This window comes from Acidithiobacillus sp. HP-2 (assembly GCF_015100155.1).
Lineage (GTDB): Bacteria > Pseudomonadota > Gammaproteobacteria > Acidithiobacillales > Acidithiobacillaceae > Acidithiobacillus.
On the sequence record NZ_JACKZA010000018.1, the window covers coordinates 1 to 55,032 of the forward strand.

The window sequence follows — 55,032 nt, forward strand, 5'->3', positions numbered from 1 at the left end:
GGTGAATTTCTACCGGTGAAACAGGCGTCCTGACCGGTGCAGCCAGAGTCACCGGCAAAAACCCTTCGGGCACGGCGGCCAGCAAAGGCCTACTCTCAGAATCAGCAAAGCGTTTGCGCCAGTAATGCAGCGTGGCAACGGCGATCCCCGTCTGCGCACAATAATGCTTAACCGTAAGGCCGCTCGCCTGAAAGGCATCCACTTGTTGCCGCCAATAAGCGACTTTCTCTGCTTTCTTCATCCCCATCCCTCCGCGCTGAATGCAGATCAGGATCAGTCAGGACAGAAAATTTGGGAAGGTGGGTTGCTTAGACGCTTACGTCTGTTGCGCAGCGTCTGCCCGGTTTAATGCTTCATTTTGTTTATGCTCTAGCGCATCGGTTTTCGCCAAGGCCCGATTGGCCGTCTCCTGGGCAGCACGTGCATCATTCTGTGCTGACTCGGCTTTAGCGCTAGGGCCGCCTCCGCATCCGGCAAGGGCCAGAGGGGTCAACATGATCATTGTCAGCGTGAGCGTCTTCATCGTTTTCCATACATTCATGATAATTTCTCCTTTTTAATCAACACACCTCAAGACAAGGCTTTCCCGAAACTATGTAGAGTTTTGTTGGCGTTATAAGACAATGCATCACCAGAGGCTTGTTCCGCATTTTTGCAGAATTCCAACTTATCTCGGCCCGCACTGTTTTTGCATCAGCCTACTTCCTGCGACATTTTTCTTATGAATTAGCAACATGACAGAAAGTTTTGTTACGCTACTCGCGATTTTTTCTTGCGTGTCAGTAGAGCTATTGGCTTGTCTGCAATATAGGAACAAATTCCATCCGTTGCGAGCTTGTGCAAATACTCAGCAAAGGATGTTCCAACGCCAGCGTGACGTAAGCCATACTCGACCGTGGCCTGTAAAAAGCCAAGCTTATCACCACAGTCAAACCTTCGACCTTCAAATTCGAACCCAAGAACTTGCCGTTCTCGTAATAGAGCCGCAATCCCATCGGTGAGTTGAATTTCGCCACCCGTTCCGGCAGGTAAATTTTCTAAATAGTCATATATTCTTGGAGGTAAAATATATCTGCCCACCACACCCAAATCAGATGGTGCATCATCGGGGTTGGGTTTCTCTATAATATTCGATATCTGATGAATTCTATTTTCCCACGCCCAGGACTGAATAATGCCGTATTTATTGGTTTCTTTGTGAGGTACTTGTTGAATGGCCAGTATGGCGGCATGATAGTGTTCATACTGTTCTATCATCTGGGCTAGCACGGGTTTCTTGGCTAAGATGAGGTCATCGGCGAGTAGCACGGCGAAGGGATGATCACCAACGACATCTCGAGTCATCAGTACTGCATCGCCTAACCCCAAAGGGTGAGGCTGTCGGAGAAAGACCGTACTGACTCCGCGTGGCACAATACTTCTCACTTCTTCGAGTAGTTCCTTTTTCCCGCAGCGCTCAAGCTCATACTCCAGTTCAAAAGCGACGTCGAAGTGGTCAGCAATGGCGCGTTTACCACGGCCACTGACAAAAACCAATCTGTCACATCCAGCTTCTAAAGCTTCCTCAACCGCATATTGAATAAGTGGTTTGTCTACAATCGGCATCATTTCTTTAGCCGTTGCTTTTGTTGCGGGTAGAAATCTTGTGCCCATACCGGCGACGGGGAAAACGGCCGTGCGAACGGAATTAGGGAACTTCATGGTCGAATGGCGGGCTGGTTTTTTCATGCTAAACTCCAAAATCATATATTTTTAACCCATGCTGCCTACCAATGCACAAAATCTAATTCCTTTATGGACGGTGGATTACTACTTTTTCTAATCTACGACGTCACATCAGATCTGCGTGCAACTGAAACAGCTTACTCGATTGGTGATAGGTCAACTAATGATCAATCATATGAAGTTTATGGTGAGTCGTCTGTGCGGTAGGGCACATATGCGACTCGGGCAGATGAAGGGACGTCCCCATTTGGCCCCATTAGGCTGTTTCATGAGTCATGCCATTATTTCCTTACGTCATTTTTTTGTACGTTATGATCGCGGTGACGCAACCCAAGACCGGTTATCTCAATGAAATAAAAGTTATCTGATGTTGGGCATATCGAAATACCAAATATAATCCAATAAGTTGCGCCACAATTCCGCAGTCCGCTGATATTTCCTTCGCATTTCCAAGTGCATTTCTTATGGTCTGCTCGGTCCACATCCAGAAGGACTATTCAACACACCAGAAAAACCAGAGACACAATACTGATCAGCCTTAAATTACGTTGTATCTGCATGATAAATAACCATAATTATTGTATTAAGTCAATTAAATTAGATTTCGTGTATGAGTTTACTTACAAATTCATCGAAAGCTTCCTCTGAGATTGTACCTGTATGATAAATAATTGTTAATTTTGCGGCGAGCCGATTTAAACAGGCGCCTTGTGTGGGTTTGATTACAAATTAAGTGAAAATCTCTCTGGCATTATATCTGCATGAAACTTAACTGCTATTTTCATGGTGAATTACCTTAACTAGGTATTATGTATAAATTTAGTTACAAATTGACCGGATATTTCCTCAACTACCTCTTGAGAAAATGAGCAATCATTCTGGAAAAGACTGTCAAACTACGCCATTGCAACAAGTGGCACATAACTTGCTGAGTGACAAATATTAACAGGAAACCTTGACGCATCATTTTTGCGCGCTAAAAACAGGGCAGCAAAAAAACGGCCAGCCGACGGATGCAATCTAAGGCAAGCGGCACCTGAAATTAGGCGTTGTTTCACATTTTACCAAGATTGTAAGTACGCGACGTTTGCTTATTATAGTCACGGAGTAATAAACATAAACACATTACAGGGGTGCACCATGGGAAACGGAAATGCAATATATGAGATGGATAAACCCATGATTTCCTTTGAACAGACACATAATTTAAAGCTCAAAGGATACTCTTAAAAATGAAAAAGCCATTTTACAAAAGACCATTATTTTTCTGGATAGTCGCAGTACCAAATGTTTTTTCGATAGTATATTTTGCAGTAATTGCAGCGCCGGAGTATGTCAGCCGTTCATCTATTGTGGTGTACCAGCCTCATCAGCACAGGGCTACCATGACATTGCAATTGTCACAGTCAGGCAGTGAGTCTCTCGAGGGCGACTACATCCTGAGTCACTACATTCATTCCTGGACGGGATTTCAGGCGCAAAATGAAAAGCATCTTGCAGATATTTTCTCACAGGGCGATTTTGTATCAAGATTTGGTGGTTTAATGAACGGCTTCTCTACAAATCAGGCCACCCTCTGGAAGTATTATAGGAATCACGTACGAATAACAATTGATAAAAAGAGCGGTATTATGGAGTTGTCTACAATAAGTTACTCGCCAGAAGGGTCCTACAGATTAAACCGTTCAGTTTTGCAGGCAGGGCAGTCGGCCATTAATGCGCTCAATACGCAAGCGCTTCACAAAGCGGAAGCTTTTGATGAAAAAGTTGTAGAGGCGGCAAAACACCGCCTTCATCAGACTATCGACGCTCTATCTGGTTATCAGGTACAGCACCACATCGTAAGCCCCGACATTGCCTACACGTCAAAAATGTCTTTATTGAATAGCTTGATGGTCAAAAAGGCTATTATCCTGGCGCGCATGCAGGTAATCGAAGGGGCAGCCCCACGCAGCCATCAGATTGTTAACCTACAGGCGAGCGCTGAGGCTATTCAGTCAGAGATTGGCCATATTCAAGCCTCAACTGATGGAGTGTCTGGTCTGACGAAAGGATACGGCACCTATACTTACAAACAAAACGCAGTACAAGTAGCAGAAAATTTGGTCAAGGCTGCATACAGCCAGCTGGCGGTAGCACAACAATCAGCTATTCAGCACCAGTATTACATCGAAAACATTAGCGGCCCTTCCTTGCCACCGGATCCCACCTTACCTCATCGCATTGAATGGATCGGGTGGACTTTGCTTATTACCTCTATTCTTTTCCTGGTGATCAAATGATTAAGGACCTGTTGGAATCCACTATAAAGCCGGCCTCAGCCATTCTGGTAGCTGTTTCTGCGCTCAGCGGCTGCGCCTTCCTCCCTAGTGGAGGCCCATCAGATAGCCAGATACACGCGCAGACCAAACATAACAATGTACGTTTAATCACTGTCAGCCCGAAATTCGCCCGTACACTCTGGCGAAAAGAGTTGGAAGACAGAAAATTGAAGGCCATCCGCGAAATAGATCCCCTAAAAAAGAGATTAGAAACTGTGGCGGTACGGCTTATGCCGGGCGATGTAGTGCGTGTCACATTTTGGACTATGCCCGTTCAAACAGGATTGGGTTCAGGCGGTGGAAGTGACCATAATCCACGTAAAGAAAATATGGGACAGTACACACTTAATGAGACCGGGTTCGTGAATCTACCTTATATCGGCAAGGCAGAAATCGGGGGCTTGTCGACTACTGATGCGGATAACCGTTTGGATTTTCTGGTGGAAGGGTTACGCCGTTTTCAGTCACCAGAAATACGTGTGCATATGATAAAAAATCGTGGTCAGCATGTCGTCGTGACAGGTTCAGCCGCAAAACCTACTATTCTGAATTGGCAGAATGCTGGAATTACATTGGCAGAAGCTATCACCCGCGCAGGTGGATACAGAAGCACCGGACGGGATTATGGCCATAGTTTGCAGGCTAACGAAGTTGTTGTAGTGCAAAACGGGAAGCCCCACACACTTTCCATAAGAGCCGCGCTGATGCACCACGTGCCGCTCGCCCCTGGGGATCGGGTGATACTGACACATCGCACACTGGTACGGGCGAACTGCCTTGGACCGGGCCTCACTCAGAGTGGTCTACTTTCCTTTGGCTTCACACCCACCTTGGCACAAACTCTGGCCAAAGCGGGCGGTATTGGCCCTACGGCTCAAGGCCGCTCTGTTTATGTGCTCTCGCCGTCTCACAAAGTAATCTACCGATTCGCCTGGGATCATGTATCGGGTCTGCGGGCAGCACAACAGTTTCCCATCCAAAACGGAAGCGTCATTTATGTAGCTAATGCGCCTAGCGTTCGTCTCCAACAGATTACTTCTATTTTGTTCAGTGCTGCTTATCCTATTGGCATAGCGAAGGGGTTATAATTTATGAAAATGACACAGGAAGAAAAAGCAAATTATCTGCAACAGATGAGAATACCTGGTGTGTCTGATAATGAGACGCTATGGTTCATCGCCGGAAAAATAAAATCATGGTCAGATATGTACAACATAACCGATGAATTTGCAAATCAGAGTTGTTCCATCGAAATAATAGTCCAGAAGACGGCCCACCATAATCTGCTAATCAGTACGCCATTTCCCAGAGACTCAATAGCACACATGGTGTTGCGTCATGCACTGTCCTGAAAGTAATCCACCAGAATGGGAACGGGCATCAAAAAACCGGATAACGATCAGTCGGGTGTTATCTTTCGCGCTAATTTCCATAATGACTTATATTACCTATCTGTTCATGCTCATGTACCACTTCTCACCATGGGTATATGGACCATTTCTGCTGGCTTATTTCAGTCTTGGTTATCTGGGTATGACCTATTTCGTTGGCATGTTTTTCGGTTTTTTTGTGTCTCTACGCGGCATCGATAAAGATCCATATCATCCGTTACATAGCGCGGTAAAAATCATTCATCAGAGCACTCATGTAGCAATTATATGTCCTATTTATAACGAAGAGCCTAGGCGGGTCGGAGCGGCGATTGCAGCCAGCTGGACGGATTTGTGCACTCAATTTCCTGAAGAATCAAGCCGATTTGATTTCTTCATCTTGTCCGATAGTAAAAAAGTTGATAGCTTTATTCAAGAAGAGTGGGTTGTTCATAAACTCATCGAAAAATATCCAGGAGGAAGATTTGTATACCGCCATCGCCGTGTGAATAGTAATTCAAAGTCTGGGAATGTGACTGACTTTTGCCGGAGATGGGGTCATAATTATAATTACATGATAATGCTAGATGCTGATAGTATTATGCCCGGTGAATCGTTGGTTAAACTCACTCGCATCATGGACGGGAATCCAAGAATTGGTATTGTTCAATGCTATCTTTCAATGGTTCTACGTAAAACATTGCACGCCAGGATTAGTCGATTCATCTCGGCGTTGACCCTAAAAATAGGATTTTATGGACAAAACTATTTTTACATGGGGCATGGCTATTATTATGGTCATAATGCCATTATCCGCACAAAAGCTTTTATGGATAACTGCATGCTTCCATCCTTGCCTGCCAAAGGGCCATTCGCTAGTGGAAAACCTATTTCACACGATTATATAGAAGCGGCACTGATGGCTGGCTCTGGTTATGAAATATGGTCACTGCCACAGATTGAGGGCTACGAGGAGCTGCCGACAAACCTGATTGATGATATGAAACGTGAAACCCGCTGGATGTACGGCAGTATGTTGTACTTTCGATTCTTTATGTCTACGCGTATCAATACGCTGTATAAGGCAAGACTTTTTACCAGTGCTATTAACTACGTAAATCCAATTCTTGGATGGATTTTCTTCTCAATGGCATTATTCGGTTTGATCTATATTTTTAAGCATCCAATGATCAGTGTCCTTGTGATGTATAAATACCGTATTTTTTTTCTTTTCTCTTTGGGCTTTTTGGCATTTTCAATTTTCATGAAAATGTTGCTTCCCATCTTATACAACGTCAAGAATGGTACAGCACATCTTTTCGGCGGTATCGTAAAGATGGTTTGGTCCTATCTTCTTTACTTCATTCTGAGCATCATGATGGCGCCGATCTATATGGCTCAATTTACCCTCATAATTTTGTATTGGGCTCGTGGAAAAAAACTGCACTGGGGAGAACAGGTTCGCGATGACCGACATCTCACATGGAGTGAATCAGCTGCGCAGTTTGGCTGGGTCAGTATTTTAGGTGTGGTGCTGTCAGTGCTGGTTATTGATTATGTTTTCTCCATGGATACTGCTGCAGTCCAATATATTCTCGGTATACCAAAAATCGGTCTTTTCTTCTGGTATATTCCATTACTTTCTGGATTGATATTGTCTGTATGGCTGGTACGATTTCTCAGTTTTGAGTCACCGTTAGTAGAGCGTATGGGATGGTTCATGTCGCCTCAGGAAGTTGAACCGCATTTTGTCCTGACTGAAACGCAAAGAATGGAGGAGGTTTTTCGGTTAGAGATTCCTGAAGACACAAGATTTGAGGAAGCTATACAGAATCCATGGTTTTATGTTCGGCACCGCGCGATGTGCGCTGAAAGGAATAAAAAGACGATATTTTGGTTGCGTCGGTTATTAAATAAACCGTTTGCTTCATATAGTGAACGTGAAAAATTCATTCTACTTAATGTGCGAAACTTATATGACATGGCGCACCAACACACATTAGAAAAAAAGAATGGTTCATAGCATGATTTCCTTAAACCTCTTAGGTCCATACTATCTTGACTCTGTAGGTCTTCTAAAACAAACAGTTAGACGAGGTATGAGTAACGAAGCCTTTTCACGCACAAACGCAGCACTTGGAGAATAACGAGCATGTACACGCAAAATAAAATTTCAATACTACCGCAGCAACTCCCCAATGAATATTTTGAAGCTAAGAATATATTAGTGACTGGTGGGTTTGGCTTTTTGGGTGGACACCTTGTAAAGCACTTGGTGGAGTATGGCGCCAATGTTACCGTTGTGGATATCAACATTGATCCTACCCGCGATTCCATATTGAACTGTGCCTCTATGCAACTGCGATCCAATGTGCTTGTTCAAGAGGCAGATGTGACTGACGCCGAAGCTATGAACAAAATTGTTTCAGAGGGCCGATTCCACTATATTTTCCACTTTGCCGCCTACGCAACGGTTGTCGAAAAAGCGGTTTTCGCACCGCACGAGACCATCATGGCTAATACGATGGGTTGGGTCAATATACTCGAAGCCTGTCGCGTGGCTCCCTATAAAGTAAATATGGTTTTCTTGTCTTCTACTGACAAGGTTTACGGAGAAATGGAGGGGGACTCCTATTTCGAACATCTCACTCCCCTGCATGGAATCGGGATCTATGACTCAGCCAAACTAGCCGCAGATGTTTTCTCCCGAACCTATCATGAAGCATTTGGTATCCCTACGGTAACCCTGAGAATGTGTAACATATATGGTCCATGGGATTTTAACATTGGTTACCGCTTACTGCCAAAAGCTATGGTCAGCATTTTCGCCAATGAGGAGCCTCAGGCACCAGAACTTTATTTTGATGCCATCGAACACCATCGAGATTACCTTTACGTCGACGACCTAATCCGCGCCATCCTTTTACTCGCCCACTCCAAGGGGTGTCGTGGAGAAGTGTATAACCTGGCAGGAGGGACCTATATGTCAACCCCTTTGATGCTAAAAGCCATCGTTGAACAAGCTGCCGAGGTGGAAAGGGAATATGACCAGGAACGTGCCGACACCATTATTGAAAATGGCATTGCGATTAAAGTTCGTACGAGTACAACTGCCGTACGTGCCATCACAAAACAACACCTGAATGGGGAAAAACTCCAGAATGCGACTGCCTTCGCACCTCAGTCAGATTTTCTGGATTCTATCCAAACGACGATTCGTTTCTATCGTGACCTTATGAAAACCGGATACCAGCAAGAGGGTCAGTAAAATGAGCAACTTTTGGCTTGGACGACAGTGTCTGGTAACCGGTGGATCTGGGTTTGGTGGCTCACATCTGTGCGAAAGCCTGCTGGCTCTTGGCGCGCGAGTGTACATACTTGATCGTTGGTTACCAAAAAACTCCTATCTTGTCTTAGCCAACATTGCTCCGCAGGTGAATTATATACAGGGGGACATTCGTGATATTGATTTATTGCGTCAGACACTGCAACGATTCGAGATCAATACGGTGTTTCATCTTGCTGCCCAGCCCATTGTCCCTATAAGTAACGTTCTACCCTTTGAAACATTGAGCGTCAATGCTGAGGGAACCTATACCGTTTTGGAAGCGATCCGGACCTCCGGGTGTGTCGACCGTCTGGTCTTTGCGTCCAGCGGGGCCTATTACGGAGCGACCAGTACGGACTATGCGATCACTGAAGGTCACCCGCCTCTTAGTGCGCAAAACATTTATGCGCCATCCAAAGTTGCTGGAGATGTGGCAGTCAGAGCCTATGCAAGCGTATATGGGATGAAAGCTGCGTGCTGCCGGTTCATGAATACCTATGGCCCTGGTGACACCAACTTCAGCCGTATTGTTCCGAGGGCTATATCCAACATGATCACCAGTGCACCTTATGATTTTGGTACGCGCGATGATGGATCCTCACAGATCGACTGTCTGCATATCAGTGACATGGCCAGAGCATATATTGCTGTAGCGGAACATCTTGACTCGGAGGCAGGAGAGGCTTTCAACTTTGGATCAGGACAGCCTATCTCCACAAAAGCTCTTGTAACCGTAGCCAGCAAAATGTTCGGTGGAAAAGCGCAGATCCCCGTTTTTTCTGGTCCAATAAAAACCACGCCCTCTATTAAGTACCTGGATATTTCCAAAGCCTATTATAGTCTCGGATGGATACCTATGATTCCACTTGACGATGGGTTGGCGATGACGATTTCATGGTACAAGCGTCACTGGCAGAACCTATAATCATGGAGCCGACTCTGTCATCCGCAATCCAAGCCGAGTCTGCAGATGTACGCGATAGCGTGGTGCACAGGTGCCCCGTGACATGCTGCAAAAGGTCATTCGCGCAACAGCCGCTTACACAGTAAAAAGGGCATGTAACAATACAGTAGAATATAAGGAGATGTTTGAATTTTGAGCCCTCAGTGGGTGAAAAAGCCAATGCCTTGCCGTGTGGTAGCCCCGGCCTTGCCACTCTCAAGATCGGCAGCTGCAGACTAAGGGCGGGAATGACGTTCACCGATAGTATCATTTTATTAGGAGTACTATAGAGTTATAAACACGGCGCTCGTATTATGGTTTTCGCGATACATATATGACGGGATGGAATTAATATGTCACGCAGTCAACTTTGCGGAGTAGGTACCCTTGATGCCAGTCGCCCACTACTGTATTTCGGTGCGAAGCGGGCTATAGGACCGTGCGCGGTGCGTTTATGCAGCGAAGGATGGCATCTGCAGTACGCAGAAGATATCAGTGACCTGCAACGACTCTTGGTCACAGCAGATTTTAAAGTGGGGATCGTCGCTCTAGATCATCAAGCTATCATTGATAATGACCGGCGCTTGGAATCCGTCATCGCCAAGGCCGAGCAAATCCACTTGATCGCCTTGCTCCCTAGGGAGGCCATGGACTTACTCCCCTTGCGTGAGCTGATCGGTAGCACGTTTTACGACTACCACACCCTGCCCATTGATCCCAACCGGTTGCTGCACACACTTGGACATGCCTTGGGGATGGCAAAGATCATCGCGGACACGTTCTCGCTCGAAGAACGGGAGGTGCGCAACAATGGCGAAAGTGAAATGGTCGGCACCAGCCCACAGCTGCAAAAAGTGTTTAAGCGTATTCGCAAAGTGGCCGGGGTGGTGGCTCCTGTACTGATTACCGGAGAAAGCGGCACAGGCAAGGAACTGGCCGCGCAAGCCATTCACAGACGCTCCCCGCAGGCCGGTGGCCCTTTCGTTGCCATGAACTGCGGGGCATTGTCCGCGAACCTCATCCAGTCCGAGCTCTTCGGTCACGAAAAGGGCTCGTTCACAGGCGCCCACCAGCGTAAAATCGGCCGCATCGAGGTCGCCTCCGGCGGCACCCTCTTCCTCGATGAAATTGGCGATCTGCCTATGGAACTTCAGGCTAACCTTCTACGTTTCCTGCAGGAAAAAACCATACAGAGGGTAGGTGGTGAAGAAGACATTAACGTAGATGTGCGGGTGCTTGCGGCCACACACGTCAATCTGGAAAAGGCTGTGCACGAGGGCCGCTTCCGCGAGGATCTCTACTATCGTCTCAATGTCCTGCAGATTAAAATGCCCGCCTTACGCGAACGTATCGGGGACGTGCCCCTGTTGGCCCAATATATCTTCCGCCACTTCGCCGACGAAAAAGGGTGCAGGGTCAAAGGGTTCAGCGAAGATGCTCTGTACATCATGAACCACTACGATTGGCCGGGTAATGTCCGCGAGTTGGTCAATCGGGTACGCGGAGCCATGGTAATGTGTGATAAGTCCCTTATCTCCCCTGTCGATCTGGGACTAGATCGAAGAAACAGCTTCTCGACCCGCTCGGTTACTACTCTGAGCGAGGCGCGCGACAAGATGGAAATTAACACCATTCGCACCGCGCTAGGCCACAACCGGGGCAGCGTCACACGGGCGGCGACCCAACTTGGCATCTCTCGTGTCACGCTATATCGTTTTATGGAGAAACACGGGATCAGTAGAATATAATGCCTTTCTTATTATGGCTGAAGTTTAGGTGGGTGGCCTCCTCACCATCCCCTGTAGGTGGCGGTATAGTTCGGCATATCCTGAAGTAGCCCGCAAGATACGCCGCTCAGTTACCGGTTACTTTTTAACCCGGGTTGTAGCGGACAGGGGATGCCATTTGCTGCAGGTACCTACTGCAGAAATCCGGGAGGCCATGGTGAATTCTGTTTGATGAGGCGGCGGCGCACGATGCGCGATTTGAGACGGCGGATACACCTGTTGGCGCACTCGAGATTACTGCCCCCCGATTATGATGTTGCCGCTGGCCGCAGCCGTCATGCTGACGGGCCACGTGATTCCGTTGGTGGATAGTGTCGGATTTATGCCGGTATTATTGCCTAATATAATAGGGATCTGGGTAAACATGGTTGGGAACCTTTGCGTTTGCGCCGTTGCTGTGTTGTTCATGTAGCCAGTAAGCATAAAACTGACTACCTTGAAGACTCCCTGTAAAGGGGGAGTCATGACGATGGAACCGCCGCCAGTGCCAGCGATAGAAAAATTGGCGGTAACGGACACGGTGTTCAGGAACAGAGACCCTTGTGTATAAGCATTCCACGCCCCCCCGTTCCAGATGAGCTTGATATTCTGGGTGCTTCCGTTTCCACCCTGCATTATGTAAGTATAAATAGCTACGTTGTTTGGTAAATAAAAGGCTGGTTCTCCAGAAGTAACATTCGAAGCTACCGTGACATTGCCCGAATAATGGCCATAAACCGTGACGCTTTGCCCAATGTACTTCCCCGGCTCCACGGTTACCGTTATCGGTACAGGCAAGTTTTCAGGGTAAACCTCCGTGTTATTTGCGGTGGGGGTTACGGTAATACTTTTAGATGTAACTATAATTTTTGCTAACGGCGTAACATATTGCCCCATTGCCGCGCTGAACAGCATAAGGTTATTCGAACCTGGCCCAGCGATGCTTATAAACGACATATTATCGGCTGCCACATTGTAAATAAGAGAGCCATTTAGCGACGCTCCGAATGCGACATGAATATCATCAACGAATGGAAACGATGTATCGCGCTCGATGTCTAACACTCCGCATATGGAGTTTTCCTCTGTTGCCTTTCCTGATGCTGCGCCGCAGAAAATCGAATACGAGCACCCCTGTGTTGTCACACGCTGGTATGAAGCGATATGGCTGTATGACTCAGGAATCGTTATTGCGGATACACAATTTTGCATGAGTCCGTTGAGCCGCGCGTGGGAAGCATGCTGCAGGCCGTAATAATACCCGGTTATGTAGAACTTTTCCGCGTAGGATATTCCAAAATTACCCGGGCCAGGAAGGATCAAGCCCGTGGAGATAATTGTGGGTGGGACGAAGCCGCCAGGTTTGGAGTTTATGTCTGCCGTGACATCTTCAAACGAGCCGTTCACGCATGAGTAAAGGTTTGCGCCTATGACGCCACCGTTGGTCCGCGTCTGAAACTTGATTTTTTTGAAGTGGATGCCCAAGTTTGTCCACGACGGGGTGCCCGAGTTTTGGGCCACTGCTCCTATTAAGGACGGTAGCGTGCCGCTTCCTGTGGCTTGAGATAAAAGCACGGTTCCTGAGTTCGGAGCTACGGCCCCCGCTGCACGAACCGTGAACTCACCGGAGATGACGATGTCTATGTATGGCCCAGAGGTTGACAGAATAGGCAGCGGGACCAATGAGTTAGTTCCATTTGTGGTGATAAAGTTAGTCCCAAGATTGTATCGAACGGCCCTTAGATGCAGAACACCTCCCCCTATGGAAACAAGGAATTCCAGTGCCGCGATAAACGCTGGCGCGTCGTTGGCTTCGCCGTTTCCGATCGCGCGGAAATGCTCGGGGGTTACTTTTAGGGGCAGCAGCAGCGGTTGAACGGACGTGATATTACTAGAATTGCTGGTCACCCGCGCAATAAGCACGTATCCGCTGGGCGCGGATGATCCAGCGGAGTAGTTCACCGATCCCGCGTTGTTGACGCTGACATAGATAGCACTGCTGGGAGGGTAAGTGTTGGTGAAAGCTGTCTGAGAAGCGATAATGACGCGGGTACCGTTCAGGTAAGCCGTGCCAGGGTTTAATGTGGCCGTCAGGCTCCCTGGATTCGGCACGGCGATGTTCAAGCCGGAAATAATGAAATTGGGGAACGCATCCAGATTCTTCGTCATTTTAAGTGGATAGCCTGAGATCCGGCTTATCCAAAATGAGGCAAGCCATGTTGATAAACGTCTTGTGGGTGCGATAGCCCCGCCGAGTCTTGGCGGATTGGATAAGGCTGTTGAAGCCTTCGAGAATTCCGTTGGTGATCTGGCTTTCGAACCATCGGAATACGCCGACCCAGTGATTCATGATGGTGTAGACGACCTTGACCATAGGCGATAGGCCGCTGTTCTTGACATTTTCCATCCAGATCTTGCGCAGGGTGGCGCCCCGGTGGCGATTCTTGACCGTGAAGATATCCTGAAAGGTCAGCCAAAACTGGTAGGCCTGTGCCGTTTTGAGGTTCTGGTCTTTTTTGAGTGAGTTCTGCAGCTTTTCTTTCTGCTCAACCTTGAGATTGCTATCATTTTTGAGCCAGTGCCATCGGGTCTTTACGAGGTCGAGCAGAGTGAGGACTTCCCCCTTGCGTACGACAACTACGGCCTCATTGACGAGATTCATGAGGTTAAAACGATCGAAGGTGATCTCAGCATTGGGCAGGTGCTCGGCAGCCTCTTTCTGGACGGCTGGCGAGAGGCCGGTGCCCATATTGGTAATCGCTTCCGCGTTACCTCCATGGACCTGTAGATCTTCGGAGATTTTCTCAAAGGTCTTGGCATCCTTGCCGGGAGTAGCGAACAAGAACAAGAGTCGCCGGGCATTCAGATCAACGAATAGCGTGATGTAGCCATGACCGCGCCGACTACTGGTTTCATCGACGCCGACAGTATGGACATTGGCCATATCCACTGCCGCACGAGCTTCGGGCACATAATGGTCAATCACTCGCCACAGGAGCGTGTCGGTCTCGCCGGCCATGCGGCCTGCCGTCAATACCGGCTTTTCCCGCACCAGGGTCATGATCAGCGCTTCGAAGAGCAGGGTGAAATGTGAGCCTTTCCGTGCCAAGGAAACAGATATCTGATGAACACTATGCTCCGGGCACTTCACACGAGGTACGTGAGCATGGAAATAGGCTTCATGCTGGAAGAAGTCCATGTGCCGCCAAGTGTGCACGGGTGTCATATACTACGCATGCCCCACCACAGACGGGGCAAGCTAAGCGACTGTCCTTGGGAAAGTTGATATGCAGATCCAGGCGTTTTTCCTCCACTGTGAAAGTCACATGATCCACCCCTTCGGCGGAACCAAGTCCTAACGAGAGAGAGACAGATCTTCCGGGACTATCATCAAACTCCTATTCAGGGCGCGAGTGCTCCACAGCATTCTGCCCCTACCACTCAATCGGACGAAGAGCCTGGCTCTGTAAGGGGCCTTATCTGCTCTTTTATCGCATGTGCCATCATATGCCATGACGATCTCTTTCTTTTGCCTATTTGTCGTCATGTCGGAATAATATAGTGCTATTCATCGGATCGCGCCATTCTTACTTGGCGCGTTGTGAATACGCCACCGGCGAAGCTGATGGCTTCTGGTTACTGCTGGAAGCCGGATTGGTCGGCAATAAGGCCGACGACTGTCGCTCACACCTTGAAAAACATCCTCCGGTTCAGGGGCGAAGACACATGAAACGCCTCAATAGAGACCAGCCATAATTTCCGGCATGTGGAAGGAGATGATTGGCACAGTCAACCAGATAGCTCCCTCGGAGTTCATTTTCTTTCAGCTGCTGAATGACCGCTTCCAGTCTTTTGCAGACATTCAAGGTGTAATAGCGACAGGTCTGTGGCCGTGTCGAATGCTGATTGTCATGCACACAGAATTTTGCGAATCGCCTTGGCGTATCCTATCTCGAAGATCGTCCTTCCCCTCTCGTTAAGGATTTCGCCGTGGCTACCCTCGTGCCATCCTTGATCTTCGAGAAATGGTGCCGATATCGCCTTGTGCAAAGCATCCCGTTCCGATGAAGTTAACTTGGTTGCCATGGTCAACATGGCCGGTGGCTTTACGGCACGTCACCTTTTTCTAGGGCGGCATGTAGGTGGTTACCTGATGGTGCCTACTTTACAAGGTATACTTATCATCTTTACTCTCGGAAGGCGTTGACCAATACGAGGAGAGTATTATGAGCAAAATACTGGTGTTATATCACAGCCTCTGGGGGCATATCGAAACCATGGCCGATGCCATAGCTGAAGGCGCACGAGACATCTCCGGCGTGACGGTGGATATTAAGCGGGTGCCGGAAAGCATGCCAGCGGAAACCTTGGCCGCTGTGCATGCCAAAACTTATCAAGCTGCGCCAGAGGCGCACCCCGATGATCTCGCGGATTATGATGGGATTGTTTTCGGCACGCCAACACGCTTCGGCAATATGAGTGGGCAAATGCGTAATTTTCTTGATCGCACAGGAAATCTCTGGCAAGAAGGTAAACTGGTGGGCAAGATCGGCAGTGTTTTTGCCAGCACAGCCACGCAGCACGGTGGTCAGGAAACCACCATCACTTCTTTTCACACTTTCCTGTTCCATCAGGGGATGATCGTGGTTGGTGTCCCCTACAGTTGTCAGGAACTGATGAATATGAGTGAGATCAGCGGAGGTACACCCTATGGTGCCACGACACTATCCAACGGAGATGGCAGTCGTCAGCCCAGTGCCAACGAGCTGGCCATCGCCCGTTTTCAGGGGCGGCATGTGGCCGAAATAACCCAAAAGCTACGGATATGATCTTTGGAGAACATCGATTTGCTATCAGAATCCGTCAGTCTTCTGGGGCCGATTGGGCGTATTGTGGCGGGTCAGGCAGCCGCTGACGTCACTGATGTTATCAAGTAAATATCTCTCGGCAAAGCCGGGAGCTTTAGTTCGTGAGCCGCTCAAAGCGGCTTAAAACGGGAACGCTAACGCGACTCCTCAGTTTGGCGCCACCACAGGGTGGCCCGAATCTGCCCCATATATTCAACTGATCCACTCGTTCATCCTCTTTCTCCTGATGGCGAATATAATTCCGAATCATCGCCTCATCTCTCCCCACCGTAGAAACAAAATACTCGAGCGCCGTGTTCTGGCATGGGTTAAATCGGCTTCTGTTGTACCGCCAATTGTTCTATTTCCGAGGCCAGCGCCAGATATCGCTGGGAATCACGCAGGCCGGTGATGAAACGACGAGGGATCCCCTCCAAACCTACCTGAGCTCCTACGAGCGCCCCTGTTAGCATCGCGCGGGACATATTTTGTCCGCCTCCGTTGATGGCGTGCAATACGGCGGATTCATAATCATCGCTGAAACGACTGGCCAAGTAGTAAGCAGCAGGTAGTTGATGATAAATGGCACAGGGCATACCGTAAATCAGACTCACTTTCCAGGCCGGCTCGATGACGATGTCCATATCTGTGGCCGCCAAGGCTGCATATCCTGCTGTGAGTAGAGCATCAGGTGACGCAAACTGCCCAACATGCGCCTTTTCACTATCTGCAGCAGTCGGTGGCTGCAGATTACCTTGGGTAACCATGTGGAAGGGTAATGCTCCGCTGTGAACCTGTGCCATGAGTTTGGCGTTGATCTGTGGCGTCAAGGAAGCACCGGAAACCAACTGTGCCAACACTGCATTGAAGGCGACACTCATGGCTACGATGGCCGGATCACATTGGGTCAGGAGGATATTGCTACAAACCGCCTCAGCCATTTTTCTTGGGTGTAGGGCATATAAGGCGGCAATAGCTATGGCACGCTCTGCACCCTCCGTCGTGTCTGCATCTCCAGCGCATGCGCCCCATGGACGTTCTTCTGTCACACGCTTGCGCCAAGTTTCCCGTATGGATTGATTGGTGTACCCTCCCGGTCCCTGCATGGGTGTCCCATCCAGATACGGAAACAGCTCTGTATCCAGTCGCCGGGTGAAATCATCCTCTGAGTAACCCTCGCAGAGCACTAATGATTCCATGAGCATGGTGAGAAGTATTCCGGTTTGTGAGATGTCACCAGCGAGCAGGCCTTCATGATAACGACCGGGACGAGGTGTAATAAAATCCGTGATCCACGGACCACAGTCCCGCCGCATTTCAGCCAGGTCGTAATACCAATGGCAGCCTAAGGCCAGCGCATCCCCAACCAACGCACCCATCACCGCACCTGCTACGCGTTGCATGATTCGCTACCTCCCTTACCTTGAGTTCGTTAAAACAACTGGTAGAATCTATAAAACCCATTCAGGAAACGCTGTTGCGTTCCTTACTTATTATGCCCTGTGTCGCCAAGCATACGCATCCGGCCCAGGGAGTCCTGATGTTGATTGGGGGTTTCAACAGCGTTCTGCGAATGCTGAATTATACCCTTCACCTGTTTATTGCCGTCGCCTTGGCGGCTGCCAGCATATTGCGAAACCAATTTTCTTAAGTTTTCACCGTAGTGGACTCCAGAGCACAGCTGGCACGAGTTGCAGGTGATGTCTGTTCTATCATCAACCGTGTGCGGATAAATCCCTGTGCCGTTTTGTACAGGTTTATAGGAACAGAACTGTCTCCAGTCTGTCCCCAATCTGGACACAAAAGTGGTGCCAGTTTGTACCCACTAAGTGGATAGATGTATAACCTGGATCCAATGTGGAGTCATTCTGTATCCAGATTGGCACCAATTTGCATCCACTAAGCCCCTTTTTTTCGCAATGGGCCGAAACTGGAGCCAAAGTGGTGCCAATATGTATCCAGCACGCTCTCCGTAAAAAATCACCGGCCCTATGCTCAAAAACCGGCATGATGAAAATATCATCATGCCGGTTTTTCTCCCTAAAAAACTCCATGACAAAACGTTCGAAATGGGGCGTAGCATGGGGAGGAGATCCAAACGGTTATGCAAACCTAAAAAAGGAACCCCATTTCTGACCGGTCCAAGGACCGACAAAAAACGCTGCCACCCATCCCGAAGACTGCCCCCTCAATGTTTGACGCCAATCAAATTTTAGGCGCTTTCCCTGCGGATGTTGTCGTAATCGTCGTTTTTAAGGCCATAGGTCCGTGAGAGGTTACTGGCTGCATGGAAGCCAGCACTTCACCCAAAACCGGTTCCCCTTTGGTCTCCGTCCGGCCAATCTGCAATACTTCCTTCCGCAGCATCAAGACCCATTGCCCCGCTGTATCGGCGGTAAAAGCTTCCGGCAGTCCACAGGCTTGAGGTTTTTTTATTTTAACCAGCCATTTATTTCCGGTGGCAGGATCAATATACCAACGCAATACTTGTGCTTTTCCCCATTGCAGGCCCTGATCCCCCAGAAAGTTTTGGTCCAGACGCAGCATCCCCGAAGGGTATTGGCGTTTGTCTGTGAGGGAAAACACCGGAACATCACAAATGGCATCATGGGTGCTGCCCACATCCAAGCGATGCGTTAATGCTTTCTGGACCAATTCGCAGGTTTTAGGATGAGGGGGTGTTTGCCAGGTAAGTAGTGCTGTTTCGTCTTCAGCAGTTTGCTTTTCCGGGATTTCTCCCAGCAGCCAGGAACTGGTATCCATATGCAGGGACTGGCGCAACCACTGTGCCCAGGCCTGAATATCTGGCCGATCACCGGGCTGGGGATCTTGGGGTATGACCAACCATTGGGCCGATTCTTCTGGGGTGAGGTACAAATGGGTTTTACCGAGCGTGCTGGCCAGATCTGCATAGGATTTTCCAGGGGCAAAATACTGCAATGATGAAGGTCGCTCCAAATGCGGCCAGTATTGGCAGAGTAAAGGATAGAGATCCGGACGCACCGACAGCAGCACTTGGGTTTTACGCGCCGCATCTTTCTCTTTCTCCATACTCCAGACATGAATCCATTCGCGCTGGGGACGATCGGCTTCACCTACCAGCACCCAGTCCTTTCCAGGCTGCAATCCAATTGGAAGCGCCTTCAGGGCATCCAGATGTTTGACGGAAGCAATCTGCCAGACCTGTGTTACCGGCGCGAGCCGCAACTGCCGCTCTTCCACCTCCAGACCGGACCAGCTCAAGAGCGCCATCAACTTGTCCTGACTGATCGTATGTTCCCCGCGTAACAATCCCATCAGATTGGAACGCCCCAAGCCAAACCGTCGGGCTATTTCGGCCAGACTCCAGGGAGATAAAGCATAGAAGGATGGTAGAGGGTCCAGATTGACCGGATAAACCAAAGCGGGGCGAGGCATCAACAGAACTCCTGTACAGGTGATGTGGAAAAGCATGCCGTTCAGTGCGCAGGAAGTCCATTTTTGTACTTTGCGGAATAGACCTTCCCGGTGCTGATATAGTACATGTATATTGACATATCTGCACTACTATGATATCCTTGCTTCAACGTGGCAAAACTCCCACGCAAAAGGAGCCGATATGTTCGTTTGGTACACCGACCTCACAGAAAGCCTTCCCCGCCTGCTCAACTGCCTGGCGGAACTGACGGTGCTCATGGCGGAAAAAAACCAGATGGTTCCCCGGTGGCTCGAGAAAGATTTATTTCCGATGCGCTGCAATGCCGCGCATTATGGCAAAAAGGCGGTGCAGGATTGGCCTGAACAATCTCTGGAAGACACCCAAAAATATGCCCTGTGGGTAGCGATGGCCACCATTCCGGGGGGCGATCTCGCGGATGCCGTTCAGGCAGAAGGTTGCTGGAGTCCTGCGGCGGATTTTGCCTTTGAATGGGCCATGGTGGCGGCACAGCTGGGTTCGAGGATGGGCGAACTGCTGAGTCTGGTCATTGCCGCCCGTCGGCAACCGAAAGCCTATGGCCCTCTGCTGGGGGAGGCTTTTCAGACCTGGAGGAACCAGGCTCCCTTATGGTCGGATCAACCCCAAAATGTCCAGATGCAGAAGCGCTTCACCCTGGAATTGGGCTTGCAGGCGGTAGCGCGGCAGGATGATCTCTCTCTGGCCCGTTCGGTACGGCGTTTCATCCAGAGTAACCAGATGGAAATCCCTTGGGCATTGTTCCCCTTGCAATGCGCATTGGAGCGCGTCCTGGGGAAGGCGGGACTTTCCCAGGACGCGCTTCGGGTCCGGAAGGTGGTCCTGCAATCCATGCAGCCCGTCCAGAAATCGGAGGATAAACGCGCTCTGGAACGCTTTCTTCCGTTGTTGCGGCCTTTACCCCTGGCGTCCTGGCCGGAGGATCTGGCCTGGGTCAAGGTCTTGCGTGCGGAATTTCCGTGGATGTCTACGGTCATTGATGTGCTGGAAAGGCAACAGATCATGGCACAACGTTTGGGAGCGGAGGCTCTGAGTCTGCGTCCCATATTGTTGCTGGGGCCTGCGGGTACGGGGAAAACCCGCTTTCTCAGCCACCTGGGAGAAGTCATGCAAGTGCCTACGGTCTTTGTTCCTCTATCTGGCGCCAATGACAACATGATGCTGAAAGGGGCCGCACGGGGCTGGAGTTCAGCGCGTCCGGGTATGCTGGTTCAAAAAATGATGGATATGCATTGCCCCAATCCGCTGGTGATTCTGGATGAATTGGATAAGGTTTCTTTGGGAAAACACAATGGACGAGTCTGGGAAACCTTGCTCACCCTGCTGGAACCGGTCAGCAGTTGCAAGGTGATGGATGAATATCTCCTGGGAGAAGTGGACTATTCCCACATCAGTTGGGTGGCGACGGCGAACAGCCTGGAGGATTTACCGGGACCCTTGCGCTCGCGTTGGGAAATCGTTCAAGTTGGGCTTCCCGAAGCGGAAGACTTTGAGGGTATCCTCTGGAATCTGCGGCAGGATGTGGCCAAGGACTTTGGGAAGGCGGTGACGGATTTGCCGAAGCTGGAACCTGAAGTCATACAACGGCTGAGAACTACGTTTGCACGGAATCCTCAATCCATGCGCAAAATGCGCGGATTACTTTATCACCTGCTGGAGATTCAGGCCATGGCGGATCGTTCTGCAGGGGCATCCTCTACGGAGGGGTATCGATTGCAATGAGTGGTGGATGGTTGGAGAGGGATCAGGAAAAAAGGAAGAAAACGACGCATGACCACCGTCGCTTACGCCTCTGATCTGCATCTTGAATTCGGCAACACTGTGAACATGGAGCGGCTCGAAGCAGCGGATATTCTGGTGCTTGCCGGAGATATCGACTCGATGCCGGAAGGCTGGGCCGACCTGCTGCGCCGACTGCGGAAAGTTTTTGCTGGTCCCATCGTCGGGGTCCTGGGTAATCACGCATACTACAACGGGGTTTTTCCGGATGACCGGGAGAAATTCCGGGAGGCCATCATCCATGATCGCCACGCTTATCTGCTGGAAAAGGACAGGGTGATTCTGGAGGGCATTCGCTTTCTTGGGGCTACCCTCTGGACGGACTTCGCCGATGGGAAACAAATGCGCAGTTGTCAGCGCATGATGTCGGACTTTGAGGTGATCTTTGATGGCCATTCCGGGAGTATCACCCCGGAAGTGATCCTCAAGGTGCATCAGGATACGCTGGACTGGCTGGACACCCAGATCATGGGACATGCCCATAAAGGACCCACCGTGGTGATCACGCATCATGCCCCATCCTATCAGAGCCAGCATCCCCGATTCGCCGGGAGCCCCATATCGGGAGGTTTCTGTTCCAATCAGGAGCATCGTCTTCAGAGTTGGAGCGCTGCGGGCCTTGCACCGGAGCTGTGGATTCATGGCCATGTGCATGACCCCATGGATTACCGCATCGGCCAGACCCGTATCCTCTGTAATCCGTGGGGGTATCCCGATGAGGGCAATGACATGGGATTTCGCTTGGTGGAAATTTGAAGAGCGAGCTGATCAACACGGCCCTTAAATGCCCACCATAGCGTAGCGGTCTGCTAGTTTCCAATCCTGTCCGTATCCAGTCACAACCTGTCGCTGTAATCTCGCCGCTTGTTATCCTTTTTGATTAAATGATTTCTCACCCATGGAATCTTGAAAGCCTGGTAATGATACCCTCAATTTTGAGACTCTTGTCATTATCTTTTTCGGGTTAAAAAAACAGAAATGACATTTTTTTAGCATTTCTATTTTCCATTTCGGCGCATTATTTATGGTTTACATGATTCACTGGCACCAAACTGGCACCATACTGGCACCATACTGGCACCATACCGGCACCATACCGGCACCATACCGGCACCATACCGGCACCATACCGGCACCATACCGGCACCATACCGGCACCATACCGGCACCATACCGGCATCAAACTGGCACCAAGCTGGGATCACATTGTCATGTGCTGAACTGTCAAATAATTTCCATCCTCCGTTTTCATTTTTCAGGCAATCTATGCGTTTTTAATATTTGCCGCACCCTACGTGGTGTACACCCGAATTCTCGGGCTAAAATCGATGCGGCTTTCCGTTCCTGTCCGGGCGCCTCGTTGAGTAACCTTTTGTATGCTTGGATGAGTTTCTGAGGATCAACCTGCGTTGGTCGCCCCTTGCCTCGATCGAGACCGTAGTACTCTGGTGCGTGATTCTGTGCATACCACGACTCTTCGAGAAACAGTCGCATGTAGGTGGCCACCATGCTGGGATAAAAGGGCAGAAATTCATCGAAAAAAAACCAGCCGAACGTTTTGATTAATTGCGGGGGCGTATGCCGAGATTTTTCAATGAGTGACCGCACGCTCTTTGCAAACTGGTCCGGTCTGGCGATGGGCGGAAATTTCCTCTGCACTTCATCCATCAGCGTGTTGAGCAGGTTGGTATCAACTTGTTGTTTGGTATCAGATAAAAACAAGGCTTTTGTTTTGTAGAAAAGACCATCATCCAGTACCTCAATATCCTGTGGGGCCGTCAAAGCAAGATCCATCAATCGGAGTATGCGCAAAGGGGCCAGTTCCGGATTATCTCCATTACTCCTGACCTCTATTTTTTGGTTTTCTCTTTGCGCGGCCATATGGGCTTGCAAGACTTTTTGTCTTGCTAGGGCTGCCGGATATAGGTTTGGCCGCCTTTTCGGGTCATGTAACGCACAGGTTTTGCCGATCGTTGATTTTGTCGCACCAGAACGGTCGGGTATCAGACGAAAGCAGAATGCACAGTGTTTCCTGGCAAATAGTTCCTTTGCGCGGGGATCCCGTGCATCGGCACACTGGATGACTTTGTTTTCATAGTGTTCACGGCAGTCATTCTCTTTTCGCGAGAAAGCCAGCGCGCGATCCTTCTCATGTCGGAGGAGTTCTTTTGACAGCGCATTGAAAAGATTATTCAATTCGCTGTAGATGCGGTCTGGTTCGCTATGGTGGTACTGTTCGTCCCAGCCCTCGAGTCGGTAAGCTTCCTCCATTTTTTGGGCGAGATCGTAGTCGCCAAATTCCCCCTCGGCATATCCTTCAGGTCGAAGCATAAAAAAATCTCGGCCCGTGCCTTCCAGCCTCTTGGTCGGTTCGGCTTCATGAATCCGCTCGGCTAAGCCCACGCCGAACCGTGAATCAAAATTAGTTGGCGCGCGCTGAAAATCCGCTAATACCGCATCCAGACGCTCCCACCGCTCTTTGTAGCGCACCTCGCCGTCAGGCCAGCGCTCATATCCACGGAAGGTATCTTTCAAAAACTCCCGCCAGGCGCGACAGTAGTCAGCAAGTTTTCTGCGCATATTTTGCATTATTGTCGCCCCTCCTATTGGCACCTTCATCGTATTCAGTTGCAGTCATCGCCGATCCGTGATGTGAAACGGAAATTATTTAAAAAGTTGCGCCGTGTCAGCGTTCCTGGATTTCAACAAACTTGCATCCTGACAGAGCAAGAAGAGGGAAATACAGTGAACACAAACGATCATAACAACCCACGATTGATGCGACTTCCCGAAGTCATGTCCATGGTCGCGCTGCGACGCTCGTCCATTTACGGGCTCATTGGGAAAGGGCAATTCCCCGCTCCACGAAAAATCGGACGTGCCAGCGTTTGGTCATCAGCCGAAGTCCAACAATGGATTGAGGCTATCTTGCAAGTCAAAGAGGCGAGTGACCAGCAATGCGCGCCAGAGGAAAAGGGTAGAATCGATCAGGCTTTCCATGAGGGGTAGATCGAAGAACCGGCCTCAGTCGCAAACTCTGACCACATCTGCATCAGCTTCCGGCGCAGGTCGAATAGGTCCGAACGTTGGTACGCGGCCTCGATTTTGTTGGGGTTGGTGTGAGCAAGCGCTTGCTCCAATACTGCGGCTGGGAAATGGGTTTGCTCAGCACCCCAGTCTCTAAAAGAACTGCGAAACCCGTGTACCGTCACATCAGCGATCACGCTGTGAAGTGTTTTGTTCATGGCCACATCTGACAGCAATCCGCCACGGGCGCCGGGGAAGATCCGGGGATTGTTGTCCATTCTCCAGGCCTGCATCTGGTTCAAAATAGCCATGGCGGCATCAGACAGGGGCACCCGGTGCGGTTTTGCGGCTTTCATGCGCATGCCGGGTATCGTCCAGATTCTTGTGTCCAGATCGACCTCATCCCAGGTGGCACCACGGGACTCCCCAGAACGGGCGGCCGTCAGAATGGTAAACTGCAAACAATAGGCAGAGATATGCGATTTATCCTGCAATGCTGCCATGATACGGGGAATATCGGTGTAAGCTGAAGCGGCGTGATGCTCGCGCTTACTCACCTTGCCAGGTTCTGGTAGCACCTTGTTCAATATGCCTTTCCATCGTGCCGGATTTCGGGTGCCATCACACCAGTCATGTACAGCGGCATAATCCAAAACCGCCTCAACCCGCTGACGCACTCTGCTTGCCGTTTCTGTTTTGGTCGTCCAGATAGGCAGTAGGATTGATTTCACATCCGCCAGTGTCACCTCTGCTGGGGCTTTGGCCCCGATAACCGGGAAGGCATAGTCACGCAGGGTATTAATCCATTGTTGCGCGTGTTTGGCATTTTTCCAACCGGACCGCTTGGCCTCGAGCAAATCTTGGGCGCATTGCTCGAAGGTCATGGAGACCATCTCCGTGGAGGCATTAACACGCAGTAATTCGCCGGGATCACGGCCGTCGGCTTGGGTCTTGCGCATACCCTCTGCCAGAACGCGAACATCTTTTAGCTTGCGAATGGAAGAGGATCCCAATCCAATCTCACGTACGCGTCCTTTCTCCTTGTAACGATAGACCCAGGCGCGGCTGCCGCCTTTCACGCGTAGATAGAGATTGCCACCGTCGCTGTGAAAGCCTTCGGGCAGGGTATCTACCTGTCGAACGGTGAGTTTTCCAATGGTCGTCGCCATCGTGTTATCCTCCGATAAAGTGACACTCCGCCAAACGCGTCTGTCTTACCTTTTATCTTACCCGAAGACATGGCTTATGGCGAATTTCGTCGGACTTTAGTGGATAGATATTTCGATAGCATGATGAATAAAAAGACTAATATGGATAACCTCGAGCTCTGGTGGACATGGGTTTGGACTTCACCCTCTCCGCCACTTTTTATATGGTTTCAAATGTTCCAGCATTGGAGCACCGATTGCTGTCTGTGCCAAAAATCCGAATGCATTATTCAGCCTTAAAAAATCTTTCTCCTGCGTATTTTACGCTGGTGATGGGTACGGGCGTTATTTCCATTTCGGCAGAACTGTTGCACTTAAAGTTCCTCGCGAGTGTTTTGCTCGGGCTTAATATCGCCTTCTACAGCATTTTATGGATCATGAATATTGGCCGTGTTTTACGCTACCCTTCGGAGATGTTTGCCGATTTTTTTAATGTGCAAAAAGGCTCTGGTTTCCTGACGATGGTGGCTGGAAGCTGCGTACTTGGCAGTCAATTTGTTATCCTTGAAAATCAAACTATTACTGCAGGTTTATTATTGGGATTGGCCGTAATTCTTTACTTGACGCTGAATTACGGCTTACTCACTAGATTCATGATTCAGAAGCACAAACCTGGACTGATAAATGGTATTTCTGGCGGCTGGCTCTTGCACATCATCGCCCCACAATCCATTGCCATTTTGATTTTACTGCTGGATATCCACTGGTCTTTCATGCTCAGGGCAGAATTTGACTTTATCGCACTCAGTCTCTGGCTATTGGGGGGAATGTTATATATCTGGGTTATGGTGCTGATATTTTATCGAATGATATTTTTGGATTTTTTACCCGAACATCTTCATTCTTCCTATTGGAGCAATATGGGCGCCATGGCTATATCCACCTTGGCAGGATCGTTGCTGGTGGTTAATGGGGAGTCAGCGCCCTTTCTTCACCCATTTTTGCCTTTTATAAAGGGATTCACCCTGTTTTACTGGGCAGGTGGGAGCTGGTGGATTCCGTTGCTGATCATTCTGGGGTTCTGGCGCTATGTCCTGAGAAAGTTTCCCCTCCGTTATGATGATTCCTACTGGGCCATGGTATTTCCGTTGGGAATGTACAGTCTTGCAACGCTCCACATGGCCCATAGCCTAGACCTGCATTTTTTGTTTCCGCTGGCCCATGCTTCTTTTTTCCTGGCGCTGACTGCTTGGTGTCTCACCTTTTTGGGAATGCTTTATGGCTTCCTGCGCATCAGTCACCAAAAAATATTCCACCATAATGGTGATTGAGCGGTTTTAACCCTGACGATTTTGAGTGGTCAATATTGATCGCAGATCGGGGTTCTGATACCTTCGCGACTTGCGAGTGCAAAAGTGGTGTTGCACTTTTCGTCTGTTCTCGTCCTTGTGTGGACAATTTCAGGTTTTCTATGGCGACAACAATCGGTCCCCTCGCAGTGGTAGCTGGTGAACCCCGTCAGGCCCGGAAGGGAGCAGCGGCAGCCGGCGATCCAGGTGCCGGGGTGCGGCTGATTCGCGTCGCCTCCCAATTTAGTGTTTTCCCATGACGGGATATTTAGCCCTTGCCCGACGTTGGCGGCCCCAGCATTTTGAAGATTTTGTTGGTCAGGAAGCGGTTGTGGCCGCTTTACGTCATGCCCTGGACTCCGGCCGAATCCACCATGCATTTTTGTTCACGGGAACGCGTGGCGTAGGTAAAACCACTTTGGCAAGGCTGCTTGCCAAATGTTTGAACTGCGAAAAAGGCATCAGCAGCCAACCCTGCGGAACCTGCAGCGCCTGTCTGAGTATCAGCGCCGGAAATTTTGTCGATTTGCTGGAAGTGGATGCTGCCAGCCGCACGCGCGTGGATGAAACCCGTGAACTGCTTGATAACGTCCAATATGCGCCGGTGGCCGGGCGCTATAAAATCTACCTCATCGATGAAGTGCACATGCTGTCCACCCATAGTTTCAATGCACTCCTGAAAACCCTTGAAGAGCCGCCTGAACACGTCAAGTTTTTGCTGGCAACCACGGATCCTCAGAAGCTTCCCGTCACCGTTTTATCCCGCTGTTTGCAGTTCAACTTACGCAGGCTGGAAATCGGCCAGATTCAGGATCGCCTGCAGCAGATCATGCTGGCAGAGAAAATTTCCGCAGAAGATGCCGCACTGCACATATTATCCAAAGCTGCCGATGGCAGTTTACGCGATGCTCTCAGCCTTCTGGATCAGGCCATTGTCCATGGTGGTGGCGAAGTGCGCCGCGAGGGTGTGCTTGGCATGCTGGGACGCAGTGGCGACGATACCGTTATGCTGATGATTGCAGCGCTGATTGCCCAAGATGCGGAACGCGTTTTTGCGCTGGTCAACGAACACCTGGCGCGGGGTCTGGATGCTGCCGGGCTACTGGACCTGATCATCGAAGGGACTCATCGATTGAGTCTTGCTCAGTTTGTGCCAGGTGTTGCAGAAGGTGATGACGCGGAACTGATCAGTCAGTTACGAAACAAAATCAATCCACTGGTTTTACAGTCCTGGTACGCCCTGTTGCTGTCAGCGCGCCGGGATTTTCAGCTCTATCCAGATCAACGCATGGCACTGGAAATGGCATTTTTGCGGGTGCTCAGTTTCTCTACGGGGAATATTCCACCATCGGCGGGCTCGCCCGAACCGGAAAAAAAGCCCAGTTCAATCTCTCAAACCTCTACAGAGACTGCGATCACAGCCGTTGAAACGGTTCAACCCGTTCTGGCCGAACTGATTCCAGAATCACGCACATTTGCGGATGTGGTCCGCGAGCCCGCTCCTGAAATTCACAGAGAAAATGTATTCATACCGCCGCAAGCGGTCCATATGAGTCTTTCCTGGCAGGAACTGATTGCCACATTATCACTTTCACCGCTGCTGCAGGAACAGCTGCGTCACGGTCAAGCCCTGCAGTGTGATGCGCAAAAGGTGGATCTGCTCATAGAGCTTCGCTACCTGCCCTTTATTATCAAGGAAAAAGTACGAATTCTGAAAGCGCTCAGTGACCACTTTGGTCAGACGCCGCAACTCGTCATCAGTGAATTGACCGAGGCAAGCGGCGTACGCAGTGTAAATGCTGAAGCAGAATCTCAGGCCTCCGCGCGACAGGAAGAAGCACAGATCAGGGTGGCCAATGATCCTCTGGTCAAACAATTTACGGAAATACTGGGTACTCAGGTAGAATCCATTACCTTGATGACTTTAACGAATCAACAGGGAGGTAGTCGATGATGAAAGGTGGTTTGGGAAATATCATGAAACAGGCGCAGCAACTCCAGGATCGCCTGCAAAAAACCCAGGAAGAACTGGCTCATATTGAAGTCCAGGGACATGCCGGCGGTAATCTGGTAGAGGTCACCATGACCTGTCGCCATGATGTGCGCAAGGTGCGAATTGATCCCTCGTTGCTGGCGGATAATGATCAGGAAATGCTGGAAGATCTGGTGGCTGCAGCGATCAATGATGCCGTACGCAATGCTGAAAAGGTCAGTGCCGAACGGATGTCGGAAGTGACGGGCGGAATGAATATTCCAGGCATGAATCTGCCTTTCTGATATGGCCGATGTTCCGAGTATGGAGGCTTTGGAGGCGCTGTTAAGGCGCCTTCCCGGTATTGGGCCGCGTTCTGCACAGCGCATCTGCTACGATCTGCTGGTGCGCAAACGCAGCCTGCTCCCCCAATTGGCCGCTGCATTTGAACGCGCACACGCCACAGTGCGTTTTTGCGAGCGCTGCAATAACCTCAGCGAAGCCCCTTTGTGTGGGGTTTGTCTAGGTGCGCATCGGGACCATTCGCAGCTGTGCATTGTGGAATCACCCGCAGATTTACGCGCCATTGAAGATACGGGCGTGTTCAGCGGGGATTTTTTTGTGCTGATGGGCCATTTGTCGCCTCTGGATGGTATTGGTCCGGAGGCTCTGCATCTGGATCGTCTCAGTGAGCGTTTGGCAGAAGCGGGTCTGCAGGAGGTGATATTTGCCACCAACCCCACTCTGGAAGGTGAGGCCACTGCCCAGTTTCTGGCAGATTTGGTGCCTGCAGGCATTACCATCAGTCGTATTGCCCACGGCGTTCCGGTGGGCGGTGAACTGGAATATGTAGATCGTGGCACACTCGGACGGGCGCTGCATGGACGCCGCCTGCTGGATGAATAGTTAAAACAAAACATTTGATAGAGGAAGAAGTCGTATGCTGGCTACGGGTGTGACGCCTCCGGGCGGTAATGTATTTTTTTTACTGATGGGTGCCATTCTGGTTTTTGCCATGCATGGCGGCTTTGCCTTTCTGGAACTGGGGACCGTGCGCCGGCGCAGTCAGGTCAATGCTTTGGTCAAAATCCTCAGTGACTTTGGCATTTCGACCATTGTGTATTTTTTTATTGGTTATCATATTGCTTACGGCATCAGTTTTTTCGGAAACGTGCAAACCCTGACTGCCGGCGATCATGGTTTTGAAATGGTGCGTTTTTTCTTTCTGCTGACCTTTGCGGCAGCCGTACCCGCCATCATTTCCGGAGGCATTGCCGAGCGCGCCCGTTTTTATCCGCAATTGCTGGCTACGGCTTTTCTGGTGGGCCTGGTGTATCCCTTTTATGAAGGCATCGTCTGGGATAACAATTACGGCATTCAGGCCTGGTTTACGCAGACATTTGGTGCGCCTTTTCATGATTTCGCCGGTTCGGTAGTGGTCCATGCCATGGGTGGCTGGATGGCCCTGATGGCCGTCTGGTTATTGGGACCGCGCCGGGGGCGCTATGGTAAGGATGGTACGGTGCATGCCATGCCGCCTTCCAATATTCCTTTTCTGGCCTTGGGCTCCTGGATTCTGATCATCGGCTGGTTTGGATTTAATGTGATGAGCGCCCAGCAGTTGGCTCAGGTTCAGGGTCTGGTGGCCCTGAATTCTCTCATGGCCCTGGTGGGTGGCATGCTCGCCGCTCTGGCCGTTGGCAAGGGCGATCCGGGTTTTGTGCATAACGGAGCATTGGCAGGGCTGGTGGCTATTTGTGCCGGATCGGATGTGGTCCAGCCCATCGGGGCTCTGGCCATTGGTGCCATAGCCGGGATTATTTTTGTGTATTTATTTACCTTTGTACAACACCGACTGCGCCTGGACGATGTGCTCGGAGTCTGGCCTTTGCATGGCGTTTGCGGTGTCTGGGGTGGCTTGGCCGTGGGAATTTTCGGCCTGAAAATGCTGGGCGGTGCTGGGGGAGTCAGTTTCTGGTCGCAACTGCTGGGCACCAGTTTGGGGGTTTTGATTGCGCTGGTGGGTAGCGGAGTGGTTTACGGCACCATCAAGGCTTTCATTGGGATTCGCCTGGATGCCGAGGCGGAATATGCCGGTCCAGATTTGAGTATTCACCATGTCAGCGCGTATCCTGAGGAGGATATTGAGAGGGCCTGAACGTGGACGATGACTTTGTTGCATTGACTTGGGAGAGTCTGCCAAAAATACCGAAAAGGTCTCCTGATGCACATAAAGGTCGTTTTGGTCATGTTTTTGTACTGGGTGGCGCGCCAGGAATGGGCGGAGCACTGGCTTTGGCAGCTGCGGCCGCTTACCGGATTGGGGCAGGGCTGGTGACCGCCGTGGGTCATCCTTCCGCAGTTCCTTATCTGGCTTCCGCTCTTCCGGAAGCGACCTGGTGGGACTGGCCCCCGAGTTTCTCTGCGTTACCGGACAATGCGGTACTCGCCGTGGGGCCCGGTCTGGGGCAGGGGCTGGCAGCGCATGATATGCTGACTGAGGTCGGGAGTTTGCGCATTCCCCAGGTCTGGGATGCGGATGCCCTCAATATTCTCGCGCGTTTTGGTGTGCCGTTGCTCAGTGTGCAGGCTGTTCGGCTGTTTACCCCGCATCCAGGTGAAGCGGCCCGTCTGCTGGCAATGCCGCTTCCTGACGTTCAGCTGGACCGGATAGGGGTAATACATGCGCTGCAATCCCGCTATGGCGGGCATTGGGTTTTGAAGGGGCAGCACAGTCTGATGTTGGGTGAAACAGCGCGCTGTTATTGTCCCTGGGGAAATCCGGGAATGGCTACCGGCGGCAGCGGCGATGTATTGACCGGGGTGCTGGCGGGGTTGCTGGCCCAAGGTATATCGGCCGATGAAGCCTTGATTCTGGGGGTTGCCATTCATGCCCTCGCCGGCGATCGTGCGGCCCGACGTTTGGGAGAAGAAAGTCTGCTGGCCAGCAATATTCTCGAAGAACTACCTTTTGTCATACAGGAGTTGAATGCCATCCATGTCCGAAACTGAAATGCTGAAAGCCTGGGACCGCCGTTATTTTTGGCATCCCTTCACTCAGATGCAATGTTATGGTGATGATGATCCCTGGATTATCGAGAGGGCGGAAGGCCATTATTTGTACGATGTGGATGGCGCGCGTTGTCTGGATGCGGTGGCGAGCCTTTGGTGTAATGTGCATGGTCATCGCCATCCGCGCCTTGATGCTGCCCTTCTGGAGCAGTTGGGAAAAGTCGCGCATACCACAGCTCTGGGCGCCAGCAATCCACCGGCTATCCGTCTCGCCAAAAAGCTGGTTGAGTGCACTCCAGAATCTCTGCAACATTGTTTTTTCAGTGAAGATGGTTCCGAGGCGGTAGAAGTGGCTATTAAAATGGCGGCGCAGTACTGGGCCAACATCGGGCGTCCTGAAAAGCATCTTTTTTTGACCCTCGATAACGCTTATCACGGCGATACCGTGGGAGCTGTTTCGGTGGGTGGATTTCCGCTTTTTCACGAAGTGTATGGTCATTTGCTGTTCCCGACGCGCAGGTTGCCCAGCCCTTATGTGCTGCAATGGGAACAATGCCAGGGGGATGCCGCGCAGGCAGCCAATCTCTGGCTGAATACTCTGGAAGCCGTTTTACTGGCAGAAAAAGACCATATTGCCGCTTTGATTCTGGAAGGCGGCGTGCAGGGTGCAGCCGGGATATTGCCATTTCCACCCGGGGTCCTGTCGGGCGCACAAAAGCTCTGTAACACCCATGATGTCCTGCTTGTTGTTGACGAAGTGGCCACTGGCTTTGGTCGCAGCGGCCAGTTGTTCTCCTGCCAAAAAGAACAGGTCGAACCTGACTTGCTGGCGCTCGGCAAAGGACTGAGTGGCGGTTATTTACCCATTGCCGCAACGCTGACTTCAGAAAAAATCTATCAGGCTTTTCTGGCCCCCTTTGGCGAAGCCAAACAGTTTTATTACGGACATACCTTTACGGCCAACCCTTTGGCCGCTGCGGTGGCTCTGGAAAATCTGAGCATTTTTGCCGAAGGCTATTTGTTGTCCGAAATCCCCAATAAAATCGAAAAACTGCGCGCAGGTCTGGAAGTATTTCACCATCAACCCTGGGCAGGTGAGCCCCGGCAATTTGGCTTGATGGCGGCCATTCCCTTGCGTGACCCGGCTACCGGAGCGGCTTACCCTTATGGCGAACGTGTCGAATACATGGTCTGCAAACGTGCCCGGGAAATGGGTGTGTATAGTCGACCCCTTGGTGATCTGCTCACCATTGTGCCCCCTCTGTCGGTGACAGAGCTGGAAATAGACACTATCCTCCAAACATTATTTGACGCCATGGCGGAAGGAAGAACCCAATGACAACGGCCCAGGAAATCATGACCCGTGCGCCCAGCACGGTGCAGGAAGATGATTCGGTCAAGAATGTCGGCAAAATCTTGCTGCAGACGGGGCATCACAGTATTCCCGTAGTCAGTGCCTCCGGGCATCTGGTCGGCATGATCGGTGAGCGCGACCTGATTGATGCCAACCGCGAGGTGCATTTGCCCACTATGTTGACCATTCTTGATGGATTGATTCCGTTGGGTGGCATGCATGAATATGAAGAAGAATTGCGTAAAGTCACGGCTGTTACTGCAGGCCAGTTGGCTACTACCAAGGTTGTGACCGCAGGACCCGATGAAAACACCGATGCGGTCGCCGAAAAACTCTTGCGTAAGGAAGTACATGCCTTGCCTGTTGTGGATACAGATGGAAAGCTGTTGGGTATCATCACCCGCTCCGATATTCTCCAGCATTTGTTAAAACCCTGAGTTTGCCGATGGATTGGGACTTTCCCAGTGCCGATATTTGCCAGTCCTGGGGGGCGGCCCTGGCGCAAACATTACAGGCACCGGCAGTCATTTATCTGGAAGGCGACCTGGGAGTCGGTAAGACAACGCTTGCCCAGGGTATTTTGCGGGCGCTGGGCGTCACCCAATCCATCAAAAGTCCCACCTATACTTTGCTCGAAACCTATGAAACAAAATCTGGGCTGGCCCATCATCTGGATTTGTATCGTTTGAATGATCCCGAAGAGCTGGAATTTATCGGCATCCGTGACTATCTGGCGACACCCGCCCTGTGGCTGATCGAATGGCCGGAAAGAGGCAAGGGGCATCTGCCGGGCGCTGATCTCAAACTGCATTTGCATATTCTTCCTGATGCCCGCCATCATCTGTCAGCGAAGGCACTGGATCCGCACGCCGAAGCCTGGGTGCAGGCTTTACCTGTTGATCTGGCGAGTATTACATGAACAAGTCAGTGACCAGCCCGCCACGCGTGCGCCGCCTGGACGCCACCCTCGCCAATCAGATTGCAGCGGGGGAGGTGGTGGAAAGGCCCGCCTCGATCCTCAAGGAATTGCTGGAAAATTGTCTGGATGCGCAAGCTACCCGGATTACCATTCAATTACAGGGTGGTGGAATGGATTTGCTGAGTGTGGAAGACAACGGCACCGGCATATTACCCGAAGATCTGCCGCTGGCACTGGAGCGTCATGCCACCAGTAAAGTGGCAAGCTGGGAAGATTTGCAGGCTATCCAGACCATGGGCTTTCGTGGTGAAGCACTGCCCGCTATTGCCTCGGTGGCGCGGATGGAAATTGTGAGCAGAACGCACGACGCGGGGCAGGGTGCCCGGCTTCAGGTGCATGGTGGTGATGTCCTGGCCTCGGAACCTGCTGCCCGCGCCCCCGGAACGACGGTGCAGGTTGCCGACCTGTTTTACAATGTCCCGGCGCGCCGCAAATTTCTGCGTTCGGCTGCCGCCGAATTGACGCGTATCCAGAAGGTGCTCCGACAGATAGCTCTGGCCAATTTCCCGGTGGCTTTTCAACTGCTGCAAAATCGCCGCAGCCTGGTGCAGTATCCGGCAGCCACTGATCCCGAAGCCTGTTCTGCAAGAGTTGCAAGCATCCTGGGTGAAGGTTTTCTGGCGAATGCGCTGTACCTCGAGCAAAGTGATCAGGGTATGTCGCTGCGGGGCTGGCTGGGCTTGCCTACCTATAACCGCGCCCGGGGTGACGAACAATACTTTTTCGTCAATGGTCGTCCGGTACGTGATCCGGTGCTAACCCATGCCTTGCGCGCTGCCTATCAGGATGTATTGTTTCAGGATCGCCACCCGTTGTTTGTTTTATATCTGGATATGCCTGCCGAGCAAGTGGATGTGAATGTGCATCCAGCCAAGGCTGAAGTCCGTTTTCGGGATAGTCGGGCGGTACATGATTTCCTTTTTCATACCCTGCGCCGGATTATTGCCGAGCAGGGTGGGGATAAACCGCAAATTTCCGTTCCGGTACAGCCGGCAATGCGCCCCCTCGGCCTTGCTTTGGATATCCCCGCTGCTGGTGCTGTCCGTCCGCCTTCGGGTCCATCTTCTGCTTATGTACCTTCCTTCCAGCAGGACTTGAGTGGTGTCGCAGAGGCCCGGACAGCCGCTTATTGGGAGCAGATGGTTGCAGCCGGTACGTCGCGTCCGGTAGAAAGTTACCTTGATCAATCTCCGCAGGAACAATCCCTGGCGCCGGAATATCCGCTGGGGCAAGCCGTAGCGCAAATTCATGCCCGCTTTATCGTGGCGCAGAATCAGGAAGGCATGATTCTGGTGGATCAACATGCGGCGCATGAGCGCATTCTTTACGAGAAAATGAAAAAAGACTGTCAACTGGATGATAAACAACAATTTGTGATTCCCGAATATGTGCATGTTACCGCCGCACAAATGGCCTGTTTTGAAGAGCGGCAGGAGGCATTGCGAGCTGCTGGTCTGGATATCAGCGTAGCTGGGCCGGGCACATTGGCTATTCATGGTGCTTTGCGCTCCCTGGATGCGCGCAATTTTGCGCAACTGGTCGCGGAGCTTCTGGAAATGGACAAACCCTGGGGGCAGGGCGACGTGGAAGGTAATCCGGTACTGGCTGAAATGGCCTGTCGGGCGGCCATCAAGACCAGTCGGCGTCTGAACCTTGATGAAATGAACAGTCTCCTGCGCCAGCTGGAGGCGACGCCACGGTTTGGACAGTGTAATCACGGTCGGCCCACGGTTGTGCAATTTTCTCTGGCGGATCTTGACCGCCTGTTTTTGCGTGGCCGATGATTCCCGCCCTGTTCCTGATGGGACCTACGGCGAGCGGCAAAACAGCACTGGCCATGCATATTGCCAACCAGCTGCCGGTAGACATTATCAGCGTCGATTCCCTGCTGGTTTATCGTCATTTTGATATTGGCAGCGCCAAGCCGGATTGCGTACTAAGGCAGCAATATCCCCATGCTCTGGTGGATATTCGTGAACCGGATCAACCCTATTCCGCCGGACTTTTTCGGGAAGATGCCCTGGCTTGCATCACCCGGGCACGCGCCCGGGAACGCATCCCCCTGCTGGTGGGGGGCACCGGCCTGTACTTCCGGGCGCTGGAACGTGGTATTGACGAGCTGCCTCCTGCCGATCCGCAGATACGGGGTAAATTACTGGAAGAAGCCGCGCAAGAGGGCTGGCCGGCATTACATGAGCGTCTGGCTGCTCTTGATCCGCAAACGGCGGCAGGCATTCAGCCACATGATCAGCAACGTATTCAGCGTGCGCTGGAAATCATTCAGCAAAACGGGGCACCGTTAAGTCAATCGCGGCAGTGGCAGGGCGCTTTCCCCGGACCACTACTGAAAATCCTGTTACGTCCGCCTCGCGCCTGGCTGCATGACCGTATTCAGCAACGACTGGATTTGATGCTCCAGGAGGGCTTCCTGGAAGAAGTGGCGGCTTTACAGCAACGTCACTACGCTCCTGATCTTCCAGCCATGCGGGCAGTGGGTTACCGCCAATATTTTGCCCGCCTGAATGGCGAGTTTACAGCGGCAGAAGCTTATGCGGCAGCCCTGGCGGCAACGCGTCAGCTGGCCAAGCGCCAGGACACCTGGTTTAAAAGAGAGCGTGCGAATCTGGTGCTGGATCCGGCAGAAGATCAAGCATGGAAGTCCTTGCCGAACTGGATCAGACAGCAAATGCTGTAATACACTTTCATTTTGCTCTATCGGCTCTGCCGACAATTACCGGTTCCGGGCCACGCTCCAAAATCTTCTACGGGAGAACATGATTGAAATCCTGGCATTTCCTGGGCTGCTTGCTGCCAGCGTTGATGCTGGCTGGCTGTGCACCGCCCATGCCGCATCTGGCAAAACCTACCCCATTGCAGGATTTACAGCTTGGCAGTGACTTGACACAAAAAAAATCGTCTGTAGCTGCTGTTGCGGACTGGTGGCGTCCTTTACTCAATCAGCCAGAGCAAAACATCATGCAACTGGCTCTTGAAAAAAATCCGGACATGCTTGCTGCGAAAGCCAGGATAGCCCTGGCTTTATCTGCCTTGCGCGAAGCGGGAGCGCAGCGCGAACCACAACTCCAGGGCACCGGTCAGATTGGGGTAAGCCGTTGGACCAAAAATCAATTTTATTTGCCACCTTATGCCGGAGAAACCTCCTGGAACAATTCGTTAAAGTTTGATTTTTCTTTTCATCTTGATCTTTGGGGCAAGGAGCAGGAGCAGGTCAAGGAGGCGCGCCTGCGCTTGCAGGCAGCCGAACAGCAACGGCGTGCTGCCAGGTTGATTCTTGAAAATGCCGTGTTGCAACAGCTTCTCGCAATAGATGCCAGTGCTGCCATTCTGCAGCGTTTACAGGCCGAGCAACACATCTTGCAGCGGCTTGAACAAATCGAAAAAGAAAGACAGCAGCATGGCCTCAGTGATTCCTTGCTCAGCCTGGCAAGTGTCGCCCGTCTTGCGGGTTTGGAGCAGGAAATAGCCGCACAAAAAGCCAAGTGCGACAGCAATCGTCAGGCCTTGGCAACACTGTGCGGTGTGGGTGTCCAACTCCCCTTGGTGCTGCGTCATTATCAGCCCAATCTGTTGCAGACCCATTGGCAGCAACCCAGCACTGTTCCGGCTGAATGGATTGCCGAACGGCCGGATGTTGTCGCCCAGCGGATGACCATCAAGGCGGCTGCTGCAGCGGTGCATATTGCCCGCGATGCCTATTATCCCGATATCAATCTGGTGGCTTTTGCGGGTGGTTTGGCAGCGGCAGGCGGCTTGTTTACTTTTTTGCATCCGGGGTCCTTACAAGCAGGTGTGGGACCAGCCATCAGTTTGCCATTGTTTACCGGGGGGAGACTGCGGGGCCACTTTGATGCCAGTCAGGCGAAATATCAGCTGGCTCGCGCCGCATATCAAAAAAGCTTGTTACAGGCTTTGCAGCAAGTCGCTTTCAGTCTGAGGCAATTGCAGTCTGCCAGTCAGGAGCGGGAAATCTTACAGCGGCGTGCGCAAGCCTTGTCGCGCAGCGCGGCTTTACAACAACAAAGATATCAAGCGGGTCTCAGTAATGCCCTGCCAGTCATGACGGCACAACTGCCGATCATCGACAATCAGATGCAGCAAATTCGCCTGGATACTTATGCCCGGCAGAATCTGATCAAACTCTATGCCGCTCTGGGGGGAAGGGTGATTCCAAAAACCTGGACGGGACCGCATTCTCCATCATGAGTACCCTGAATCTTGCCAGTCGCCAATATTGGCAGAGTTTTTACCAGCACGATCTGCAAACCTGGATTTTCTGGGCCAAGACAGCCGCTGCAGCGCTGATTGGTCTTTGGTTGGCTTATAGATTCCAGCTGGACTCTCCCAGTACGGTCGTAATCACCGTGTTTATTGTGATGCAGTCGCGTAACGGGATGGTTCTGGCCAAGAGTTTTTACCGGGCGATTGGTACTATTGCAGGCAGTATTGTCGCCTTGTTGCTGGTAGCGACATTTCCGGATGAACGACTGGGATTTCTTGCCGGCTTAGCCCTCTGGGTGGGATTTTGCACTGCCGGGGCGCGTTATTTCCGTAATTTTCAGGCCTACGCCTTTGTGCTGGCTGGTTACACTGCTGCTCTGGTCGGGCTGCCTGCGGCATTGGATCCTGAGCATGCCTTTTATATCGGCGTTGCGCGCCTGAGCGATGTGATGCTTGGGATCATTGTGGCCTCGGTCATGAGTGCCATTGTATTTCCGCAACCGCTGGAAGATCTGCTGCAGCAGACGGCACAAACGCGCCTGCAGCATTTTTTGCGCAACACCTTGCGCGTACTGCAGGGAGGCGTGCCGAGGGCTGACTGGATTGCCCTGCATCTTGAAGCGATTCAGGAGATTTTGCAGCTGGATAGTTATCGTTCCGGGGCGTTTTTTGAAAGTAGTCGCGGACGCCGTAAAAATATGCGCGTTCGGCAGATGATTGCCGACATGATGTTTGCTTCGGGTTCGCTGCATTTGCTGAACAGTCATATTCGCAGATTGCAACGCGATACCCTCGCGCCGGTGCGTATCAAAACTGAAAATTTGATCGATTCGATACGTCTGGATTTTCAGGAGATACAACAACAAATCCAGAATGGCGAAATTATTACTGCAGAAAATCAGTTGCAGAGTCTGCAAAACAGGACCGTGCAGCAATTGGATGAATTACGGATCTCTTTGCTGGATGACCTGAATGCTGATCAACGACTGGCTCTCGATAGCCTGATACTGTTACTCACCCGCTTTCTGGCTGAACTCCGGCGCTATATGGTCAGTTATGGGCAATTGCTTTGTCCCGAGGCAATCAAGGCGGCCCCCCCCTTACCGCTGGCAATTGCCAGAGTACAAGGGAAACGTTGGCACGCCTCTTTTGACCGTCCGCCTACAGAAATAGCCCAGCCCTTGAGCGCGGCCTTGCGCAGCATGGTTGTTGTTGCGGTGGTTTCGCTTTTCTGGTTAAACACGGCGTGGCCTTCTGGTCCCGAAGCCGTCATTATTGCCGTAGTCCTCAGCGCGTTATTTTCCACCTTTCCCAATCCGCTGGCTTCGGTGCGGCAGATGGGGTTTGGTGTACTCACTGCCTTCCTCTCGGCTCTCCTGTTCAGTCTGGAGTTTTTACCGCGAATATCCGGTTTTCCCATGCTGGCTCTTGCACTGTTGCCTTTTTTGTTAATCCCTCCGTGGTTGTTGACGCGTACCCGGTGGTCAGGCACTGCGGCTGGTTTTGGTATATTTTTCCCCCTGTTTGCCATTCCGGGAGATGGGCAGGAAATATCTTATAGCGCATTGCTGAATAATGGGACCGCACAATTGCTGGCAGTATTTATAGTGGGAATTGCTTTTTATCTCATTTTTCCAGTGGGTAATAACTGGGAGCGACGGCGACTTCTGCAACGCTTTCGCCAACTTGTCCGGGTTGCGGCGCAGGCTCCACTACCCAACCTGCGTAATCAGTTTGAAGCGGAAAGTCGTGAATATTTGCGTTTATTGGCCGCAGATTTGTCACCTCAGCAGGCCAGTGACCTGAAAATTCTGCGCGAGGTAATGCGTCTTAATGAACTCGCCGAAGGGATCCTGCAGCTGCGTATTTTGCTGCATGCACAAGCAGAAATGGCAGGTGAGCAACCTTTGTCGCGCTACGAAGCGCAATATGTTACTCCCTTACTTGAAGCGTTTCCCAAAAAATATGAGGTACCCATGTCGGCAAATTATGAAAATCGTCTATGCGCGGTCATGGACGCTGCGGCCAATTTACCAGTAGAAACCGTCGATACGGCCTTACACCCTATTTTGCCGCCTGATGCCCTGTTTCGTGTTTATGTTCACGTCATTGCCAGCGTTTCACGACGCTTCTCGGTAGCAAGCGAGGCTGAGCATGCCCGTTGAAATAGTCCTCTTTGGTGCTGTGCTGCCTACGCTTTTGCCTATTTTTGGGCTGAGCGTCATTCTGTATCTGATCGTGGACAAATGGACCGGTCGATGGGATATGGATCGCTGGATATGGCATCCGGCACTGTTTCGTCTGGCCCTGTTCGTGTGTGTTTTTGCACTGTTGGGTCTTGAGGTTTATTAATGATTGCACGCATATTGCGAGTTTTGGTTACCATTCTGGTCGTGCTCCTTGCTGCCTGGCTGGGTTGGCGACTATGGCAGGCCTATATGGATCAGCCCTGGACAAGAGATGCGGTGGTACAGGCACAAATTGCCCAAATCAATGCCGACGTCGGAGGTCGAGTGATTGATCTTTATGTCAAGGATAATCAGAAAGTAGCAGCCGGAACGGTATTGTTCCGTATTGATCCACAGCGCTATCGTCTGGCTCTCGCCAATGCGCGGGCCGCACTGGCGGATGCCAATGCGCAATTGGCGTTGCGGCAGGAGCAGTCGGCCCGTCGGGCGCATTTGCCTGACGATGTGGTTTCGGCTGAGGCCCGCTCTGATGCCCTGCTGCAAGTGCGCGTAGCCCAGGCGCAGGCTGACGCGGCTCGTGCGCGCGTCCATCTGGCGCAGTATGATCTTGCCCATACCCAGGTGCGGGCTCCGGTGGCAGGTATTATTTCCCATCTGCGTCTGCGCGTAGGGGATTATGCAGCAACCGGTAAGCCGCTTCTGGCCTTGGTTGAGACGGACAGCTATTGGATTGACGGTTACTTTGAACAAACCCGGCTACAGGGTGTGCATGTGGGAGACTATGCGCATCTGCGCCTGCTGGGATCTGCACATACTTTTCCGGGGTTGGTGGAGAGTATCGCACCAGCTATTACTGATCGCGAAAGCCACACCGGAGCACGTCTCGTGGCAAATGTCCGGGCGAGCTTCAATTGGGTGCGTTTACCTGCCCGTATTCCCGTGCACATCAGGATTTTAAGAAAACCCAAGGATTTCCCGCTGACTGCCGGGATGCTTTGTTCCGTAGTCATTGAACGAAAGCACTCATAACGCCAGGTTTTTACGGGAACTGAACGTCATGGGTAAGCACATCTGGAACCGGACTATCGATTGCCAGTAAACCGGTGTAATGCTAGCCTATGGCGACTTTTAATCTATCCCTATTGAGGAACTTATGGCTGTTGAGCGCACTTTGTCCATTATTAAACCCGATGCTGTCCAGAAAAATGCCATCGGTGCCATTCTCGGTCGTTTTGAAGCAGCGGGTCTTCGGGTGGTAGCCAGTAAAATGCTGCATCTCAGCCAGGAAGATGCGGGTGGATTTTATGCTGTTCATAAGGCCCGTCCTTTTTACGGTGAACTCTGTGCTTTCATGAGCAGCGGCCCGGTGCTGGTCAGCGTGCTGGAAGGCGAGGGCGCGATTCTGAAAAACCGTGATCTCATGGGTGCGACCAACCCCAAAGATGCTGCACCTGGAACCATTCGTGCGGATTTCGCTGACAGCATTGACGCTAATGCGGTCCACGGTTCGGACAGTGTCGAAACGGCTGCCTGGGAAATCAGCTATTTCTTTAGTCAACGGGAGATTTTTTCGCGCTAAATGAGTGCCGAGGCCTGTGCTGTGATGCCGGCTCAAAAGCCGCAGCTTCTGGGGCTGGATCGCCAGTCCCTGGAGCGTTTGTTGGCCGGTTGGGGAGAGTCGCCCTTTCGGGCCAAGCAAATTCTGCAATGGATTCATGGCCGGCAGATCACGGATTTTGCGGAAATGAGCAACATCAGCAAGGCCTTGCGTGCGCGGCTGAGCGAAGAAACCCAATATGCGGAGCCGGAAATTCTTGCCGATCAACTGGCTGCTGACGGTACCCGAAAGTGGTTGTTGGGTTTGCCTGACGGCAATGCGATTGAAACGGTATTTATTCCCGAGGAAGATCGGGGAACCCTCTGTGTCTCCTCGCAGGTAGGTTGTTCGCTGGCTTGCAGCTTCTGTGCGACGGGTGCTCAGGGACTCAACCGTAACCTCGACACCCATGAAATTATTGCCCAGATCAGAACGGCCCGGCAAATGCAGGGCTTGGATGCCATTACCAATATTGTCTTCATGGGTATGGGCGAGCCGCTGCTGAATTTACGCCAGGTCTTGCCAGCCCTGGATTTGTTACGCGACGATTTCGCCTATGGTTATGGGCCCAAGCGCATCACGGTCAGCACCGCTGGTGTGGTTCCGGGTCTTGATCGACTGGGTGCGGAAAGCCCTGTCAATCTGGCAATCAGTTTACATGCCAGCCGGGACGAAGTCCGTGATGTGCTGGTGCCGGTCAATCGCCATTACCCTCTGGCCGAATTGCTCGATGCCTGTCGTCGCTATCCGCTGCTCCCGCGTCGCCGCATTACTTTTGAATATGTCATGCTGGATGGCGTCAATGATAGCGATGCCGATGCCCGGGCTCTGTTGCGCATATTGTCGGGTATTCCAGCCATGGTGAACCTCATACCGTTTAACAGCTTTCCGGGTTCTGATTACCAGCGTTCGCCGCAAAAACGCATTGATGCCTTCCGGGATATTATTCTGCGCGGCGATATCATGACGGTTACCCGTCGCCCGCGCGGCGATGACATCGCCGCTGCCTGTGGACAATTGGCGGGGCAGGTGCGCGATGGTCGGCGCAGCATTCCTTTGAGGGTTCAGGCATGAAAACGGATGGAATGCGCTTCCATAAAGTAATCTGGATTCCTGGCCTGCTTGTCGTGTCGGTATTGAGTGGTTGTGGGTTATTTGGCAGTAAAAGTACGCCCATGACTTCGGATCAACAAATGGCCGCCTTTATTGCTCATGAACACAAAACCCGTGCTGCTGACCAGAGTCTTCAGGCTCCTGCCGATGATGGTAAGGCCAAGGCGGGTATTTATACTTCACTGGGCACGGCTTATTTGCAGGATGGACACCCCCGGCAAGCCATTCGTGAACTGCAAATGGCCAATCAGGCGGATGACAGCTATGCAGATGCCTATAATGTGATGGGTCTGGCCTATGAGCAGCTGGGCCAGAAAACTCTGGCACGGCAGGCTTTTGAACAGGCCCTGTCACTGGACGCCAAAAATCCGGAATATCGTAATAATTATGGTGCGTTTCTGGTTAACACAGGTGACTACCAGCAGGCCATCGTGCAACTCAAGCAAGCGACCGCCGATCCTTTATACAGCACGCCACAATTCGCCTGGACCAATCTGGCCCAGGCCTATGCGGGCCTCAAAGATCCGGTTGCCGCCCGCAATGCGCTGAATCGTGCGCTCTATCTTCTTCCCAACTATCCACCTGCCTTGCAAATACTGGCCGAAATGGACTTTAAAGAAGGTAATGTGCAAGCTGCCTATGGACATTTGCAGGTGGTACTTGCTCAGGAACCAGATAACGCCAGTGCGTTACTGTTGGCCGGACAGATTGCCGCCCGGCAAGGACGCCCGGAACAGGCTGCGGCTCTGTGGCAGCGCTGCGTCAATGCCGCACCGTATTCCGATGCGGGAAAAAAAGCGCAGCAATTGTTGCTGCAACATGGTTGATCAAGAGATGGACTCCATGGATGAAAGCCTCAGCAATCCGGATTTGCGAAATGCCCGTGAAGCACGTGGCTGGACTCTAAAGCAGGTAGCGGAACGCTTACATATTACTGAAATTCAGGTTCAAGGGCTCGAAGAAGGGAATTATGCCGTGCTTCCCGGCGCCACTTTTGCGCGTGGATTCCTCAAGAATTATGCACGCATTCTGGATCTGGATCCGGAACCGTTGCTGCGCAATTATGACGCCGCCAACGCGGGGTCGGGAATTTCTCCGACGCGCCAATTGCTTCCTGATGGCGAGAGCCCCCTGCTGGATTACAGTAAACGCACCCTGCTGATTTCTTTCTTGATATTGATTGCCGTGATAGTGGCTGTCTGGTGGTTCTGGGGGCGGAGCGAGAACGCTTCGACCGTACTACCTGAAAATAACAGCCACAGTGTTTCCTCCATGCCGGCGACCCTGGCTGAGCCGGCAATTTCCAATACGGCGCCGACTGCTTCTGTGCAAAGTGTGGTCGTAGCCACTCGCCGTCAGGCTGTGGGCAGCTCCAGTCCTGTAACGGCCACCGCGCAATCGGCTGCGACCAGCTCTACAGTGACCAGCAATACGACTGCGGAAATCGCTTTCCAGTTTCATGCCAACTGCTGGGTACAGGTCAGGGACGCTGCCGGTAAAACCTTGTTGGCGGTCCTCGGTCGTCCGGGTGATCTGCTCAAAGTGAACTCAGGAAAACCGCCTTATCAGGTTCTGGTTGGCAATGCCCAGGGCGTGACCATTCATTATCAGGGTAAAGCTATTGCGCTTCCTGCGAACGCCATGGGTGTAGCCCGTCTGCAACTGGGAACCGCCCCCACCGCAAGCACGCAATCTGCTGCTGTTCCAGCGATTACAGCGTCAGCACACAGTTCGGCAGATATTCACAGCCCTGTTAACCGGCACCGTGCTGTGCTAAACCATAGTGCACAACCCGACGTTGTTGCCCCAATCACTTCTGCAGCGCTTTCCGAAAGCGCATCTGTTACTAGCGAGGCATCCCATGCACCATGAATCTCCTATTCAGCGTCGTAAAACCCGGCAAATTCACGTTGGAAAAGTCGCCATCGGTGGAGATGCACCGATCAGCGTGCAAAGCATGACCAATACCGAAACCCGGGACGTAGCAGCCACTGTGGCGCAAATTCGCCGTCTGGAAGCGGTGGGAGCAGACATTGTTCGGGTTTCTGTACCCAGTATGGATGCTGCTGAGGCTTTCAAGGCCATCCGCGCGCAGGTGGAAACACCTCTGGTTGCCGATATTCATTTTGATCATCGCATCGCTCTGCAGGTCATGGCCGATGGTGTCGATGGCCTGCGTATCAATCCCGGTAATATCGGGTCACTGGACAAAACCCGTCTGGTCGTGGAAATGGCCAAGGACAAGGGTATTCCCATTCGTATCGGCGTCAACGCCGGCTCCCTGGAAAAAGATATTCAGGAAAAATATGGCGAACCCACGCCTGAAGCCTTGGTAGAGTCTGCCTTGCGGCATGTGAGCATTCTCGATGAGCTGAATTTCCACGATGTTAAAATCAGCGTGAAAGCTTCCGACGTTTTTCTCGCAGTAGGGGCATACCGACTGCTTTCAGAAAAAGTGGATTATCCCCTGCATCTGGGCATTACCGAGGCGGGTGGTCTGCGTTCGGGTACGGTCAAATCCGCCATTGGTCTGGGTCTGCTGCTGCGTGATGGTATTGGCGATACCATCCGTATTTCCCTGGCCGCTGATCCCGTCGAAGAAATCCGGGTTGGCTTTGATATTCTCAAGAGCCTGCACCTGCGGCAGAAGGGCATTAACCTGATTGCCTGTCCTTCCTGCTCCCGTCAGGAGTTTGATGTCATCAACACCATCAATGCCCTGGAGGCGCGGCTTGAAGATATTCTTGAGCCCATGGATGTGTCGGTGATTGGCTGCGTGGTCAATGGTATTGGCGAAGCCAAGGAAGCGGACATTGGTCTGGCGGGCGGAGACAAACGCAGCATTCTCTATTATCGCGGCAAGCAGGTAGACCGGGTAGAAAATGTGAATATAGTTGATGTGCTGGAAAAACGGATTCGTGCCGAAATTGCGGAGCGTCAGGCAGCCCGTAATGATGCCTGAGCGCCTGGTAATGGTTCGTTTGGGGAAAGTGAGTTATTCGTATGGCTGTTAAGGGATTACAGGCGGTGCGGGGAATGAACGATATTTTCCCCGCAGAAGCAGCAGCCTGGCAGGCTCTGGAAACGGATTTGCGGGGCTTGCTCCAGCTGTATGATTACGGCGAAGTCCGTCTCCCGTTGCTGGAATCGACAGAACTTTTCGCCCGCGCCATTGGTGACGTCACCGACATTGTCCAGAAAGAAATGTACACCTTTGCCGATCGTAATGGCGACAGCCTTACCCTGCGCCCGGAAGGGACCGCTGGTTGTGTACGAGCCGCGATCCAGAATCAGACCATGCGCGGGCAGACTCCGCGTTATTATTACATGGGCCCCATGTTTCGCCATGAACGTCCCCAGAAAGGCCGCTATCGGCAATTTCACCAACTGGGCGTTGAGGTTTTCGGTCAGGCCGGAGCCGGTACAGATGCCGAAATCATCGCCCTGTCTGCGCGTATTCTGAAGCAGGCCGGGGTGCAGGCCTCTTTACAAATCAACTCATTGGGCAGTCCAGAGGCGCGGGCAGCTTACCGTGAGCGACTTCTGGAGTATTTGCGACCGCAACAGGAAGCCTTATGTGCTGATTGTCAGACCCGTATGGAGCACAATCCATTACGGATTCTGGATTGTAAAGTGCCTGGCTGTCAGCAGATTGCCAGCAGCGCACCACATCTGGTGGATCATCTCGATTCCGAATCGGCCCTGCATTTTGCCAGCCTGCAAAAACTGCTGACCGCTCTTGATATTCCCTATCAATTGAATCACAGCCTGGTACGCGGGCTGGATTACTATAACCGGACGGTTTTTGAATGGGTTACGGATGCCTTGGGTGCTCAGGGAACCGTGCTGGCCGGTGGTCGTTATGATGGACTGGTTGCCCAGCTGGGTGGTCAGGATACTCCCGCCATTGGTTTCGCTGTAGGGTTGGAACGCTTACTCGCCTTGCAGGAAATTCAGGGAAACCAGGCCTGCGCCGACAAACCTGTACTTTTTATCGGGGCCATGGAGGACGATAGTCTCGCTCGTTCCTGGCAACTCGCTGAAGCTCTCCGTGATCTGGGTATCAGTGTGGTCAGTGGCGGCCCTGCGGGTTTCAAAGCTCTGCTGAAGCAGGCAGAACGTTCCCGGGCGCTGTTCCAGCTGGTCATCGGGTTGGGACAATTGCAAGGAGAACCAGTAATCATCAAGGAACAGTGCGGGGAAGGGCGTTGGGAAGGCAGTCTGGAGGCCGTGATCACTGGTCTGCAAAGCCTCGGCGTTGATTTCCCCAAGCATGCACCCCATACTGGGCAAAATTTTGCCACTGCCAGAAGATCAAAGTGACCGGTCAAGAACTTTCCGCATTGCTCTCCCGCCATCGTATTACCCTGATTGTGGGTATTCTCGTGACTCTTTTTGCCGCCATGGGGTTTTTTGGCTACGAAAAATATCAACGCCATCAAACCGAAAAAGCGGCAGTATTGTATAGTGAGCTGGTAGATACCATGGTTCAGGGGCAGACCAGTACGGCCCGTGCCAGTGCGGATACGCTGATTCATCAGTACACTCACACACCTTATGCAACCATGGCGCATTTTTTTCTGGCACGCATGGATATGGAGGGCAAACAAGTTCCTGCCGCAGAAAAAACGCTCATGAGCGTGATAAAGAATACCAGCGCACCGCGTGGCATGCGCAGCCTTGCTCGCTTGAATCTGGCACGCCTGTATGTGGATCAGCATCAGGCACATAAGGCCCTGGATATCCTGCAAAATCCACAGCCTGCCTATGTTACCTTAGCTGATGAAATCAAAGGGGACGCCTATGCCTCTCTGAATCAGATCAGTCAGGCAGAACAGGCCTACCATTCGGCCATGTCCGCCTTGCCGGCGGCTGACCCTTATCGTACTTATCTGCAAATGAAAATCGCCAATATTGGAGTTGCGCCGTGATGCGGAATGATTTTTTCAAAAGCATATGGCGTTTAGCCGCTCTGGGAATAGTTGCTGCCCTGCTGAATGGCTGCGGCATCATGTCCTGGTTTAAATCTTCACCCAGTCCCAAAACGCCTCCACCCATCAGTAAAGGTCATAATAAAGTTTCTTTTTCGACGCAATGGCAGGCCCGGCTTTATGGACTATGGCCTATCAACCCCTACCAGGGAACAGAAATTGCCCACTCTGCGCATCAGATTGTGGTGGCTAATGCTTCCGGGCATCTGGTCAGCATGAATGAATCGGGCAGTCAGCAATGGATGCGCAGTCTGGATGGCAAAAGTGCGCGCGGTGCCACCATCGCCCATGGCGTCGTCTATGCGGGAACCAATGCCGGCAAGGTATTTGCGTTTGATGCTAAAAATGGTCATAAACTCTGGTCGGTACAACTCAGCTCCGAAGTATTGACACCGGTAGTCTATGCCGACGATCACTTACTGATGCAAACCGTAAATGGCCATCTTTGGTCGCTAAACCCCAAGGATGGCAAAATTCAGTGGACCTTCTCCATGAACCAGCCCTCCCTCATCTTGCGCGCAGTTTCTACCCCGACTGTGCATGATGGTGTGGTCTATGCCGGTTTTGCTGATGGAACCTTGACAGCATTAAGTCTTTCCACGGGTGCTGAGTTGTGGCATGCCCGTGTAGCTATTGCCCATGGCAGCAACGAGCTGGCGCGGATGGTGGATGTGGCAGCGCGTCCGATAGTTGCTGATGATCAGGTTTTTGCGGCAGCCTATCAGGGTAATCTGGCTGCTTATACACAGCAGGGAGGCACCCAGAACTGGAGTGTCCCCATGTCGGTGTATTTGACTCCAGTCTGGTTCAAGGGACATTTGTATGTGGCCGATTCAGATGGAGTAATTTCTGAAATAGATCCTGGTTCCGGCAGCATCCTGTGGAAAAACGATAAACTCAAAGGCCATGCCATGACCGGTCTGAGTAGTTGTGGAAATGATTTGCTGGCAACCGATAATGGTGGCTATCTCTACGCCTTCAATCCCGAATCCGGGCATCGGATTGGTCAGACACGCCTTTCCTCCAGCGGTATTCAAAGTAGTCCCGTATGTCTGGATAATCACCAGATTCTTGCTCTCAGTGATGCGGGCACTTTGTATCGGATCAAGCTCGAAAAGCGCTAAGGCTGTATCATGACTGCAGTTATTGCCCTGGTGGGGCGACCCAATGTCGGTAAATCCACTTTTTTTAATCGCCTCACCCGTACGCGGGAGGCCCTGGTTGCCGATTTCCCCGGGCTGACGCGTGATCGTCACTATGGAACTGCGCAGTTTGAAGGTCGTCAGTATCTGGTCATTGATACCGGCGGCTTTGAACCCGAAGAACGCGAGGGTCTGGTTGCGGCCATGGCCATTCAGACCAGACTGGCTATTCAGGAAGCCGACGCCATCTGTTTTCTGGTGGATGCCAAAGAAGGTTTGTCTGCCCAGGATGAAGAAATTGCCATGGAATTGCGCCGTGGTGGCAAACCGATTTACCTGGTTGTGAACAAGATGGATGCCAAAGGCGCCGTCAGCGAACTCCCGGAATTCCATCGCCTGGGTCTGGGAATGCCCTATACGATTTCTGCTGCCCATGGACATGGTGTTGAAACTCTGCTGGAAGCCGTTTTCTCGGATCTGCCCAGTGAGGAAATTGCGCAGCAGGATGCCGGAAAAGGCCCCCGCATAGCCATGCTCGGCCGTCCCAATGTCGGTAAATCGACCCTGGTTAACGCCATGCTTGGCGAAAAAAGAGTGTTGGTATTTGATGAGCCGGGGACTACCCGGGACAGCATCCGCATTCCCTATGAACGCGATGGCAAGCCCTATGTCATGATTGATACTGCCGGCATGCGGCGGCGTGCCCGAGTCGGCGAGGGCTTGGAAAAACTCAGTGTTTTGAAAACATTGGGCGCCTTGCGGGAAGCCGATGTCGTGCTGCTGGTGCTTGATGCCAGGGTTGGTATTGCTGAACAGGATTCTCATCTGGTGGGGGTCGCTGTAGAGCTGGGACGCCCGATTGTCGTCGTGATCAATAAATGGGACGGGATGAGTCCTCACGACCGTAAGGCGGTCAAGCAGGAGCTCGAGCGCCGCCTGAGCTTTATTCAGTATGCGCCGGTCTACACCATTTCCGCCTTGCATGGTACCGGTGTTGGTGATTTGTACAAAAGTATTGATCGCCTCTGGCAGGACTCCCGCAAACATTTTTCAACGGGAGAGCTGAATCGGGCTTTGGGCGAGATTATTGAAACCCATCAGCCACCCATGGTTGGCGGACGCCGGATCAAGTTGCGATATTGTCATCAGGGTGGTGAAAATCCGGTGACTCTGGTATTTCACGGGAATCAGCTAACGCGCTTGCCGGGTAGTTACAAGCGCTATCTGGAAAGCGCCTTCCGGAAAGCCTTACATCTGGACTCCATTCCTTTGCGCCTGTTATTTCGTCAGGGCGAAAACCCCTATGATCCACAAAGAGGAAAGCATTAAATGAAAGGCAGTCTGTCCGGATGGTGGCGTTGGGCCATTATCGCGCTCCTTATTTATCTCGGTATTTTATGGAGTGGGGCGATGCTGCCGGTCAGTCCCCAGGGTTTATGGATTCGTGCCGGGGAGTACGCACTCTGGGCCACCGTAACCCTGGGTGCTTTAGCGCGCTTTTATCCGGTGCTTGGTCCTTATGGCTGGCGTCCGGTGACTATTTTTGTGGGGGCTGTTTTATCCGGGCTGGAGATTTTCATTGGTTCGGGTCCCGATACTAAAACCCGGGTGGACGAATGGATGACTGCTCTGATTGGCATTGCCGCAATCACAATTCTTGCCCGCGTGTTACCCCGTGCCATCACCGTCATCTGGTTTGGACAGGAGGTGCAAAAGCGTGAACCTTTTACTCGTACGCCACGCTGAGGCAGAAGACGAAGCCGTTTCCGGCTCTGATTTTGAGCGGCACCTCACCCGCTATGGACAGGAAACAGCAGCGGCTGTCGCCCGGGGCTTACGCCATTGTATTCAAGGTTCGGTTTTGTTGTGGAGTAGCCCCTTGCTCCGTACCCGTGAGACAGCCGCTTATATTGCCCAAGCCTTTGGTGTTGAAGTAGAACGCTATCACCAGGCTATTCCCGCCGGAGATCTGAACATACTGAGTCGGGATTGGCAGAGTTTGAGCAAACAGCCTGAAACGCTGATTGTGGTGGGTCATCAGCCTCATCTAGGAATTTGGACTACGCGACTAACCCGGGTCAGTGTGCCCGTCAAAAAAGCCAGCGTGATTGGCATCCATCTGAAAGCTGTTGATCAACTGGAAGGTGAACTTCAGTGGTATGCCCAGCCGGAAATGATGCGCGCCGTTGCGACTGAGAACTAAAGCCTAAGCACAACCGTTTTAGTTGGTACCACAAATTGGTGTACAATCTTCAAGTTACTTCACACGTTCAATCAGGAGGTGTTAGATGTCCGAAGCAGCGGATCTTGTTATCATTCTTATCACTGGCGCTGAAAACCCCAAGCGTCTTCCTTCCGCTTTTTTCCTGGCTGCCACTGCCGCTGCCGCCGAGCAGAAAGTCGTCATGTATTTCACTGGACCAGCCACGGAGCTGCTTGCCAAAGGTAAGGCAGAGAGCATATTCCCGATGGAAGGCGGTAAAAGTGTCGCCGACTTCATGAAGCTGGCCGAAGATAACGAAGTTCAGATTATTGGTTGCCTGCAGTCTCTGGAATTGAATGGTATGACCAAGGATGATCTGGCCAAACCCATTCCCATGATGAATCCCAGTGCTGCTCTGCCATCATTGGCCGCTGCAGGCCGTATTCTGACCTGGTAACCGGTGGTACAAACCTTCATTACCTTGAGGAGCCCGTCCTTTTGGACGGGCTCTATTTGCACCAGAAGGATTGTCATCAAACTGTCATATAACTGTGCTAGATTGCTACTTACGTTTCTTCAAGACTGCCTGCTAGGCATTGAGGACGTACGGTTTTTTTGGAAATAAGCCGTAAATCAACGAATTCGCCATCTTTGGAGGTCTTATGCTGTATCGTTTGAAGAAAGAGCTTTCTCGCAGTGTAAAGGGTGCCGTCATGGTTTCAGCATTGGGTCTTGCCGGCATATATGCCATGCCCGCCAGTGCAGCCACGATTTCCTTGTTGGAAACCGGTTCCACCCTGTTGTATCCACTTTTCAACCTGTGGGTACCTGTGTACACCAAAATGAATCCCGGCGTGCAGATAACCACCCAGGGTACGGGTAGTGGTACGGGTATTGCTGAAGCCATTTCCGGCGTTGCCCAGATTGGCGCTTCTGATGCATACATGAGTGATGCCCAGATCAAAATGCATCAGAACATCCTCAATATTCCTTTGGCCATCTCCATTCAGATGATCAATTACAATCTGCCCGGTCTGAACAACAAGCATCTGAAGCTTTCCGGTCCTGTGCTTGCCGGTATTTATTCCGGCAAAATCACCAACTGGGACGATGCGGCCATTGCCAAGCTGAATCCTGGCGTAAAACTGCCCAACCACAAGATTGTCCCTATCCACCGTACCGATGGTTCTGGCGACACTTTCATTTTTACCACCTACCTGTCAGACACCACTCCAGCATGGAGCAAAAGCGTTGGCTACAGTACGACGGTGAGTTGGCCGGCCGTTCCGGGTGGTATTGGTGCCGAAGGCAACCCCGGCATGGTCCAGGCTCTGAAGACGACGCCTTATGGTGTGGCATACATCGGTATCAGCTGGAAGAAACCGGTTGAAGAAGCCAAATTGGGCCTGGCCATGCTGGAAAACCGCGCAGGCAATTTCGTATTGCCTACAGTGGAAAATGCCAAGGCTGCAGCTGGTGAAATGGTCAGCAAGACCCCTGCTGATGAACGGATCAGTCTGGTATTCGCTCCTGGTGCCAAGTCCTACCCCATCATCAATTATGAATATGCCATCGTCAGTAAGACCCAGGCCAAGCCGGAAGTGGCTGCAGCCATGAAGAAATTCCTGAACTGGGCCATTGATCCCAAGGGCGGTAATGCACCACACTTTATCACTGCGGTAAACTTCGTACCGCTACCTGACAGCGCCGCTGAGCTGTCACGTAAACAGATCGCAGAAATTCACTAAGATCTGAACGGTGCCGGGATACCCCGGCACCGGTATTTTTTAATACGACTTTTTATATAACATTAACTTAATTCGGGAAGTGGAATCATTGTAATGAAAATTCCTGTATTCAGAACGGCATTAGTGGCTACCGCAAGTTTTTTGCCGATTTCATTACTCCTTCTGATAATTTTTTTGGCCGTGTATTCATGGCCGGCTATTCAGTATAATCAATTTCATTTTTTATGGACGAATGATTGGAATCTTGGCAATCTTTATGGTAACCCGGTTTCAGTAAATGGGCATCAAATCATGCCTGGTGCCAAGTATGGCATCTGGTTTCTGGTCGTGGGGACGATTGCCAGTTCGGTACTGGCGATGCTTATTGCCATGCCTATCGCTATTGGCGCAGCCTATTTTCTCAGTGAAGGCATTCGTAAAACCTGGTCAGGGCCCTTATCCTTATTTGTCGATCTGCTCGCTGCCATTCCCAGTGTAGTATATGGTTTATGGGGATATGCTTTGCTGGTGCCGCTATTTGGGCACACCATTTTTCCCTTTTTGGCAAAGACTTTTTCTTTTATTCCTTTCCTGAATGGCGAAGCGGGAAGCGGTTATGGGCTATTGACCTCTGCTTTTGTCTTGGCAGTCATGATCATTCCCCTGATTTCGGCGACGCTGCGTGAATCTATCCAGATGACAGAACCTGCCTTGAAAGAGGCTGGCCTGAGCCTTGGTTTGAATCGCCTTGAAGTTTTTTGGCATATTGTTTTGCCTAAGCTAAGAACCGTCTTGATCGGCGTAGGGATTTTGGCGTTGGGGCGGGCTTTGGGTGAAACCATGGCGGTATTGATGGTCAGTGGTAATGCCCTTAACTACTTACCCAATAATATTTATGCTCCCATTTCAACCATGGCGGCATTTATTGCCTCGCAGCTGGATAGTGCACTGCAAGATCCAACCAATATGGCTGTTGAAGCATTATCTGAAATAGCCCTGGTGTTATTGCTGATTACGGTGGTTGTCAATATAGCTGCCAGAATGATGTTATGGATGGCAAAGGTCCGCTGATGGCTATTAACCAAAAATAGGAAATCCCCCGGCTCTGCCGGGGTGACAGTAGATGTTTGACATATAGGGGAGTCCATCGGAGAACCGACGTTGTGAGCCGCCAAGCACACGATGAAGGAGAAACCGATGGACGAAGGATTGAGCCTAAGGCACAGCAAGTGGGAGTGCAAATATCACATAGTATTTATTCCGAAGTGCCGACGTAGGGTGTTGTACGGTCAGTTACGGAATGATCTTGGGGAGGTATTTCGGGCTTTGGCCCGGCATAAGGAAAGCCGGATAGAAGAAGGGCATCTGATGGTAGACCATGTTCATATGCTGATTTCGATACCGCCGAAGTACGCAGTATCCAGTGTGGTGGGTGCCCTTGATGTAACCCACCACAC

Annotated in this window: 52 protein-coding genes, 1 other RNA gene and 2 pseudogenes; 44 read left to right on the forward strand and 11 right to left on the reverse strand. The window is 51.6% G+C overall.

Annotated elements, in window-relative coordinates; all coding sequences use genetic code 11:
• From tnpA (H7F11_RS13435) to galU, 3 genes are all read right to left on the reverse strand, one after another.
• Positions 1-241: IS66 family insertion sequence element accessory protein TnpA (gene tnpA / locus H7F11_RS13435; protein WP_193658195.1), on the reverse strand; the 241-nt coding region annotated here is incomplete at its 3' end.
• Positions 242-316: 75 nt separating this feature from the next.
• The gene (locus H7F11_RS13440; protein ID WP_193650020.1) at positions 317-541 is read right to left on the reverse strand and encodes a hypothetical protein; all 225 of its coding nucleotides are present in this window, start codon (positions 539-541) and stop codon (positions 317-319) included.
• A gap of 209 nt (positions 542-750) precedes the next feature.
• Positions 751-1,728 carry a UTP--glucose-1-phosphate uridylyltransferase GalU gene (gene galU, locus H7F11_RS13445; RefSeq protein WP_193650019.1) on the reverse strand — a complete coding sequence of 326 codons (978 nt, stop codon included), beginning with the start codon at positions 1,726-1,728 and terminating at the stop codon, positions 751-753.
• 1,229 nt (positions 1,729-2,957) lie between these two features.
• Here galU and H7F11_RS13450 point away from each other — a divergent pair.
• From H7F11_RS13450 to H7F11_RS13480, 7 genes are all read left to right on the forward strand, one after another.
• A complete protein-coding gene (locus H7F11_RS13450; RefSeq protein ID WP_193650018.1) occupies positions 2,958-4,007 on the forward strand; it encodes a hypothetical protein in 1,050 nt (349 codons plus the stop codon).
• The gene (locus H7F11_RS13455; protein WP_193650017.1) at positions 3,962-5,134 is read left to right on the forward strand and encodes a polysaccharide biosynthesis/export family protein; all 1,173 of its coding nucleotides are present in this window, start codon (positions 3,962-3,964) and stop codon (positions 5,132-5,134) included. The genes H7F11_RS13450 and H7F11_RS13455 overlap by 46 nt, the downstream gene beginning before the upstream one ends.
• Positions 5,135-5,137: 3 nt before the next feature.
• Complete coding sequence (locus H7F11_RS13460) at positions 5,138-5,398, forward strand: hypothetical protein (protein ID WP_193650016.1); 261 nt, start codon at positions 5,138-5,140, stop codon at positions 5,396-5,398.
• Positions 5,385-7,439: a glucans biosynthesis glucosyltransferase MdoH gene (gene mdoH, locus H7F11_RS13465; RefSeq protein WP_193650015.1), complete on the forward strand. Its 2,055-nt coding sequence runs from the start codon at positions 5,385-5,387 to the stop codon at positions 7,437-7,439. Before H7F11_RS13460 ends, mdoH begins: the two co-directional genes overlap by 14 nt.
• A gap of 129 nt (positions 7,440-7,568) precedes the next feature.
• Positions 7,569-8,684: an NAD-dependent epimerase/dehydratase family protein gene (locus tag H7F11_RS13470; RefSeq protein ID WP_193650014.1), complete on the forward strand. Its 1,116-nt coding sequence runs from the start codon at positions 7,569-7,571 to the stop codon at positions 8,682-8,684.
• A 1-nt stretch (position 8,685) separates the two neighbouring features.
• Complete coding sequence (locus H7F11_RS13475; protein WP_193650013.1) at positions 8,686-9,669, forward strand: NAD-dependent epimerase/dehydratase family protein; 984 nt, start codon at positions 8,686-8,688, stop codon at positions 9,667-9,669.
• Positions 9,670-10,040: 371 nt separating this feature from the next.
• Positions 10,041-11,435, forward strand: coding sequence for a sigma-54 dependent transcriptional regulator (locus H7F11_RS13480; RefSeq protein WP_193650012.1), 1,395 nt, complete (start codon positions 10,041-10,043; stop codon positions 11,433-11,435).
• 273 nt (positions 11,436-11,708) lie between these two features.
• Here H7F11_RS13480 and H7F11_RS13485 read toward each other — a convergent pair whose 3' ends face one another.
• The gene (locus tag H7F11_RS13485; RefSeq protein ID WP_193650011.1) at positions 11,709-13,622 is read right to left on the reverse strand and encodes a hypothetical protein; all 1,914 of its coding nucleotides are present in this window, start codon (positions 13,620-13,622) and stop codon (positions 11,709-11,711) included.
• A 1-nt stretch (position 13,623) separates the two neighbouring features.
• A pseudogene (locus H7F11_RS13490) lies at positions 13,624-14,841 on the reverse strand (ISL3 family transposase).
• Between the two features lie 173 nt (positions 14,842-15,014).
• On the opposite strand from H7F11_RS13490, the gene H7F11_RS13495 reads away from it, so the two are divergent.
• A complete protein-coding gene (locus H7F11_RS13495; RefSeq protein ID WP_193650010.1) occupies positions 15,015-15,209 on the forward strand; it encodes a hypothetical protein in 195 nt (64 codons plus the stop codon).
• A 153-nt stretch (positions 15,210-15,362) separates the two neighbouring features.
• On the opposite strand, the gene gmtX is transcribed toward H7F11_RS13495, so the two are convergent.
• The gene (gene gmtX, locus H7F11_RS17300) at positions 15,363-15,548 is read right to left on the reverse strand and encodes a gamma-mobile-trio protein GmtX (RefSeq protein ID WP_413773199.1); all 186 of its coding nucleotides are present in this window, start codon (positions 15,546-15,548) and stop codon (positions 15,363-15,365) included.
• 131 nt (positions 15,549-15,679) lie between these two features.
• On the opposite strand from gmtX, the gene wrbA reads away from it, so the two are divergent.
• Positions 15,680-16,282, forward strand: a complete 603-nt coding sequence (wrbA, locus tag H7F11_RS13500) for an NAD(P)H:quinone oxidoreductase (RefSeq protein WP_193650009.1) — start codon at positions 15,680-15,682, stop codon at positions 16,280-16,282.
• A gap of 223 nt (positions 16,283-16,505) precedes the next feature.
• Here the strand turns inward: wrbA and H7F11_RS13505 are convergent.
• Together H7F11_RS13505 and H7F11_RS13510 are read right to left on the reverse strand one after the other, a co-directional pair.
• Positions 16,506-16,604, reverse strand: a pseudogene (locus H7F11_RS13505) (IS200/IS605 family transposase); the annotation flags it as partial.
• A 25-nt stretch (positions 16,605-16,629) separates the two neighbouring features.
• Positions 16,630-17,703, reverse strand: coding sequence for an ADP-ribosylglycohydrolase family protein (locus tag H7F11_RS13510; protein ID WP_193650008.1), 1,074 nt, complete (start codon positions 17,701-17,703; stop codon positions 16,630-16,632).
• A 74-nt stretch (positions 17,704-17,777) separates the two neighbouring features.
• Between H7F11_RS13510 and H7F11_RS13515 the strand changes: the two genes are divergently transcribed.
• Complete coding sequence (locus H7F11_RS13515; RefSeq protein WP_193650042.1) at positions 17,778-17,951, forward strand: hypothetical protein; 174 nt, start codon at positions 17,778-17,780, stop codon at positions 17,949-17,951.
• Positions 17,952-18,505: 554 nt separating this feature from the next.
• On the opposite strand, the gene H7F11_RS13520 is transcribed toward H7F11_RS13515, so the two are convergent.
• Positions 18,506-19,717 (reverse strand): hypothetical protein, encoded by a 1,212-nt coding sequence (locus H7F11_RS13520; protein WP_193650007.1) that lies wholly within the window; start codon positions 19,715-19,717, stop codon positions 18,506-18,508.
• 181 nt (positions 19,718-19,898) lie between these two features.
• Here H7F11_RS13520 and H7F11_RS13525 point away from each other — a divergent pair, with 181 nt between their 5' ends.
• The gene (locus tag H7F11_RS13525) at positions 19,899-21,476 is read left to right on the forward strand and encodes an AAA family ATPase (RefSeq protein ID WP_193650006.1); all 1,578 of its coding nucleotides are present in this window, start codon (positions 19,899-19,901) and stop codon (positions 21,474-21,476) included.
• A gap of 48 nt (positions 21,477-21,524) precedes the next feature.
• A complete protein-coding gene (locus H7F11_RS13530; RefSeq protein WP_193650005.1) occupies positions 21,525-22,289 on the forward strand; it encodes a metallophosphoesterase in 765 nt (254 codons plus the stop codon).
• A gap of 492 nt (positions 22,290-22,781) precedes the next feature.
• On the opposite strand, the gene H7F11_RS13535 is transcribed toward H7F11_RS13530, so the two are convergent.
• Positions 22,782-24,122, reverse strand: a complete 1,341-nt coding sequence (locus H7F11_RS13535; protein WP_193650004.1) for a hypothetical protein — start codon at positions 24,120-24,122, stop codon at positions 22,782-22,784.
• A gap of 189 nt (positions 24,123-24,311) precedes the next feature.
• On the opposite strand from H7F11_RS13535, the gene H7F11_RS17305 reads away from it, so the two are divergent.
• The gene (locus H7F11_RS17305; protein ID WP_193650040.1) at positions 24,312-24,542 is read left to right on the forward strand and encodes an AlpA family phage regulatory protein; all 231 of its coding nucleotides are present in this window, start codon (positions 24,312-24,314) and stop codon (positions 24,540-24,542) included.
• On the opposite strand, the gene H7F11_RS13545 is transcribed toward H7F11_RS17305, so the two are convergent.
• Positions 24,521-25,729, reverse strand: a complete 1,209-nt coding sequence (locus H7F11_RS13545) for a tyrosine-type recombinase/integrase (RefSeq protein WP_193650003.1) — start codon at positions 25,727-25,729, stop codon at positions 24,521-24,523. The genes H7F11_RS17305 and H7F11_RS13545 overlap by 22 nt on opposite strands.
• 167 nt (positions 25,730-25,896) lie before the next feature.
• Here H7F11_RS13545 and H7F11_RS13550 point away from each other — a divergent pair, with 167 nt between their 5' ends.
• The 31 genes from H7F11_RS13550 to tnpA (H7F11_RS13700) form a co-directional block, all read left to right on the forward strand.
• Complete coding sequence (locus H7F11_RS13550) at positions 25,897-27,039, forward strand: tellurite resistance/C4-dicarboxylate transporter family protein (RefSeq protein ID WP_227485508.1); 1,143 nt, start codon at positions 25,897-25,899, stop codon at positions 27,037-27,039.
• A gap of 151 nt (positions 27,040-27,190) precedes the next feature.
• An RNA gene (ffs, locus tag H7F11_RS13555) (signal recognition particle sRNA small type) lies at positions 27,191-27,287 on the forward strand.
• A 26-nt stretch (positions 27,288-27,313) separates the two neighbouring features.
• Positions 27,314-29,011, forward strand: coding sequence for a DNA polymerase III subunit gamma/tau (gene dnaX / locus H7F11_RS13560; protein ID WP_193650001.1), 1,698 nt, complete (start codon positions 27,314-27,316; stop codon positions 29,009-29,011).
• The gene (locus H7F11_RS13565; protein WP_010640145.1) at positions 29,008-29,334 is read left to right on the forward strand and encodes a YbaB/EbfC family nucleoid-associated protein; all 327 of its coding nucleotides are present in this window, start codon (positions 29,008-29,010) and stop codon (positions 29,332-29,334) included. The genes dnaX and H7F11_RS13565 overlap by 4 nt, the downstream gene beginning before the upstream one ends.
• A gap of 1 nt (position 29,335) precedes the next feature.
• Positions 29,336-29,935 (forward strand): recombination mediator RecR, encoded by a 600-nt coding sequence (recR, locus tag H7F11_RS13570; protein ID WP_193650000.1) that lies wholly within the window; start codon positions 29,336-29,338, stop codon positions 29,933-29,935.
• 34 nt (positions 29,936-29,969) lie between these two features.
• Positions 29,970-31,187, forward strand: a complete 1,218-nt coding sequence (locus H7F11_RS13575) for an ammonium transporter (RefSeq protein ID WP_193649999.1) — start codon at positions 29,970-29,972, stop codon at positions 31,185-31,187.
• A gap of 2 nt (positions 31,188-31,189) precedes the next feature.
• On the forward strand, positions 31,190-32,041 hold the full coding sequence (locus H7F11_RS13580; RefSeq protein WP_193649998.1) for an NAD(P)H-hydrate dehydratase: 852 nt from the start codon (positions 31,190-31,192) through the stop codon (positions 32,039-32,041).
• Positions 32,028-33,380 (forward strand): adenosylmethionine--8-amino-7-oxononanoate transaminase, encoded by a 1,353-nt coding sequence (gene bioA / locus H7F11_RS13585; protein ID WP_193649997.1) that lies wholly within the window; start codon positions 32,028-32,030, stop codon positions 33,378-33,380. Before H7F11_RS13580 ends, bioA begins: the two co-directional genes overlap by 14 nt.
• Positions 33,377-33,832 (forward strand): CBS domain-containing protein, encoded by a 456-nt coding sequence (locus H7F11_RS13590; protein ID WP_075322550.1) that lies wholly within the window; start codon positions 33,377-33,379, stop codon positions 33,830-33,832. Before bioA ends, H7F11_RS13590 begins: the two co-directional genes overlap by 4 nt.
• A gap of 8 nt (positions 33,833-33,840) precedes the next feature.
• Positions 33,841-34,314: a tRNA (adenosine(37)-N6)-threonylcarbamoyltransferase complex ATPase subunit type 1 TsaE gene (gene tsaE, locus H7F11_RS13595; protein ID WP_193649996.1), complete on the forward strand. Its 474-nt coding sequence runs from the start codon at positions 33,841-33,843 to the stop codon at positions 34,312-34,314.
• Entirely contained in the window at positions 34,311-36,158 is a 1,848-nt protein-coding gene (gene mutL / locus H7F11_RS13600) for a DNA mismatch repair endonuclease MutL (RefSeq protein ID WP_193649995.1), read from the forward strand. The genes tsaE and mutL overlap by 4 nt, the downstream gene beginning before the upstream one ends.
• Positions 36,155-37,069 carry a tRNA (adenosine(37)-N6)-dimethylallyltransferase MiaA gene (miaA, locus tag H7F11_RS13605; protein WP_193649994.1) on the forward strand — a complete coding sequence of 305 codons (915 nt, stop codon included), beginning with the start codon at positions 36,155-36,157 and terminating at the stop codon, positions 37,067-37,069. Before mutL ends, miaA begins: the two co-directional genes overlap by 4 nt.
• Before the next feature lie 83 nt (positions 37,070-37,152).
• Complete coding sequence (locus H7F11_RS13610) at positions 37,153-38,598, forward strand: efflux transporter outer membrane subunit (RefSeq protein ID WP_193649993.1); 1,446 nt, start codon at positions 37,153-37,155, stop codon at positions 38,596-38,598.
• On the forward strand, positions 38,595-40,778 hold the full coding sequence (locus H7F11_RS13615) for an FUSC family protein (RefSeq protein WP_193649992.1): 2,184 nt from the start codon (positions 38,595-38,597) through the stop codon (positions 40,776-40,778). Before H7F11_RS13610 ends, H7F11_RS13615 begins: the two co-directional genes overlap by 4 nt.
• Entirely contained in the window at positions 40,768-40,965 is a 198-nt protein-coding gene (locus H7F11_RS13620; protein WP_193649991.1) for a DUF1656 domain-containing protein, read from the forward strand. The genes H7F11_RS13615 and H7F11_RS13620 overlap by 11 nt, the downstream gene beginning before the upstream one ends.
• Positions 40,965-41,831 (forward strand): HlyD family secretion protein, encoded by an 867-nt coding sequence (locus tag H7F11_RS13625; RefSeq protein WP_193649990.1) that lies wholly within the window; start codon positions 40,965-40,967, stop codon positions 41,829-41,831. Before H7F11_RS13620 ends, H7F11_RS13625 begins: the two co-directional genes overlap by 1 nt.
• Positions 41,832-41,955: 124 nt before the next feature.
• Positions 41,956-42,381, forward strand: a complete 426-nt coding sequence (gene ndk / locus H7F11_RS13630; protein WP_193649989.1) for a nucleoside-diphosphate kinase — start codon at positions 41,956-41,958, stop codon at positions 42,379-42,381.
• 24 nt (positions 42,382-42,405) lie between these two features.
• On the forward strand, positions 42,406-43,473 hold the full coding sequence (gene rlmN, locus H7F11_RS13635) for a 23S rRNA (adenine(2503)-C(2))-methyltransferase RlmN (RefSeq protein ID WP_227485510.1): 1,068 nt from the start codon (positions 42,406-42,408) through the stop codon (positions 43,471-43,473).
• Positions 43,470-44,339 carry a type IV pilus biogenesis/stability protein PilW gene (pilW, locus tag H7F11_RS13640; protein WP_193649987.1) on the forward strand — a complete coding sequence of 290 codons (870 nt, stop codon included), beginning with the start codon at positions 43,470-43,472 and terminating at the stop codon, positions 44,337-44,339. The genes rlmN and pilW overlap by 4 nt, the downstream gene beginning before the upstream one ends.
• The gene (locus H7F11_RS13645) at positions 44,332-45,384 is read left to right on the forward strand and encodes a RodZ domain-containing protein (protein WP_227485505.1); all 1,053 of its coding nucleotides are present in this window, start codon (positions 44,332-44,334) and stop codon (positions 45,382-45,384) included. The genes pilW and H7F11_RS13645 overlap by 8 nt, the downstream gene beginning before the upstream one ends.
• Positions 45,374-46,474: a flavodoxin-dependent (E)-4-hydroxy-3-methylbut-2-enyl-diphosphate synthase gene (gene ispG, locus H7F11_RS13650; RefSeq protein WP_024892626.1), complete on the forward strand. Its 1,101-nt coding sequence runs from the start codon at positions 45,374-45,376 to the stop codon at positions 46,472-46,474. Before H7F11_RS13645 ends, ispG begins: the two co-directional genes overlap by 11 nt.
• Positions 46,475-46,515: 41 nt before the next feature.
• Positions 46,516-47,835: a histidine--tRNA ligase gene (gene hisS / locus H7F11_RS13655; RefSeq protein WP_193649986.1), complete on the forward strand. Its 1,320-nt coding sequence runs from the start codon at positions 46,516-46,518 to the stop codon at positions 47,833-47,835.
• Positions 47,832-48,443 carry a YfgM family protein gene (locus H7F11_RS13660; protein WP_193649985.1) on the forward strand — a complete coding sequence of 204 codons (612 nt, stop codon included), beginning with the start codon at positions 47,832-47,834 and terminating at the stop codon, positions 48,441-48,443. The genes hisS and H7F11_RS13660 overlap by 4 nt, the downstream gene beginning before the upstream one ends.
• Positions 48,443-49,627 (forward strand): outer membrane protein assembly factor BamB, encoded by a 1,185-nt coding sequence (bamB, locus tag H7F11_RS13665; RefSeq protein ID WP_193650038.1) that lies wholly within the window; start codon positions 48,443-48,445, stop codon positions 49,625-49,627. The genes H7F11_RS13660 and bamB overlap by 1 nt, the downstream gene beginning before the upstream one ends.
• 9 nt (positions 49,628-49,636) lie before the next feature.
• Positions 49,637-50,974: a ribosome biogenesis GTPase Der gene (gene der, locus H7F11_RS13670; RefSeq protein ID WP_193649984.1), complete on the forward strand. Its 1,338-nt coding sequence runs from the start codon at positions 49,637-49,639 to the stop codon at positions 50,972-50,974.
• The gene (locus tag H7F11_RS13675; RefSeq protein WP_193649983.1) at positions 50,975-51,391 is read left to right on the forward strand and encodes a hypothetical protein; all 417 of its coding nucleotides are present in this window, start codon (positions 50,975-50,977) and stop codon (positions 51,389-51,391) included.
• Complete coding sequence (locus tag H7F11_RS13680; RefSeq protein WP_193649982.1) at positions 51,363-51,848, forward strand: SixA phosphatase family protein; 486 nt, start codon at positions 51,363-51,365, stop codon at positions 51,846-51,848. The genes H7F11_RS13675 and H7F11_RS13680 overlap by 29 nt, the downstream gene beginning before the upstream one ends.
• Before the next feature lie 85 nt (positions 51,849-51,933).
• Positions 51,934-52,305, forward strand: coding sequence for a DsrE family protein (locus H7F11_RS13685; RefSeq protein WP_010640087.1), 372 nt, complete (start codon positions 51,934-51,936; stop codon positions 52,303-52,305).
• Positions 52,306-52,510: 205 nt separating this feature from the next.
• The gene (pstS, locus tag H7F11_RS13690) at positions 52,511-53,596 is read left to right on the forward strand and encodes a phosphate ABC transporter substrate-binding protein PstS (protein WP_193649981.1); all 1,086 of its coding nucleotides are present in this window, start codon (positions 52,511-52,513) and stop codon (positions 53,594-53,596) included.
• Positions 53,597-53,689: 93 nt separating this feature from the next.
• Complete coding sequence (gene pstC / locus H7F11_RS13695; protein ID WP_193649980.1) at positions 53,690-54,646, forward strand: phosphate ABC transporter permease subunit PstC; 957 nt, start codon at positions 53,690-53,692, stop codon at positions 54,644-54,646.
• Positions 54,647-54,772: 126 nt separating this feature from the next.
• Positions 54,773-55,032: IS200/IS605 family transposase (tnpA, locus tag H7F11_RS13700; protein WP_193658201.1), on the forward strand; the 260-nt coding region annotated here is incomplete at its 3' end.

Bases quoted from the DNA above. Each gene is read 5' to 3' on its own strand.
- H7F11_RS13440 (WP_193650020.1), bottom strand. From the start codon at position 541: ATGAATGTATGGAAAACGATGAAGACGCTCACGCTGACAATGATCATG.
- galU (WP_193650019.1), bottom strand. From the start codon at position 1,728: ATGAAAAAACCAGCCCGCCATTCGACCATGAAGTTCCCTAATTCCGTT.
- H7F11_RS13450 (WP_193650018.1), top strand. From the start codon at position 2,958: ATGAAAAAGCCATTTTACAAAAGACCATTATTTTTCTGGATAGTCGCA.
- H7F11_RS13460 (WP_193650016.1), top strand. From the start codon at position 5,138: ATGAAAATGACACAGGAAGAAAAAGCAAATTATCTGCAACAGATGAGA.
- mdoH (WP_193650015.1), top strand. From the start codon at position 5,385: ATGCACTGTCCTGAAAGTAATCCACCAGAATGGGAACGGGCATCAAAA.
- H7F11_RS13470 (WP_193650014.1), top strand. From the start codon at position 7,569: ATGTACACGCAAAATAAAATTTCAATACTACCGCAGCAACTCCCCAAT.
- H7F11_RS13475 (WP_193650013.1), top strand. From the start codon at position 8,686: ATGAGCAACTTTTGGCTTGGACGACAGTGTCTGGTAACCGGTGGATCT.
- H7F11_RS13480 (WP_193650012.1), top strand. From the start codon at position 10,041: ATGTCACGCAGTCAACTTTGCGGAGTAGGTACCCTTGATGCCAGTCGC.
- H7F11_RS13485 (WP_193650011.1), bottom strand. From the start codon at position 13,622: ATGACGAAGAATCTGGATGCGTTCCCCAATTTCATTATTTCCGGCTTG.
- gmtX (WP_413773199.1), bottom strand. From the start codon at position 15,548: ATGTTGACCATGGCAACCAAGTTAACTTCATCGGAACGGGATGCTTTG.
- wrbA (WP_193650009.1), top strand. From the start codon at position 15,680: ATGAGCAAAATACTGGTGTTATATCACAGCCTCTGGGGGCATATCGAA.
- H7F11_RS13510 (WP_193650008.1), bottom strand. From the start codon at position 17,703: ATGCAACGCGTAGCAGGTGCGGTGATGGGTGCGTTGGTTGGGGATGCG.
- H7F11_RS13520 (WP_193650007.1), bottom strand. From the start codon at position 19,717: ATGCCTCGCCCCGCTTTGGTTTATCCGGTCAATCTGGACCCTCTACCA.
- H7F11_RS13525 (WP_193650006.1), top strand. From the start codon at position 19,899: ATGTTCGTTTGGTACACCGACCTCACAGAAAGCCTTCCCCGCCTGCTC.
- H7F11_RS13530 (WP_193650005.1), top strand. From the start codon at position 21,525: ATGACCACCGTCGCTTACGCCTCTGATCTGCATCTTGAATTCGGCAAC.
- H7F11_RS13535 (WP_193650004.1), bottom strand. From the start codon at position 24,122: ATGCAAAATATGCGCAGAAAACTTGCTGACTACTGTCGCGCCTGGCGG.
- H7F11_RS17305 (WP_193650040.1), top strand. From the start codon at position 24,312: ATGCGACTTCCCGAAGTCATGTCCATGGTCGCGCTGCGACGCTCGTCC.
- H7F11_RS13545 (WP_193650003.1), bottom strand. From the start codon at position 25,729: ATGGCGACGACCATTGGAAAACTCACCGTTCGACAGGTAGATACCCTG.
- H7F11_RS13550 (WP_227485508.1), top strand. From the start codon at position 25,897: ATGGGTTTGGACTTCACCCTCTCCGCCACTTTTTATATGGTTTCAAAT.
- dnaX (WP_193650001.1), top strand. From the start codon at position 27,314: ATGACGGGATATTTAGCCCTTGCCCGACGTTGGCGGCCCCAGCATTTT.
- H7F11_RS13565 (WP_010640145.1), top strand. From the start codon at position 29,008: ATGATGAAAGGTGGTTTGGGAAATATCATGAAACAGGCGCAGCAACTC.
- recR (WP_193650000.1), top strand. From the start codon at position 29,336: ATGGCCGATGTTCCGAGTATGGAGGCTTTGGAGGCGCTGTTAAGGCGC.
- H7F11_RS13575 (WP_193649999.1), top strand. From the start codon at position 29,970: ATGCTGGCTACGGGTGTGACGCCTCCGGGCGGTAATGTATTTTTTTTA.
- bioA (WP_193649997.1), top strand. From the start codon at position 32,028: ATGTCCGAAACTGAAATGCTGAAAGCCTGGGACCGCCGTTATTTTTGG.
- H7F11_RS13590 (WP_075322550.1), top strand. From the start codon at position 33,377: ATGACAACGGCCCAGGAAATCATGACCCGTGCGCCCAGCACGGTGCAG.
- tsaE (WP_193649996.1), top strand. From the start codon at position 33,841: ATGGATTGGGACTTTCCCAGTGCCGATATTTGCCAGTCCTGGGGGGCG.
- mutL (WP_193649995.1), top strand. From the start codon at position 34,311: ATGAACAAGTCAGTGACCAGCCCGCCACGCGTGCGCCGCCTGGACGCC.
- miaA (WP_193649994.1), top strand. From the start codon at position 36,155: ATGATTCCCGCCCTGTTCCTGATGGGACCTACGGCGAGCGGCAAAACA.
- H7F11_RS13615 (WP_193649992.1), top strand. From the start codon at position 38,595: ATGAGTACCCTGAATCTTGCCAGTCGCCAATATTGGCAGAGTTTTTAC.
- H7F11_RS13620 (WP_193649991.1), top strand. From the start codon at position 40,768: ATGCCCGTTGAAATAGTCCTCTTTGGTGCTGTGCTGCCTACGCTTTTG.
- H7F11_RS13625 (WP_193649990.1), top strand. From the start codon at position 40,965: ATGATTGCACGCATATTGCGAGTTTTGGTTACCATTCTGGTCGTGCTC.
- ndk (WP_193649989.1), top strand. From the start codon at position 41,956: ATGGCTGTTGAGCGCACTTTGTCCATTATTAAACCCGATGCTGTCCAG.
- rlmN (WP_227485510.1), top strand. From the start codon at position 42,406: ATGCCGGCTCAAAAGCCGCAGCTTCTGGGGCTGGATCGCCAGTCCCTG.
- pilW (WP_193649987.1), top strand. From the start codon at position 43,470: ATGAAAACGGATGGAATGCGCTTCCATAAAGTAATCTGGATTCCTGGC.
- H7F11_RS13645 (WP_227485505.1), top strand. From the start codon at position 44,332: ATGGTTGATCAAGAGATGGACTCCATGGATGAAAGCCTCAGCAATCCG.
- ispG (WP_024892626.1), top strand. From the start codon at position 45,374: ATGCACCATGAATCTCCTATTCAGCGTCGTAAAACCCGGCAAATTCAC.
- hisS (WP_193649986.1), top strand. From the start codon at position 46,516: ATGGCTGTTAAGGGATTACAGGCGGTGCGGGGAATGAACGATATTTTC.
- bamB (WP_193650038.1), top strand. From the start codon at position 48,443: ATGCGGAATGATTTTTTCAAAAGCATATGGCGTTTAGCCGCTCTGGGA.
- der (WP_193649984.1), top strand. From the start codon at position 49,637: ATGACTGCAGTTATTGCCCTGGTGGGGCGACCCAATGTCGGTAAATCC.
- H7F11_RS13675 (WP_193649983.1), top strand. From the start codon at position 50,975: ATGAAAGGCAGTCTGTCCGGATGGTGGCGTTGGGCCATTATCGCGCTC.
- H7F11_RS13685 (WP_010640087.1), top strand. From the start codon at position 51,934: ATGTCCGAAGCAGCGGATCTTGTTATCATTCTTATCACTGGCGCTGAA.
- pstS (WP_193649981.1), top strand. From the start codon at position 52,511: ATGCTGTATCGTTTGAAGAAAGAGCTTTCTCGCAGTGTAAAGGGTGCC.
- pstC (WP_193649980.1), top strand. From the start codon at position 53,690: ATGAAAATTCCTGTATTCAGAACGGCATTAGTGGCTACCGCAAGTTTT.